At 47.3% G+C, this 57,671-nt stretch carries 52 protein-coding genes and 1 riboswitch (2 of these 53 running past the window's edge); of the genes, 14 read left to right on the plus strand and 38 right to left on the minus strand.

The window, feature by feature from the left end; all coding sequences use genetic code 11:
* Positions 1 to 372, minus strand: the 5' portion of a protein-coding gene (gene yaaA, locus PRUTH_RS12155) for a peroxide stress protein YaaA (RefSeq protein WP_151173368.1). Its footprint begins 408 nt before the window's first position; 372 of the gene's 780 nt are visible here — the first part of the coding sequence; it begins with the start codon at positions 370 to 372; its stop codon lies off the left edge, out of view.
* 282 nt (positions 373 to 654) lie between these two features.
* Here yaaA and tal point away from each other — a divergent pair, with 282 nt between their 5' ends.
* Both tal and PRUTH_RS12165 read left to right on the plus strand, forming a co-directional pair.
* Positions 655 to 1,605 (plus strand): transaldolase, encoded by a 951-nt coding sequence (gene tal / locus PRUTH_RS12160; RefSeq protein ID WP_045979309.1) that lies wholly within the window; start codon positions 655 to 657, stop codon positions 1,603 to 1,605.
* 152 nt (positions 1,606 to 1,757) lie between these two features.
* Positions 1,758 to 1,943, plus strand: a complete 186-nt coding sequence (locus PRUTH_RS12165; protein WP_022943433.1) for a DUF3545 family protein — start codon at positions 1,758 to 1,760, stop codon at positions 1,941 to 1,943.
* 45 nt (positions 1,944 to 1,988) lie between these two features.
* Here PRUTH_RS12165 and ung read toward each other — a convergent pair whose 3' ends face one another.
* From ung to PRUTH_RS12190, 5 genes are all read right to left on the minus strand, one after another.
* Positions 1,989 to 2,660, minus strand: a complete 672-nt coding sequence (gene ung / locus PRUTH_RS12170) for a uracil-DNA glycosylase (protein ID WP_138587690.1) — start codon at positions 2,658 to 2,660, stop codon at positions 1,989 to 1,991.
* Between the two features lie 67 nt (positions 2,661 to 2,727).
* Positions 2,728 to 4,011 (minus strand): threonine synthase, encoded by a 1,284-nt coding sequence (thrC, locus tag PRUTH_RS12175; protein ID WP_151173369.1) that lies wholly within the window; start codon positions 4,009 to 4,011, stop codon positions 2,728 to 2,730.
* The gene (gene thrB, locus PRUTH_RS12180; RefSeq protein ID WP_151173370.1) at positions 4,011 to 4,952 is read right to left on the minus strand and encodes a homoserine kinase; all 942 of its coding nucleotides are present in this window, start codon (positions 4,950 to 4,952) and stop codon (positions 4,011 to 4,013) included. Before thrB ends, thrC begins: the two co-directional genes overlap by 1 nt.
* Before the next feature lie 9 nt (positions 4,953 to 4,961).
* On the minus strand, positions 4,962 to 7,379 hold the full coding sequence (thrA, locus tag PRUTH_RS12185) for a bifunctional aspartate kinase/homoserine dehydrogenase I (protein ID WP_151173371.1): 2,418 nt from the start codon (positions 7,377 to 7,379) through the stop codon (positions 4,962 to 4,964).
* 251 nt (positions 7,380 to 7,630) lie between these two features.
* Positions 7,631 to 7,996 carry a response regulator gene (locus tag PRUTH_RS12190; protein ID WP_138547096.1) on the minus strand — a complete coding sequence of 122 codons (366 nt, stop codon included), beginning with the start codon at positions 7,994 to 7,996 and terminating at the stop codon, positions 7,631 to 7,633.
* Positions 7,997 to 8,232: 236 nt separating this feature from the next.
* Here PRUTH_RS12190 and PRUTH_RS12195 point away from each other — a divergent pair, with 236 nt between their 5' ends.
* Complete coding sequence (locus tag PRUTH_RS12195; RefSeq protein ID WP_151173372.1) at positions 8,233 to 9,993, plus strand: sensor histidine kinase; 1,761 nt, start codon at positions 8,233 to 8,235, stop codon at positions 9,991 to 9,993.
* A 66-nt stretch (positions 9,994 to 10,059) separates the two neighbouring features.
* Entirely contained in the window at positions 10,060 to 10,968 is a 909-nt protein-coding gene (rdgC, locus tag PRUTH_RS12200) for a recombination-associated protein RdgC (protein WP_151173373.1), read from the plus strand.
* A gap of 41 nt (positions 10,969 to 11,009) precedes the next feature.
* Here the strand turns inward: rdgC and PRUTH_RS12205 are convergent, their stop codons facing one another.
* Positions 11,010 to 11,849, minus strand: coding sequence for an HDOD domain-containing protein (locus tag PRUTH_RS12205; protein WP_045979301.1), 840 nt, complete (start codon positions 11,847 to 11,849; stop codon positions 11,010 to 11,012).
* A 280-nt stretch (positions 11,850 to 12,129) separates the two neighbouring features.
* On the opposite strand from PRUTH_RS12205, the gene PRUTH_RS12210 reads away from it, so the two are divergent.
* Positions 12,130 to 13,821, plus strand: a complete 1,692-nt coding sequence (locus PRUTH_RS12210; protein ID WP_138508684.1) for a DUF8614 domain-containing protein — start codon at positions 12,130 to 12,132, stop codon at positions 13,819 to 13,821.
* A 49-nt stretch (positions 13,822 to 13,870) separates the two neighbouring features.
* On the opposite strand, the gene PRUTH_RS12215 is transcribed toward PRUTH_RS12210, so the two are convergent.
* On the minus strand, positions 13,871 to 14,263 hold the full coding sequence (locus PRUTH_RS12215) for an HIT domain-containing protein (RefSeq protein ID WP_053909970.1): 393 nt from the start codon (positions 14,261 to 14,263) through the stop codon (positions 13,871 to 13,873).
* A 130-nt stretch (positions 14,264 to 14,393) separates the two neighbouring features.
* Between PRUTH_RS12215 and PRUTH_RS12220 the strand changes: the two genes are divergently transcribed.
* Positions 14,394 to 16,592 carry a S9 family peptidase gene (locus tag PRUTH_RS12220; protein WP_257221081.1) on the plus strand — a complete coding sequence of 733 codons (2,199 nt, stop codon included), beginning with the start codon at positions 14,394 to 14,396 and terminating at the stop codon, positions 16,590 to 16,592.
* 136 nt (positions 16,593 to 16,728) lie between these two features.
* Positions 16,729 to 18,363 carry a methyl-accepting chemotaxis protein gene (locus PRUTH_RS12225; protein WP_151173375.1) on the plus strand — a complete coding sequence of 545 codons (1,635 nt, stop codon included), beginning with the start codon at positions 16,729 to 16,731 and terminating at the stop codon, positions 18,361 to 18,363.
* 79 nt (positions 18,364 to 18,442) lie between these two features.
* Here PRUTH_RS12225 and PRUTH_RS12230 read toward each other — a convergent pair whose 3' ends face one another.
* From PRUTH_RS12230 to PRUTH_RS12260, 8 genes are all read right to left on the minus strand, one after another.
* Positions 18,443 to 19,984, minus strand: coding sequence for a M17 family metallopeptidase (locus PRUTH_RS12230; RefSeq protein WP_151173376.1), 1,542 nt, complete (start codon positions 19,982 to 19,984; stop codon positions 18,443 to 18,445).
* A gap of 114 nt (positions 19,985 to 20,098) precedes the next feature.
* Positions 20,099 to 21,784 (minus strand): carbon starvation CstA family protein, encoded by a 1,686-nt coding sequence (locus PRUTH_RS12235; protein ID WP_022943419.1) that lies wholly within the window; start codon positions 21,782 to 21,784, stop codon positions 20,099 to 20,101.
* Positions 21,785 to 21,927: 143 nt separating this feature from the next.
* On the minus strand, positions 21,928 to 22,980 hold the full coding sequence (gene dinB / locus PRUTH_RS12240) for a DNA polymerase IV (protein ID WP_151173377.1): 1,053 nt from the start codon (positions 22,978 to 22,980) through the stop codon (positions 21,928 to 21,930).
* Between the two features lie 111 nt (positions 22,981 to 23,091).
* Complete coding sequence (locus tag PRUTH_RS19155) at positions 23,092 to 23,268, minus strand: hypothetical protein (protein ID WP_022943417.1); 177 nt, start codon at positions 23,266 to 23,268, stop codon at positions 23,092 to 23,094.
* Positions 23,269 to 23,344: 76 nt separating this feature from the next.
* Positions 23,345 to 23,854, minus strand: a complete 510-nt coding sequence (locus PRUTH_RS12245; protein WP_130144645.1) for an Lcl C-terminal domain-containing protein — start codon at positions 23,852 to 23,854, stop codon at positions 23,345 to 23,347.
* A gap of 8 nt (positions 23,855 to 23,862) precedes the next feature.
* Positions 23,863 to 25,524: an Lcl C-terminal domain-containing protein gene (locus PRUTH_RS12250; RefSeq protein WP_151173378.1), complete on the minus strand. Its 1,662-nt coding sequence runs from the start codon at positions 25,522 to 25,524 to the stop codon at positions 23,863 to 23,865.
* 79 nt (positions 25,525 to 25,603) lie between these two features.
* On the minus strand, positions 25,604 to 25,936 hold the full coding sequence (locus PRUTH_RS12255) for a hypothetical protein (protein WP_053909742.1): 333 nt from the start codon (positions 25,934 to 25,936) through the stop codon (positions 25,604 to 25,606).
* 14 nt (positions 25,937 to 25,950) lie between these two features.
* The gene (locus PRUTH_RS12260) at positions 25,951 to 26,721 is read right to left on the minus strand and encodes a DUF2982 domain-containing protein (RefSeq protein ID WP_151173379.1); all 771 of its coding nucleotides are present in this window, start codon (positions 26,719 to 26,721) and stop codon (positions 25,951 to 25,953) included.
* A 237-nt stretch (positions 26,722 to 26,958) separates the two neighbouring features.
* Between PRUTH_RS12260 and PRUTH_RS12265 the strand changes: the two genes are divergently transcribed.
* From PRUTH_RS12265 to msrA, 3 genes are all read left to right on the plus strand, one after another.
* Positions 26,959 to 28,023 carry an efflux RND transporter periplasmic adaptor subunit gene (locus PRUTH_RS12265; RefSeq protein ID WP_151173380.1) on the plus strand — a complete coding sequence of 355 codons (1,065 nt, stop codon included), beginning with the start codon at positions 26,959 to 26,961 and terminating at the stop codon, positions 28,021 to 28,023.
* Positions 28,020 to 31,118 (plus strand): efflux RND transporter permease subunit, encoded by a 3,099-nt coding sequence (locus PRUTH_RS12270; RefSeq protein ID WP_151173381.1) that lies wholly within the window; start codon positions 28,020 to 28,022, stop codon positions 31,116 to 31,118. The genes PRUTH_RS12265 and PRUTH_RS12270 overlap by 4 nt, the downstream gene beginning before the upstream one ends.
* A 104-nt stretch (positions 31,119 to 31,222) precedes the next feature.
* Positions 31,223 to 31,756, plus strand: coding sequence for a peptide-methionine (S)-S-oxide reductase MsrA (gene msrA, locus PRUTH_RS12275; protein ID WP_151173382.1), 534 nt, complete (start codon positions 31,223 to 31,225; stop codon positions 31,754 to 31,756).
* 53 nt (positions 31,757 to 31,809) lie between these two features.
* Here the strand turns inward: msrA and PRUTH_RS12280 are convergent, their stop codons facing one another.
* Together PRUTH_RS12280 and PRUTH_RS12285 are read right to left on the minus strand one after the other, a co-directional pair.
* Complete coding sequence (locus PRUTH_RS12280; protein WP_151173383.1) at positions 31,810 to 33,660, minus strand: TonB-dependent receptor domain-containing protein; 1,851 nt, start codon at positions 33,658 to 33,660, stop codon at positions 31,810 to 31,812.
* A gap of 39 nt (positions 33,661 to 33,699) precedes the next feature.
* Positions 33,700 to 33,852: riboswitch (cobalamin riboswitch) on the minus strand.
* Between the two features lie 117 nt (positions 33,853 to 33,969).
* Positions 33,970 to 34,452 (minus strand): YajQ family cyclic di-GMP-binding protein, encoded by a 483-nt coding sequence (locus PRUTH_RS12285; protein WP_022943408.1) that lies wholly within the window; start codon positions 34,450 to 34,452, stop codon positions 33,970 to 33,972.
* A 136-nt stretch (positions 34,453 to 34,588) separates the two neighbouring features.
* On the opposite strand from PRUTH_RS12285, the gene PRUTH_RS12290 reads away from it, so the two are divergent.
* Together PRUTH_RS12290 and PRUTH_RS12295 are read left to right on the plus strand one after the other, a co-directional pair.
* Positions 34,589 to 34,936, plus strand: coding sequence for a VanZ family protein (locus PRUTH_RS12290; protein ID WP_151173384.1), 348 nt, complete (start codon positions 34,589 to 34,591; stop codon positions 34,934 to 34,936).
* Positions 34,909 to 35,826, plus strand: a complete 918-nt coding sequence (locus tag PRUTH_RS12295) for a ketopantoate reductase family protein (RefSeq protein WP_151173385.1) — start codon at positions 34,909 to 34,911, stop codon at positions 35,824 to 35,826. The genes PRUTH_RS12290 and PRUTH_RS12295 overlap by 28 nt, the downstream gene beginning before the upstream one ends.
* Here PRUTH_RS12295 and thiI read toward each other — a convergent pair.
* Positions 35,798 to 37,255: a tRNA uracil 4-sulfurtransferase ThiI gene (thiI, locus tag PRUTH_RS12300; protein ID WP_151173386.1), complete on the minus strand. Its 1,458-nt coding sequence runs from the start codon at positions 37,253 to 37,255 to the stop codon at positions 35,798 to 35,800. The two genes, PRUTH_RS12295 and thiI, sit on opposite strands and share 29 nt — an antisense overlap.
* A 111-nt stretch (positions 37,256 to 37,366) precedes the next feature.
* Positions 37,367 to 38,032: a TetR/AcrR family transcriptional regulator gene (locus PRUTH_RS12305; RefSeq protein ID WP_151173387.1), complete on the minus strand. Its 666-nt coding sequence runs from the start codon at positions 38,030 to 38,032 to the stop codon at positions 37,367 to 37,369.
* 153 nt (positions 38,033 to 38,185) lie between these two features.
* On the opposite strand from PRUTH_RS12305, the gene coaD reads away from it, so the two are divergent.
* A complete protein-coding gene (gene coaD, locus PRUTH_RS12310; protein WP_151173388.1) occupies positions 38,186 to 38,665 on the plus strand; it encodes a pantetheine-phosphate adenylyltransferase in 480 nt (159 codons plus the stop codon).
* 520 nt (positions 38,666 to 39,185) lie between these two features.
* Here the strand turns inward: coaD and PRUTH_RS12315 are convergent.
* The 7 genes from PRUTH_RS12315 to argC form a co-directional block, all read right to left on the minus strand.
* Positions 39,186 to 39,752 (minus strand): hypothetical protein, encoded by a 567-nt coding sequence (locus tag PRUTH_RS12315; protein ID WP_138508699.1) that lies wholly within the window; start codon positions 39,750 to 39,752, stop codon positions 39,186 to 39,188.
* Positions 39,753 to 39,771: 19 nt separating this feature from the next.
* Positions 39,772 to 39,978 carry a hypothetical protein gene (locus PRUTH_RS12320; protein WP_138508700.1) on the minus strand — a complete coding sequence of 69 codons (207 nt, stop codon included), beginning with the start codon at positions 39,976 to 39,978 and terminating at the stop codon, positions 39,772 to 39,774.
* A 161-nt stretch (positions 39,979 to 40,139) separates the two neighbouring features.
* The gene (gene argH, locus PRUTH_RS12325) at positions 40,140 to 42,008 is read right to left on the minus strand and encodes an argininosuccinate lyase (RefSeq protein WP_151173389.1); all 1,869 of its coding nucleotides are present in this window, start codon (positions 42,006 to 42,008) and stop codon (positions 40,140 to 40,142) included.
* A 14-nt stretch (positions 42,009 to 42,022) separates the two neighbouring features.
* Positions 42,023 to 43,222: an argininosuccinate synthase gene (locus tag PRUTH_RS12330; protein WP_022943398.1), complete on the minus strand. Its 1,200-nt coding sequence runs from the start codon at positions 43,220 to 43,222 to the stop codon at positions 42,023 to 42,025.
* Between the two features lie 9 nt (positions 43,223 to 43,231).
* Positions 43,232 to 44,152 carry an ornithine carbamoyltransferase gene (locus PRUTH_RS12335; RefSeq protein WP_022943397.1) on the minus strand — a complete coding sequence of 307 codons (921 nt, stop codon included), beginning with the start codon at positions 44,150 to 44,152 and terminating at the stop codon, positions 43,232 to 43,234.
* Between the two features lie 9 nt (positions 44,153 to 44,161).
* Entirely contained in the window at positions 44,162 to 44,935 is a 774-nt protein-coding gene (gene argB, locus PRUTH_RS12340; RefSeq protein ID WP_022943396.1) for an acetylglutamate kinase, read from the minus strand.
* Between the two features lie 11 nt (positions 44,936 to 44,946).
* Complete coding sequence (argC, locus tag PRUTH_RS12345) at positions 44,947 to 45,954, minus strand: N-acetyl-gamma-glutamyl-phosphate reductase (RefSeq protein WP_151173390.1); 1,008 nt, start codon at positions 45,952 to 45,954, stop codon at positions 44,947 to 44,949.
* A 221-nt stretch (positions 45,955 to 46,175) separates the two neighbouring features.
* On the opposite strand from argC, the gene argE reads away from it, so the two are divergent.
* On the plus strand, positions 46,176 to 47,321 hold the full coding sequence (argE, locus tag PRUTH_RS12350) for an acetylornithine deacetylase (RefSeq protein WP_151173391.1): 1,146 nt from the start codon (positions 46,176 to 46,178) through the stop codon (positions 47,319 to 47,321).
* An 89-nt stretch (positions 47,322 to 47,410) separates the two neighbouring features.
* Here the strand turns inward: argE and PRUTH_RS12355 are convergent, their stop codons facing one another.
* The 11 genes from PRUTH_RS12355 to secB all read right to left on the minus strand — a co-directional run.
* Entirely contained in the window at positions 47,411 to 48,379 is a 969-nt protein-coding gene (locus PRUTH_RS12355; RefSeq protein ID WP_045979281.1) for a PstS family phosphate ABC transporter substrate-binding protein, read from the minus strand.
* A 99-nt stretch (positions 48,380 to 48,478) separates the two neighbouring features.
* Positions 48,479 to 49,798, minus strand: coding sequence for a phosphate regulon sensor histidine kinase PhoR (phoR, locus tag PRUTH_RS12360; protein ID WP_151173392.1), 1,320 nt, complete (start codon positions 49,796 to 49,798; stop codon positions 48,479 to 48,481).
* A 65-nt stretch (positions 49,799 to 49,863) separates the two neighbouring features.
* Positions 49,864 to 50,553: a phosphate regulon transcriptional regulator PhoB gene (gene phoB, locus PRUTH_RS12365; protein ID WP_022943391.1), complete on the minus strand. Its 690-nt coding sequence runs from the start codon at positions 50,551 to 50,553 to the stop codon at positions 49,864 to 49,866.
* Between the two features lie 463 nt (positions 50,554 to 51,016).
* A complete protein-coding gene (fba, locus tag PRUTH_RS12370; RefSeq protein ID WP_022943390.1) occupies positions 51,017 to 52,081 on the minus strand; it encodes a class II fructose-bisphosphate aldolase in 1,065 nt (354 codons plus the stop codon).
* Positions 52,082 to 52,219: 138 nt separating this feature from the next.
* Positions 52,220 to 53,395 (minus strand): phosphoglycerate kinase, encoded by a 1,176-nt coding sequence (locus PRUTH_RS12375; RefSeq protein WP_151173393.1) that lies wholly within the window; start codon positions 53,393 to 53,395, stop codon positions 52,220 to 52,222.
* A 37-nt stretch (positions 53,396 to 53,432) separates the two neighbouring features.
* Positions 53,433 to 54,443, minus strand: a complete 1,011-nt coding sequence (gene epd, locus PRUTH_RS12380) for an erythrose-4-phosphate dehydrogenase (RefSeq protein ID WP_022943388.1) — start codon at positions 54,441 to 54,443, stop codon at positions 53,433 to 53,435.
* 116 nt (positions 54,444 to 54,559) lie between these two features.
* The gene (gene ampE / locus PRUTH_RS12385) at positions 54,560 to 55,408 is read right to left on the minus strand and encodes a beta-lactamase regulator AmpE (protein ID WP_138587715.1); all 849 of its coding nucleotides are present in this window, start codon (positions 55,406 to 55,408) and stop codon (positions 54,560 to 54,562) included.
* Between the two features lie 18 nt (positions 55,409 to 55,426).
* The gene (gene ampD / locus PRUTH_RS12390) at positions 55,427 to 55,999 is read right to left on the minus strand and encodes a 1,6-anhydro-N-acetylmuramyl-L-alanine amidase AmpD (RefSeq protein ID WP_151173394.1); all 573 of its coding nucleotides are present in this window, start codon (positions 55,997 to 55,999) and stop codon (positions 55,427 to 55,429) included.
* Positions 56,000 to 56,043: 44 nt separating this feature from the next.
* On the minus strand, positions 56,044 to 56,301 hold the full coding sequence (locus PRUTH_RS12395; RefSeq protein WP_045979276.1) for a hypothetical protein: 258 nt from the start codon (positions 56,299 to 56,301) through the stop codon (positions 56,044 to 56,046).
* 99 nt (positions 56,302 to 56,400) lie between these two features.
* Positions 56,401 to 57,411 carry an NAD(P)H-dependent glycerol-3-phosphate dehydrogenase gene (gene gpsA / locus PRUTH_RS12400; protein WP_045979275.1) on the minus strand — a complete coding sequence of 337 codons (1,011 nt, stop codon included), beginning with the start codon at positions 57,409 to 57,411 and terminating at the stop codon, positions 56,401 to 56,403.
* Between the two features lie 3 nt (positions 57,412 to 57,414).
* Positions 57,415 to 57,671 carry the 3' portion of a protein-export chaperone SecB gene (secB, locus tag PRUTH_RS12405; protein WP_022943383.1) on the minus strand. It continues 214 nt past the right edge of the window, so 257 of the gene's 471 nt are visible here — the last part of the coding sequence; its start codon lies beyond the right edge, outside the window; it ends in the stop codon at positions 57,415 to 57,417.

Raw genomic sequence — 57,671 nt, forward strand, 5'->3', positions numbered from 1 at the left:
CATCAGATCCAGTGGTTTTAACACCCCGTAAAGGCCAGAGAGAATGCGTAGATGCTGCTGCGCATAGGCTAAGGCTTTATCCTCTAAGCTTGATGCATCAAGGCCTGTGTAAACATCGCCATTAAATGCAAACACCGCTTGTTTTGCATTCTCAGGGGTAAATGGCTGCGACCACTCACTAAAGCGTGCGGCATTGAGCCCCGCTAGCTTATCACTAATCTTCATGAGGCTGCCAAGCTGCTGCGGCGAAAGCTCGCGACACACCTCGATCAGCTCTTCACTGTGGCTCAGCAGCTCTGACTGCGTGTAGTCCTGCGTTGGCGCAGGCGTATCGTAATCAAGATTCTTTGCTGGAGATATAACAGTAATCATAATTGCAGTTGACTTGCCTAGTAATTAGTGTCAATTTCAACATTAAATAAAGCAAAAATCACGCTTTATTCAAAAATCGACCTTTCTACCTGCAAGTTCACTTGTACGGTGCGCGTCGGTTCCATGCGCGCTAGCCAATAGCGACATCAATGCACGGACAATTGACCTCCCTTTGGTTGTCACTTAGGTGCAACATAAACGAAATAACCTATGTATGTTTGTCTGGCGTTTTCAAGCAACAGGCAAGCTCAGCAGATTTTATGCTTGGAATGAGGAAAGCACATGACTACAGCACTGCAACAGTTGAAAGCACATTCAACCATTGTAGCCGACACCGGTGATATTGAAGCGATTCGTAAACATCAACCTCAAGATGCAACGACTAACCCCTCTTTGCTGCTTAAAGCGAGTGAGATAGACGCATACAAGCCCTATCTGGATAAAGCATGGCAGTACGCCAAAGAGCAAAGCACTGATGCGCAGCAGCAACTCGAATTAGCCTGTGACTATTTTGCCGTATTAATCGGTAAAGAAATCGCTGATATTGTGCCTGGTTACATCTCCACCGAAGTGGACGCGCGTTTATCATTTGACACCCAAGCAACCATCGCCAAAGCCAAACAGTTACTCGCGCTGTATGATTTAGAAGGCGTGAGCCGTGACAAGATTTTAATTAAAATTGCATCGACATGGGAAGGGATCAAAGCTGCCGAGCAACTTGAGAAAGAAGGCATTCGCTGCAACCTTACGCTGTTATTCAGTGACGCCCAAGCCCGTGCATGCGCCGATGCCAATGTTTACCTTATTTCACCTTTTGTGGGCCGTATTCTCGATTGGCATGTTGCTAACGGGATGGAGAAGCCTAACGATCCATTGCAAGACCCAGGCGTGCAATCGGTGCGCAGTATTTATGACTTTTACAAAAGCCACGGCTACGACACTATCGTCATGGGTGCCAGCTTCCGTAACACCGGTGAAATTCTTGCCTTAACGGGCTGTGATCGCCTCACCATAAGCCCTGCATTGCTCGAGGAATTAGCCGAGTTGCCAGCTAATACAGATTACTTGTTAAGCGGTGCAAACGATGTACAGCCTAAGCCTGAAGCACTCACAGAGAGTGAATTCCGCTGGTTGCATAACGAAGACGCGATGGCGACTGAAAAGCTCGCCGAGGGAATTCGTGCTTTTGCTAAAGCTCAGCAAGATTTAGAGGCTCGTTTTAAACAACTCTAACACCATTCGGCGGCCCACAAGGCCGCCATTTCTCTGCCCTTTCCGCTCGTAATAGAATTATCACTTTTCTGTAACCTTGGTTAAACATTTTCGTTTTATTTTTATACCAACTGTGGTATAGATTGATTGCGTTAGTTATACAGGAGAGTGTCATGGATAGTCTGAATGAACTAATAAAAATAATAGAAGGTCCAGAGACCAAAAAGACATCCGGTCGAAATAAAAAACGTAAATGGCGCGAAATCGAAGCACTAAAAGATAAGCAACGTCTGCGCAAAGAACTGCAAGAACTAGACTTGTTCAGCGATGACATTGGTTTAGAAGAGTTAGATTTTTGATACCAACATAAAAAAGAGGGCCTATATGCCCTCTTTTTTATTGCGTTATATTTGCTCGGCTAGAGTCCAATCAATGGCAGCTTGACCTTGGTTGGTAAGGATTTCATTGGCTTTGGAAAAGTGACCACAGCCAAAAAAACCGCGATGTGCTGACAGCGGCGACGGATGAGGTGCCTTAAGCACATGGTGCTTTTGCGTGTCGATGTGCTTGCCCTTTTTCTGAGCGTGTGCGCCCCAAAGCAAAAACACAATGCCCTTGCCATGTTGGTTAAGCTGTTCGATGACCACGTCAGTAAAACGCTCCCAGCCGAGGTGCTTATGCGAGTGTGCTTGCCCTTGTTCAACGGTCAATACGGTATTGAGTAGCAACACCCCTTGGTGTGCCCAAGACTGTAAATATCCATGTTGAGGGATGCTAAATCCAGCGATATCTTGCGCCAATTCCTTATACATATTCGCCAATGACGGCGGCGGTTTTACCCCAGGTAACACCGAAAAACATAAGCCATGCGCTTGATTTGGACCATGGTATGGGTCTTGACCCAGTATCACCACTTTCACATCTTCAAACGCGGTGGCGCGAAATGCCTCAAATACCTGTTCTTGAGGCGGATACACAGCTACGCCCTGCTCTCGGCGTTGGTGCACATAATCCAAGGTTTGTTGAAAGTAAGGCTGCTGTTTCTGCTCTGCTAATAAATCAGACCAAGATGTCATGCTGCTCGGTTCCATTAAAAAAACGGCCCTAAAGGCCGTTTGTTATCGATATTGCTAGCTTACCAAATTAACCTAATTTCGCCAGCAGCGCTTGCCGTAATTGTTGATAATCTGCACTCATCGGCTCAGCAAGGCAAGGTTTAGCCAAGGCATCGCTAAGCGCCTTTGGCATCGCTAATTCAACATTTAAAATCTTCTCCACGCTGGCTTGAAACTTAGCCGGGTGGGCCGTAGCTAGGAAAATCCCCTGATGCTCAGGTGCTAAATCCGCTTTTAACCCTTCATAAGCAATCGCGGTGTGTGGCTCAGCTTGATAGCCCATGCTCTGTAATTCACGCATCGCCACAGCGGTTTGCTCCTCATCCACAGCATGAGAAAAGAAATCGTCATAGCTGAAACGACCACTGTCTAACATCGTTTGTACACGAGGCCAGTTATTGGGCCGACTGACATCCATAGCATTAGACAGAGACTCTTGAGTCTCATGCGGCTGCCATTTTTTGGAGGCGATAAAGCGCGGCACCGTGTCATTTTGATTTGTTGTTGCCGAGAGTTTTTGAATGGGTAAGCCAATCAGCGAAGCTATCATCGCTGCGCACACATTACCGAAGTTACCGCTCGGCACCGAGATGTGCGCTTTGTCTCGCTGCGCTTTGGGCAACTGCGCCACCGCCTCAAAGTAATAACATACCTGCGCGAGTAAGCGACTAATATTAATAGAATTCGCAGAATTAAGGCGCAAACGTGTTTTGAGCTCGTCATCTAAAAACCCTTGCTTAACCATGGCCTGACAATCGTCGAACGAGCCCTTAACACTGTAACAGTGAATATTATTACCTAAGGTTGTAAACAGCTTTTGCTGCGCCTCTGATATCTTGCCTTCAGGGTACAGGATCACCACATCGATGTTCTCTTTGCCATAAAAAGCATGAGCTACTGCAGCGCCAGTGTCACCACTGGTGGCTGTGAGAATAGTGACCTTTTCTGAGTTACTGAACTGGGCAAGGCACTGCGCCATAAAGCGCCCACCAAAATCTTTAAATGCCAAGGTAGGGCCATGAAAAAGCTCTAAACAATGGAGGTTGTCGGCAACGTGAACCAAAGGTGCTGGAAAAGTAAACGCTCCCTGCACCATTTCAGCGACCACATTAGGGCTCAATTCATCGCCAATCAAGTGCGTCAGTACTTGTGTGCTGCGCGAGACAAAATCCATTTCCAATAAGGCATCCATATTATCCAGTGGCGTTAGCTGTTGCGGAAAAAACACCCCTTGATTGCGCCCTAACCCCGTTTTTACCGCCTCAACAAAAGACACCACCTGGCTATCATCTTTTAAATTATACAACCGCATTATTCTTTTCCCTCATTCAAAACCCGCGTACCTGCCGTATCTATCTGACAAATATGACTAAAGCCTTGTTCATTTACATAGTTCTGCTGTAACCACTGCTGGCAGTTTTTAGCATCATTGATATTGTCACATAGTGCAAAAAGCGTCGGCCCAGCACCAGAAATACTCACCGCCTTCGCGCCTAACTCTAGCACCGCCTTTTTAGCGGCACTGAAACCGCTGATCAATTCACTGCGATAGGGCTCAGCAACCGTATCAACCATCAGCTCCATCGCTAACTCATGCTGTTGCTGATGCATTAGCGTACAAAATGCACTGAGCCGCTGAGCAAATTCAATACCATGGTGTAAGCTCATTTGCTGCGGCAGCACTGCTCGAGCCTGAGCGGTATTAAGGGTGAAACCGGGAAACGCGACCACTGGATACCAGTTACTGGGAGTGGGGATCGTCAGTGAACGACCAGGTATCAGCGCCCCTGTGAGCTGCAAACCACCAAGCAAACACGGCGTGATATTGTCATAATGACGAGCGCCGCTGACCTTAGCTTCAAAATCAGCCATTAGCTCTATGAGTGCATCCTCACTGAGCTCAGTGCCGGCAAATTTATTCAGCGCAGCAAGTGCCGCAACCACTGAGCAGGCGCTGGATCCCAGACCTGAACCAATGGGCAGATTCTTAACTAACTCCATACGCGCTGTCGGCATATCTGGTGCGACCGTGGCACGAAAGTGCGCCATGCACATAAAGGCTAAATTTTGCTCTGCCTGTTGTGGCAATTTATGGGCATAAGGCCCTGAGCACACAAATTCTGTATCAGCGCTGGCGCTAATTCGCACCACATCGCCCAACAAAGTGCCATCAATGGGTGCAATAGCCGCTCCCAACGCATCAAATCCAACCGCAAAATTACCAATCGAGGCCGGCGCATAAACTTCAATCATGGCCCTCTCCTAACGTGGTAAGGTTTTCAAAATATCAGCGAAAACTCCCGCTGCGGTCACTTCGGCTCCTGCGCCATAACCGCGAATAACGTAAGGCTTGGGCTGATAATACTGACTCAAAATAGCTAAGGCATTTTCGCCGTCACGAATGTCATACAACGCATGTCGACTATCAACGGCTTCAATACCAACACGACAATGACCATCTTCAATTGCGCCAACATAACGCAAGACCTTTCCTTCGGCTTGGGCGCTGGCAACCTTATCGGCAAAATCTGAATCAAGTTGTGGTAATTTAGCCATAAACTCATCAACGCTTAGTCCCTCGGCAAAGCCCGGCGGCAATACCGACTCCACTTCAATATCATCCAGCTCAAGTGCCAAACCAGACTCCCTAGCGATAATAAGTAGTTTACGGGCGACATCAGTCCCTGAAAGGTCATCACGAGGGTCCGGCTCGGTAAAGCCATTTTCTTTAGCTTTGATGGTTGCTTGTGACAGGCTTAAGCCATCACCGATAACACCGAACATATAAGATAACGATCCCGATAAAATGCCGCTAAAATGCAGAAGCTCATCACCGGCACCGAATAACAACTGCAGGTTATCGAGCACGGGTAAGCCGGCGCCAACATTGGTTTCATACAAAAAGCGGCGATTGTTGCGCTGCGCAGCGAGTTTGAGCTGCTGATAGTAAGCCTGCGAGCTGGTATTGGCCTTTTTATTAGCCGCTACCACATGAAAACCAGCATTAAGGAAATCGGCATACTGAGCAGCGAGCGCACCAGAGGAGCTGCAATCCACTAACACCGGGTTAATCAGATGGTTTTGCTTAACGAACTGTTCCAGCAAGGTTAGATCAAATTGCTGCGAGGTCTGCGCCAATGGCTGCTGCCAATTTTCTAGATCAATCCCGTCACTGTTTAACAGCATCTGTCGGGAGTTGGCCACGCCTCGGACTTTGAGTTTGATATTACGTTGTTGCAACCATTGTTGTTGCCTACGCACTTGGCTTAGCAGCTCGCTGCCAACAAGTCCACAGCCGAGCAGGAAAACATCAATAGAAGGCACATGGGTAAAGAAGTTCTCATGACAAACCTTCACTGCATCATTACATAACTCACCATCAACAACCGCAGAAATTGAACTCTCTGTTGAATCCTGGGCTATGGCAACGATATTCACTTGAGCCTGCGCCAGCGAGGCAAAGAACTTCGCTGCTAAGCCTTTGTGTGCTCGCATGTTATCGCCAACTAGGGTAACGATTGCCAAATTCCGCTGCACTTGTACAGGCTCAATAAGCCCCGCTTTTGACTCAAGTTCAAAGGCTTGTTCGAGAGCATGCAGCGCCAAGGCTAAATCTTGCTGATGCACGCAAAAGCTAATGCTGAACTCACAGCTGGACTGGGTGATGAGAACAATAGAGACGTTATCGGCTGCTAGCGCAGTAAACACTTTGGCCGCCATGCCGACTTTGCCTTTCATGCCCGGCCCTGACACCGTGAGCATAGCCAAGTCTTGTAAACTTGAGATCGCTTTTACCGGCTCACTTTCAGTGACTTCATCACTGATCAATGAGCCGGGTTCTTTACTGTTGTGGGTATTTTTTATCTCACATGGCACGCCCGCTTTTGCGCATGGCACAATGGTTTTGGGATGCAAGACTTTAGCGCCAAAGTAAGAGAGTTCCATCGCTTCTTTGTAAGACAGAAAATCGACCTTAGTGGCCCCTTTGATATAGCGAGGGTCAGCGCTATACACACCGTCAACATCGGTCCAGATTTGACAGATATCGGCCTCTAAACAAGCGGCTGCAACAGCAGCAGAATAGTCGGAGCCATTACGCCCTAGCGTGGTCAATTGGGAATCGTCATTGGCCCCGGTGAAGCCAGGCATAATATATATTTTTGCGGGGTTAGCGTGCAAATATTCACGAAACTGTAGTTTTGATATATCTAGATCAACTTCAGCGTTTAAGTAGCCACCGCTGGAGCGGATAACTTGTTCCGCACTCATATAATGAGGGCGAAAATCATCGAGTAGCACCTGCATCAAGGCCACACTAATGCGCTCACCAAAGCTAATTACATAAGCGAACACCGAATCCGGGCACTGTCCTAATAAAGCCACGCCTTCTAGCTTTTGTTTTAACTGCGTAAAATCGGGCCAGTTTGTAGGCTGCTGATTTTGCTCACACACTTCGTCTTTCAAAGTGTGTGCACGTTCATAAAACAGTTGCCACTGTGACTGGATATCTGCACCTGCCGCCGCACTCTCAGCTAATCCCACCAATGTATCCGTCATACCGCCGGGGGCTGACAATACCAGCAGCATTTGCTCTTTGAGCTCCTGGCGGACAATCTCACTTACTCGCTTTAAACAACTGGCATCGGCCAGTGACGAGCCTCCAAACTTTAGTACTTGCATGTTTTCCTCATTCCCTATAACACCTTTTTACCAGGTCGTGACGATAGGCCAAAAAAAAGGCCTATGCTCAGTGAGCATAGGCCTTTTTTCTCTGCGCACCGACCCATGCCACTATCCACTAAGGATGGTGGTGGTAATAATGGTGGTCAGTGTTGCGTAATTTGTGTTCATGGTTCTAGACTGCACGAAAATGACTATTTCTGTCAACAGCTAAAGAAAAGAAAAAATATGCTTTTTAGATATAACTAAGATTAGTAAACGCCAAATTTATGCAAAACATCAGCTAAAGCATCTGTTTTTACCGGTTTATTAATGAACCCAAGGGCGCCGAGTTGCGCTGTGCGCTGCTTCATTTGCGACTGTACGTCGGCAGAAATAACCACTACGTAGGTTTCTATTTTGCGTGTGCGCATTTGTTGTAATACCCCGATACCGTCAATTTTCGGCATGGTGAGGTCTAAACAGAGAAGATCAAAGTGTTGTTCGCTCATTAGCGTCAGTGCATGTTCACCATCTGTAGCGTGCGTCACCGCGCAAGGCAAAATAGACATAACCGCTTTGCTCGCTTGTTTTCGAGCCATTACGGAATCGTCACAGACTAACACCTGAAAAGCCATTACTACGCCATTTGAGGGTAAAACTTATATCAGTAGGTTATACCATAGCTATAAACAAATCTTAACACCGCAGGCCACAGATTTTTGTTAATCTGCAGTCTTTAAGCTATTATTTTATTTATTTTTTCAAGAATCTTGGCTAGCTTTAGGTTTTTGAAGCCAATGGCGAATTTAGGGCTGATAATTGACGTTTTATCATCGCTTTTTCATGGTTTATACAAGGGCTCTGTACTCGTATGTTGCATAATAGTTTGTCGAAGAAGCTCCTAACCAGTGTTTTGTCGGTGTATTTTTTACTCACATTTGTTGTCACTTGCGGCCAAGTTTTTGCTGAGTACTTGAATACCAAAAACTACATACGCGATGAACTACAAACACTGCAAAAGACCTTTAGTGGCAGCCTTACCCGCGCAATTTGGGAATTAAATACTGATCAAAGTATTACCATCGCCGAAGGGTTAATTGCTATCCCTATGGTTGAAGGAATTATTGTCCGCGATGACAGCGGCGAAGTGATCTCTCAACTCGGGCGCTCTTTAGACATTCGCGAGCTTTACTCGCAACAATTAGTGCAAGATGCTTCTATCATAGAAGATACTCCCTCCGGATTATTTGGTTACACCTTTCCGTTAATTTTTGAGTTTTCTGGGCGCGCTACTCAAGTGGGTGATGTCACACTTTTTTCCAGCCGAGATGTGGTTGTCAGCCGTATTATCGTGTCAATCTATCTTCTGGTCGGCAACGCCATGATCAAAACCGCGTTTTTGATCTTATTGTTTTTATTGGCTTTTCGTAAACACCTCACCCATCCGCTCAATCAACTTACCGAGCAGATTGAAAGCCTTGAGCTAGATGACTTAGAAGGGACAAGAATAAACCTCGATAGTAATGAAAAAAACGAGTTGAATGTCATGGCGCAGTCATTCAACAACATGATCAATAAAGTAGTCGAGTATCGCAATAAACTGGAACACACCCAAAAAGAGTTATTGAAAAGCAATGAAAAACTGGACCAGCAAAACTTACAGCTGGAGCAAGAGGTAGCAAGAAAAACCTCAAACCTAAGCCAAGCGATGATGGATTTGCAGCAGCAGAAATATGAGCTGGAAAAACAAAAGCTCAACTTAACAGAGGAAATTGAACTGCGCCGTCATACCGAACAAGAGTTGCTAACCAAGCAAAGCGAGATGCAGCGTTATGTCGATGAGCTCAATTTGGCCCAAGAGCGCTTGCTTGGCTCGGAGAAAATGGCAGCGCTGGGTGGTTTAGTCGCGGGTATCACTCATGATATCAACACGCCTGTGGGAATAGGTGTTACCGCAACCTCCTTCTTACAAGAGCGTCTCGATGCCATTGAGCATGCTTATAAAGAAAAAACACTTTCTCCGAAAGCGCTAGAAGAGTTTATTAAAGATGCGAAGCAAAGTACTGAACTGCTCACTTCAAACCTTGCCCGCGCCTCAGAATTAGTTGCCAGCTTTAAACAAATAGCAGTCGATCAGGCCAGTGAAGCGGTACGCACCATAAACTTTAAAGAATACTTGGGCGAGGTGATTCGCTCACTGCACCCAAAAATTAAGAAAACTCAACACCAGGTGGATGTAAACTGCCCCGATAACTTGGTGCTCAATTTACCTGCTGGTGCTATTAGCCAAATCTTCACTAACCTAATTATGAACTCACTCATTCATGGCTTTGAAGGTGTCGAAAAGGGCACTATCACTATTGATGTGAGCGAAAATGATGGCTTAGTGGATATTAACTATCGTGATAATGGTCGTGGTGTTGATGCCGAACAGCTAGATAAACTGTTTGACCCCTTCTTTACCACCAAACGTGACCAGGGCGGCAGTGGTCTGGGCACTCATATCACCTTCAATTTGGTTAAACAAACCTTGGGGAGTGAGATTGAAGTGAGCAGCGAGCCAGGCCAAGGTTTGCAATACCGGATTACTATCCCAAAAGACCTACCAAAGCCAATGCAAATGTTTAATTAGTAAGGTGACTCCTGCTATGATGGCGCCACATTTAATTCGAGCCCACAGCTCAACGGAAGTAAAACTATGTGGTTTAGCAACCTTATCTGTTATCGCTTTAAGCAAGACATCAGTTACCAACAAGACGATTTTGAAAAAGCCCTAGAGCAAGACGTATTCCGCCCCTGTGGCAGCCAAGACATGCATACCTTTGGCTGGACCAAGCCGTTTGGCAAACATGGTCAGATGCTCAGTCACTTCTCGCAAAGTACTGTTTTGGTATGCGCTAAGCGGGAAGAAAAAGTACTGCCCCCTGCGGTCGTCAACGAGATGGTGCAGGAGAAGGTCGATCATTTAGAAGCTGAAGAAAACCGCCGCGTTAGCAAAAAAGAAAAAGATGAGCTAAAAGAAAACATTTTGCATTCTTTGCTGCCGCAAGCATTTAAGAAGTCTAGCCTCCAATTTGCTTTTATTGATATGGAAAATGGCTGGGTTGTGGTCAATAGTGCCAGCTTTAATAAAGCAGAAGAGTTACTTGCGTTATTGCGCAAGTCATTAGGAACATTGCCTGTTGTGCCGGCGTTTGCAAATTATGATCTTGACTTGTTTTTAACGTCGTGGTTGAAGGAATTCAACGCTCCAGAAGGCTTCGCGATTGGCTTAGACGCCGAGTTGCAAGAGCAAGATGACAATGGGGCACAAGTGAAGTTTAAAGGCCATGATCTATCCAGTGATGAGGTTAAAAACCACCTAGATAATGGTAAAGAGGTCACTAAGCTGGCGCTGGAGTATCAAGAACGAGTGAAGTTCTTATTGCAAAATGATGGCTCTATTAAACGCGTCAGTTATGCCGATACGTTAAAAGAAGAAAACGCCGATATTCCTAAAGAAGACATGGCAGTAAAGCTTGACGCAGACTTTATTCTTGCTTCCGAAGAAATCAAACAACTCCTTGATGCATTGACCAATCAATTAGGCGATGCCGAGGATCTGTAAGCACAATGCATAACTGAAAAAGGAGCCTGAGGCTCCTTTTTTCAACTGAATATTTCTCTTATATCACCCACGACTTCCTGATACTCATCGTCAGCAAATATCTCCACAGATGGGATAATCCCTTTATCGACATAAACATTCAGTGCGGACGACTTATCTGACACTTGTAAAATGCCCTCCATGATCGCGCCCATACGAATGAAATCGACAAACTCCACCTCTTTAGGGCGATAATTAGGGTCGGCCCAACACTTTGCAACTTCTACGAATTCATCAGAGAAGTCCCAAGCGGTTAAAATAGCAGCACCAATGCGCCCTGCTAGTTTTTGAATGGCATGAGCTAAAAAGCTCGGATTAGCAAACACCTCTGGGTGCTTCTCAGCCTCGGTGAGAATAGGCAAAATACCAATATTGTAGGTCAGTGCTGCCAAGGTGATAGTTTCGGTATTAATCGTGTCATGGCGCTGTTGCTTACGAAAGTTCTGCACCAACGCTATCGAATGGCAGGCAACACGAATTGTCTTTTGCCATGCCTTATCCATATAGCCTTTGATCAGCTCATGCTGAGAGACGAATAGCTGCTCCATGGCCATCGCTGTGGCGATATTTTTTATCTGCCTTAGTCCAATGCGCGTAACGGCTTGGTTTATAGTCGTCACCTTCACCGAGCGACTCATCAAGGCGCTATTCGCAACTTTGATCATCCGTGCTGCTAATGCGGGATCATTGGCGATCACGTCCGCCATATCATGTAAGGTTATATCCGGGTCATCTGCAGCGTTACGCACTCGAAGTGCCACTTCCGGCAAGGTTGGCAGCACCAAAGTATCGTTATTTATGCGGTCAACCAAGATGGTCAGCAAAGCGTTTTCTGTGGACATGTCGCCAGTATCCTTTATGTCAGCAAAGCCGTTTTTTCTTATAAATTAGCTATAAGTTACCGATAAAGTTTAGAAAGTGATAGCGCAATTGCCCATTTATTTACAAAAAATAATTACCTATGTTCCCATAATCATTATTGCCAGCCAGCCCTTGAGTTGCTTTAATGCCCAACAACACGGGGCTCTCCCCCGCTATAACCGAATCATAAACTCTCTCAATGGACTGTGTTTTTTGTCTTACTTTACAGTCCAATAACGAGTTACACCGAAAGAGGATCCCATGAGTAAATTGTCGAAAATTTCTCAAGCACTGCTTATTAGCTCTGTATTCGCACTTGGCGCCTGCTCCAAGCAACCACAGTCAACTACTGAACAAACGGCGGCGAGCGCACAACCAAGCAGTGGCCCTGAATTGATAAATATTGAACGCGAGCGGCTTAACATTTACACCGATTTTGAGCTCAATACCGACTTGTCACATCTAAGCGGGAATCAGCAAAAAATGCTCGCTAAACTGATTGATGCCTCAAAGATTATGGACCAACTGTTTTGGCGTCAGGCTTTCGGTGGCGAGCAACAAGATTTCTTAGCGAGCCTAGATGATGAACAAGTGCGTCACTTTGCCAAGATTAACTATGGTCCTTGGGATCGCTTAAACGGCGATCAGCCTTTTTTAAGCGGCTTTGAGCACAAACCAGCAGGGGCTCAATTTTACCCAGCTGATATGACAAAAGAAGAATTAGAGCAAAGCAGTGTAAAAGATAAAACAGGCCTTTATTCCATCATCAAACGCGATGACAATGGTGAGCTTTACAGTGTGCCTTATTCAGTAGAATACGCCCAAGCATTGGAGGCTGCTGCAGATTTGCTGCGCCAAGCGAGCGAACTGGCCGATAATAAAGAATTCGCTAACTACTTGAGTATGCGTGCCGATGCCTTGCTAAGTGATGACTATCAAGCCTCTGATTTTGCTTGGATGGATATGAAAAATAACCCCATTGATGTGGTTATTGGCCCAATCGAAACCTATGAAGATCAACTTTTCGGTTATCGTGCGGCTTTTGAATCCTATGTTTTGGTCAAAGACATGGCCTGGAGTGAGCGTTTAGCAAAGTTTGCGCAATTCCTTCCTGAGCTACAAAAAGGTCTGCCTGTGGCGGAGCAATATAAGCAAGAGGTTCCTGGTTCAGACGCCGACCTTAATGCGTATGATGTCATCTACTATGCTGGCCACTCCAATGCTGGCAGCAAAACCATAGCTATCAATCTACCTAATGATGAGCAAGTGCAACTGGAAAAAGGCACTCGCCGCCTGCAACTTAAAAATGCCATGCGCGCTAAGTTCGACAAAATCCTCATGCCCATTGCCGCTGAGCTCATTGTGCCCGAGCAGCGCAAACACATTACTTTCGACGCCTTTTTTGCTAATACCATGTTCCACGAAGTGGCGCATGGCCTAGGTATTAAAAACACCATTACCGGTAAAGGCACCGTACGCCAGTCGCTTCAAGAGCACGCGAGTGCATTGGAAGAAGGTAAGGCGGATATCCTTGGCTTGTATATGGTTGAACAGCTATTGAAAAAAGGCGAGATTACCGAGGGTACGTTAGAAGATTACTATGTCACCTTTATGGCTGGAATCTTCCGCTCTGTACGTTTTGGCGCATCCAGCGCGCACGGTAAAGCTAACATGATCCGCTTTAACTTCTTCAAACAAGAAGGCGCGTTCTCCAAAGATGAAAACGGCCTATATCAGGTAAATATGGATAAGATGGCTGCAGCCATGAGCAAGCTATCGAATTTAATTCTTACCCTGCAAGGTGACGGTGACTATCAGAAGGTGGACCAACTCGTTGCTACCATGGGTGAAATTAAACCTGAATTGGCCGCTGATTTAGAAAAGCTCAGTAAAGCGAATATCCCTGTGGATGTCGACTTCATCCAGGGCAAAAAGGTATTAGGCTTAAACTAAGCCTGTATTTATAGACGACATAAAAACAGCGCCTTTCGGCGCTGTTTTTTTATAGCTGCAAATTCTCTTTAATCTGTTGAATTTGCGCTTCAGTATAAGGTTTAGGTGGGTGTACCCCCCACACCGGTTTGGGCCAAGCGGGGTCTTGCTCAAAGCGAGCAATATGATGAATGTGCAACTGCTCAACCATGTTACCTAAAGCAGCAACATTTAATTTTGCCGGTTTGAACACTGTTTTTAACATACAGCTAAGCTTCGCCGATTCACGTCCTAACACGATTTGGTCACGATCACTTAAATCAATGATCTCTTTTAATCCGCTTTTGCGCGGTACCAGAATAAACCAAGGGTACTGGCTGTCATTCATTAACAACACTTTACACAACGGCCAATCCGCCAATTCAATACAATCTCGTTCCAACTCTGGTGCTAATGCAAACATAGCATCCTCCTGTTGCTGCAAGTTTAGTGGCATAAAGTTGCGCTTATGACAGTGCATCAGTACCATCAACGCATCACTACAACAATAAGGTTTACCCGTGTCTAATACAACCAAATACTTATCTGTTGCCTTGGCTGCAAGCTTAGCCTGCGGCGCAGCGACTGCCAAAGAGCTGACGCTCGAGCGCATTTTTGACGACCCTAGTTTAGCTGGTAAAGCGCCTGTAAAGCTTAAGTTTTCTCCAGATGGTAGCCGCGTTACCTACTTGCAAGGAAAGAAAGAAGACTACAATCGCTACGACCTATGGGAATACAACCTCAAAGACAACAGCAACCGCATGTTAGTCGATTCGCAAGCATTGTTCTCAGGGCCGGAAAATCTTTCTGATGAAGAAAAAGCACGCCGTGAGCGCCAACGTATTTTTGGCCGTGGAATTTTGGAGTATACCTGGTCCAAAGACGGGCAAGCGTTGCTTTTCCCACTCAATGGGGACTTGTATTACTATCAACTGGCCAGTGGCGAAAGTCGTAAGCTCACCGATACCGAAGCGTTCGAAACCGACGCGCGATTCTCACCGAAAGGCAATTTTGTCTCTTTTATCCGCGACCAGAACTTATATGCCTTAGAACTGGCCAGTGGCAAAGAAATCCAGCTCACTCAGGATGGCGGCGGCGTCATTAAAAATGGCATGGCTGAGTTTGTAGCGCAGGAAGAAATGAGCCGCATGACCGGCTACTGGTGGTCCGGTGATGAACAGAAAATAGCCTTTACCCGTATCGATGAGAGCCCCGTAGAAGAGGCGATTCGTAACGAGATTTATGCCGACGAAGTGAAGCTATTTAACCAGCGCTACCCCTACACAGGCACCGACAATGTGGCCATAGAGCTAGGCGTTGTCCATATTGATGACAAACAGGTTGATTGGATTGATTTAGGCACCGACAAGGATATTTACATTGCCCGTGCAAAATGGCTCAAAGACAACCACACTCTGTCTTATCAATGGCAAAACCGCTCGCAGCAAGAGCTCGAGCTGCGCTTTTATGATAGCGCCGAAAAAACCCAACGCGTGGCCGTCAAAGAGAGCAGTGATACATGGATTAACCTGCACTTCGATTTGAAGTTTTTGCAAGATAAAGAGCACTTTATCTGGGCGTCAGAGCGCGATGGTTATAAGCACCTTTACCTGTACAAGGTCGATGGCACACTGGTACGCCAGATCACCCAAGGGGATTGGATTGTTGAGTCACTAAAAGGCGTTGATGAGCAAAATGGCGTCGTGTATTTTGCCGGTCGCAAAGACACGCCGCTAGAAAGCCATTTGTATAGCACTTCCCTATTTGAAGCTGGTGAGATTACGCGTATCACCGCAGCGGGTGAATATCATAACGTCGTTCTTGCAGAGGATAGCAAAACCTTTATTGACCGAGCCTCGTCGGTAAACCGCCCTCCCTATGTTGCACTGCGTAAAACCAATGGCGACTTTGTCACTTGGTTAGAGCAAAATGCCATTGATGAACAGCACCCACTCAGCCCTTACACCAGCGACTTAGTAAAGCCTGAGTACGGCACCATAAAGGCACAAGACGGTCAGGTAATGCACTACCGCCTGTTCAAGCCACGCAAACTGAATAAAAAGCAAAAGCACCCGGTCATTGTCAATGTATATGGCGGCCCACATGCGCAGCGAGTTACCAACAGCTGGCGCAGTAAAAACCTATACTTTCAATACATGGTGCAACAAGGCTATGTGGTATTTCAGCTTGATAATCGCGGCTCCTACAATCGCGGAAAGCGCTTTGAAGACGTGATCTACAAACACCTTGGTGAAAGTGAGGTGCAGGATCAAATTAAAGGCGTCGAGTTTTTACGCACCTTAGATTACGTAGACCCGCAGCGCATAGGTATTTATGGCCATAGCTACGGCGGTTACATGGCGTTAATGGGGATGTTTAAAGCTGGTGATTATTTCAAAGCCGGTGTATCAGGTGCTCCTGTTACCGACTGGTCGTTGTATGATACTCATTACACAGAGCGCTATCTTGACCACCCAAAAACTAATGCCGAAGGCTATGAACAAAGCGCGGTCTTTCCATACAGCGATGGCCTCAAGGGTCCGCTCATGATTTATCATGGCATGGCTGATGACAACGTGCTCTTTACCCACGCCACTAAGCTGTTTAAACAGCTACAAGACAAGGCGTTGCCGTTTGAAATGATGACCTACCCAGGCTCGAAACATAGCTTGCGAGGTAAAAAGGTACAAACGCACCTGCATCACACCATTACCGACTTCTTTAACCGCCATTTTGATATGGCTCAAGAGTAAGTTTCTACGCTTCAATCAGGCCGGCTTCTGCTGGCCTGATTTCTTTTACAATCTACTGAAAATCCATACTTATTTTTAGGCTCACTCACTTAGAATCGACTAAACTCATAGCATTACCTCGTTCCAAGGATTTGTTATGCAGCAACTTCGTCGCCTTAGTATTTATCAACGCCTGATTGCCCTACTCGTTCTTGCCCTACTCGGTATCATCATATTAGTCGCGACCTCACTGACTAACCAATACAGCTCTTTGCTGGATGGGCAACATGAGAAAACGCGCAACCTAGTAGAAAATGCACACAGCATCGCGGCGTATTACCACCAACAAGCACAAACGAGCGCCCTCACGGATGAGCAAGCGAAAGTTGCCGCTAAAGATGCCATTCGCGCTTTGCGCTATGGTGATTCCAATTATTTTTGGATCAATGACACCAGCCCGACCATGGTTATGCACCCGTTTAAGCCACAGCTCGAAGGCAAGTCATTAGCTAACACCGCCGACCCCGATGGCGTGAAACTATTCGTGCAAATGGCTGAGCTGGTTGAGCGTCAAGGTGAAGGCTTTGTGCCCTACAAGTGGCCAAAGCCAGGAAAAGATCAACCTGTCGATAAAATAGCGTTCGTTAAGGGGTTTGAACCTTGGGGCTGGGTGATTGGCTCCGGCGTTTATATCGATCACATTGAGGACACGTTTGCACGTAGCAAAACAATTCTTATCCTCGAGGGCGTTGTGATTCTCGCGGTGCTGTTAGTGATGGGCTATTTAATAGCACAAAGTGTGATGGGGCCTATTCGTCACGCAGCAGACATGATGAAAGATATAGCGCAAGGTGAGGGAGACCTAACCCAGCGTTTAGACAGCAGCGGCAATGACGAAGTCTCTCGCCTTGCCAGGCACTTTAATGATTACACCGAAAAGATGCGCCAATCCATAGAAGCGGTCAATGAGCAAGCCAATAAAGTGAGTGAGCATGTGGCGCAACTACAATCGACGGCCCAGCAAAATCAACATCATATTGAGCTGCAGAGCGACAGCTCAGCACAAGTGGCCACAGCAATGGAACAGGTAAGTCACCAAGTGAAAGACATCAGTGATTATGCCAATAACGCCGAGCAAGCTAGCAACGAAGCGAACAGTTATGCAGATCAAGTAAAATCAGTGGTTCATAACACAGTGAATGCGATCACCCGTTTAAGCACACAAATTGAACAAGTCGCTGAGGTGGTGCAGCAGTTAGCCAGCCAAAGTAATAATATTGGCAGTGTACTGGATGTGATTCGCGGCATTTCCGAGCAAACCAACCTTTTGGCGCTCAATGCTGCCATAGAAGCGGCGAGAGCTGGCGAGCAAGGCCGTGGGTTTGCAGTTGTTGCTGATGAGGTGCGCACGCTAGCCAGCCGCACAGGCCAAAGCACCGATGAAATTCAAGCTATGATTGAGCAGTTGCAACAAGGTGCTGAAAAAGCTGTGCAGGCCGTACAAAACAGCCAACAGATCTCGGACAATACTGTTGAGTCCACCGCGAATACCACCGAAGCATTGGATGAAATCAACCGCTTGGTTGACTCTATCCGGGAAATGAACGCTCATATCGCCCGCGCCACTGAGCAACAAAATGACGCCTCTAGCGAAGTGTCGCAGCGGCTCAATGATTTAGCCCATGCAACCAATGAGTCGCTCTCCAGCACACAGGTTATGAACCAGGCGAGTAACGAACTAGAACAGGCCAGTCAAACACTCGACGGCATAGTTAAGCGCTTCAAAATATGAAGTCATCGCTTTCCGGTCATAAAAAGGCCGCCCAACGGCGGCCTTTTTAGCTTAACAATATCGGCTATTGCTGCCAGCGTTAGCGACAGTATTTAGCAAATAAGCTTGCTACCGTAGCCGCAGTTGGCTTTCCGTGCTGCCAATCGCCGCCTTCCACACCACTGCCGGCAATATCCATATGTACATAAGGAAGCGGCTGCTCGCTATCTAAGCCATGCTTATCTAACCCACCCACAATCGCCAAAAAGGCCATCGGGAACTGGTGGCCCCGAGCAGTGACTGCCGATGCGGCATTATTACTGGAAAGCACATCGTCAGCTAAGGTGCGTGGTTGCACAAAATCATAGTCTTCGCGACGCGAACGCGATACCTCGGCGCAATCGACCCATAAGTCACCCTGCTCCACCAATTGCTGTGAGAGCTGCGCTTTACGCGCTGGACCATTTTCAACATAGGCACTATAAGGCCCCACAGCTCGGGCGGCATGCCCGGTGAGAGTAGCTACGGTAAAGAGCTCAGGATTCACCTCGCCTTTGGCCACTTCTTTAGCCTCACTGAGTAAATCCCCCATTGCCAAGCGGCCCTCAGCATCGGTATTACCAATGCGCACGCGGATGCCTTCACGGCTGGTAATAATCTCATCAGGAACAAAGCAATCCGAACCAATGGAATTACGAACCACGGCCAAATAGGCAATCACTTTGACTCCTTTAGGCTGTGCTTCAGCGACGGCTTTCATAAACCCAGCTACAGATGCAGCACCGCCTTTATCGCGACTCATGCCGGCCATGAAGCCACCAACTTTTAAGTCCGCACCACCGGTATCGTAAACAAGGCCTTTACCGACAAAGATCAACGTGCGTTCAACATTGCCTTCAGGCACATAGGCCATTTTTACCACGCGTGGGTGATGACGCTCTACCGCATAGGATGCGCGAGCAACGGTACTAAGCAATGGATACTCTTTATCAATCGTCGCGATATCACTGATCACATCGACCTTCACCGCAGTACCAGCAAAAGCCTCGACACAATAATCAGCGAAGCGAGGCGGCGCCATACGCTCTGGCTCAGTGCCACATAAATCGCGTGCCGCATATTGGCCAGCGGCAATCGCATTGACCTGTTTTAGTTGTTCATCTGTAGCGCCGACCAGGCTAATAGTATTCAGTGCAGAGATAGCATCGCCATGATATTCACGTGCTTCTAAGGGCTGCCATAACGCTTGGTTAGCACCTAAAAAGGCCACTTCTAATGCGAACTCATAACCTGGACGCTGTTGAATATTATGCACATACAAAGCCGGCTTGATTGCGCCTGCTTCCTTCGCTACGGCAATGCCTTTTTTAGCCGCTTCAAAGACACGGCGCACATCATCATAATCCCGCCCTAAAGGGCCTGTGGGAGTCACAATCAAGCGCTTACCTGGCGCTTGTTCGCTGATCAATAATGCCGGTTGCTTACCTACACGGCTATCTATCGCCGCGTGAGTATTGATTTGTTCAGCATAGGCTTGGGGCAGCGCATCAAGGGAGTCACAGATAATAATAAGAGCATCGTTTTCGCTGGTTGCACTAAGTGCATCAAGGCTAGCGCAAGACGTAGCGCGTGCATAAGACATAAAAAAGGTCCTAATCTAAAACAAAGGACCTACATTATCGGTGATTTACGGGGTCTTGACTAGCGAAGCCCTGCGCCACCTTAGGGATTGTAAAGTGGCGTTGACAAGTTGTGCTTACGCTTGCTCTGAACCTTGCTGTTTTTCCCGCTTATGTTTAGCGATCACAGACCACGCCTCAAGCATGACCAACACACTAACAATAAGGACGATGGCATCGAGTACAACAAGCAACCAGTTCCCCTGTTGGTAGTACTCAGCAAGTTTAATGACCCCCGCAAAGAACGCCATAATCAATACAAAGACCATAGGGATCAGCGTGAATTTAGCCGGACGTCCTGCTTTTATAAGCATCACCGAGATCACCAGTAAGGTTAAGCTGGCAAGGATTTGGTTGGTAGAACCAAATAGCGGCCAAATGATCATGCCACCACTGCCAGATGCGCCACCGGCGCCAAAGGCAAGCAACAAACAACACCCCACCGCAACTAACGTAGCAACGACGCCATTTTTAAGCGCCGATATTTTATAAATGTCGCCCCACTCTTGAATAATATAACGCTGGAGACGCACACCTGAGTCCATCGTTGTGCCTGCAAATAACACCACCATTACCGCCAATAGGGTTGAAGCAACTTCGGTGGAAATACCCCAGCCACTTTCAATTAAATTAGCGCCACCGGTAATAAAAGCACTCACACTGCCAGCGCCTAAATGACTGTATATTTCATGCCACTCCTCTGGGGAAACAGCCAAGGCCACGCCACTAACGGCCACCAGCGTGATAAGCGCTAAACATCCTTCTCCTACGGCACCGAGGTATCCCACAAAGCGACCATCAGTTTCTTTATTCAGTTGTTTTGAGCTCGTTCCAGAGGACACGATGCCATGGAAGCCTGACACTGCACCACAGGCTATGGTGACAAACAACAAGGGGATAATACTGGGCGTGTCAGCAGCGGTTTGCATGTTAAACGCGGGAGCTGTGATATCAGGCATAGAAACAAAGACAGCGCCATAAAGCAGAACCAGCCCCACCAACAGCTGCATGCCGTTAATAAAGTCGCGCGGTTGCAGTAGCATCCAAACAGGTAATAACGAAGCAATTGCAGCATAGACGAAGAGAATAATGATCCAGTTGGCTTTATCCGCTAACCCAAACATTTCACTAGGCAGTGCCAGGGGCATTGAGCTGCCCATGTAAATCGTAGCGTAGAGTACGCCAACACCAATAGCACACAAAGGAATAAGCGGCATATTTCGTCGCAGCAACTGACCTATCACTAAGGCCACCACAATCGCCGACCAAGCTGGGAATACCGCATTAGGTTGCGAGACAAATGAGTTCGCAATCACTACGCCAAATACCGCATTCACCATCAATAGCACCAAAAACACCACAATCATGAATAGAGAACGCGTGCGCGAGCCTATGACTGATTCTGATAACGCCCCCATGGATTTGCCCTTGTGCCGAGCACTGGCCCATAGGGCGCCCATGTCGTGAACACCAGCAAAGAAAATAGTACCAAATACGACCCACAATACCGCAGGCACCCATCCCCAATAAACCGCAATCGCGGGGCCTACAATGGGCGCGGCCCCCGCTACCGAGGTAAAGTGGTGTCCCCACAATACCACTTTATTGGTTGGCACATAATCAACGCCGTCTTGGAGCTCATGAGCTGGAGTTACAAACTTATCGTCCATTTTGAAGATTTTTTCGGCGATAAACTTGGAATAGACGAACCAGCCAAATAGCATGCCGACAATACCAAGCAAGACAATAACTACTGATTGCATAGTCTTCTCTCTTTATTTTTGTTGTCATTACAATACTCTTCGCTTTAGCAAAGTGTACTAGTCGCACGAGCACAGGCCGACGAGGCTAAGTGCCTAAAGTAGCAATTTACCTTATCAGCTTAGTTTAAAAATTCATTAACGCTTTAGTCTAAAATGCTTAACTGGGTAGCTTGTTGCTGTTGCGATGAAATTCCAACGCCCAAGCCCAGTAATCTCACCTCTGGAGTGTTGCCGCGTTGGTAGGCTTTCGCCGTTAGCGCTGCGAAAGTGTCTAGATTCAAGGCGAATCCACTTTGATCAGCAGTAGTTACCTGAAAATCGGCAAACTTTACTTTGACTGACAACTTGTTAATGGCGTTGCTAAGTTGGTTGCGCTCAAGGCGTTGTTGCAACTCCTCGAGTAAAGCGGGTAAGGCCTGGTGACATTGTAGCAATGAGGTTTTGTTATATTCATAAGTGTGTTCAACGCTGAGTGACTTGCGAATGCGCTCGGTTTTAACTCGCCCTATTACTTCGCCTGCGCACTTTTGGTATAGGGACACACCAAAATTCCCTATATGCTGCTGCATCCAGTTTACTCCCTTATCCAGCACATCTTGGCCTTTGTATAATCCTTTCTGATGCAACCGCTCTAGCGTCACTTTGCCAACGCCGGGAATTTTCTTTAAGTCCAACTGAGCAAGAAAGTCTGGCAGTTGCTCAGGAAGAATTACGCATTGCCCATTCGGCTTATTCTCGTCGCTAGCTATTTTGGCAACAAACTTAATAGGTGCGACTCCTGCTGAGGCTGTCAGTCCAGTTTGTTGGAAGATATCTTGGCGAATTTGCTCAGCAATGAGTGTGGCACTGCCACGGCATACCTGTGCTTGAGTCACATCCAAGTAAGCTTCATCCAAAGAAAGTGGCTCGATAAGGTCCGTATAACGGCTAAAAATGGCGCGAATTTGCTGTGAGATTTGCTTATAAACTTGCATCCGCCCCGGGACAATGACTAAATCTGGGCACAGTTGTTTAGCATGGTAGTTAGACATCGCCGAACGTACGCCGTACTGACGAGCAATATAGTTTGCCGTTGATAGCACTCCACGACGACTACGCCCGCCAATGGCCAAAGGCAAGTTTGCCAGTTCAGGATTGTCGCGCATCTCTACGGCGGCATAAAAGCAATCCATATCAATATGGATAAATTTCTTCATCGCGCTTGTGTGAGGCCAGGGCAGCCCAACAGTTTTAGGTGAAGCTATAGTGACAAAAAGTGTAAGGAAAAGCCACAAACAACTGTATAAAGCACTGTATAAATAATCAAACTAAGGTTTTGGTGCGTTATCTCTGCGCTTGCCACGTTTAAATAGTCCAAGCCAAAAAATAAGCTCGCCTACGACCGCCACCAGCACCAAGGCAATCACACCTTGGCTACTACCGATGGCATAGCACAACAGCGCCAAAGGTAAGGCCCATAGCCACAGGTACTTTCTCAGCGTCATTGATGTTTCTCGTAAATGTACTTAACTCTACCTTACTCAGTGCTCTCTATGCTGTATACGAACAAAATGTAAGCAGTTATTGCTGATAGCGTACTAAACGCACAAATACATCACTACTTTTAGCATGAAGACTATTTTTACCACTGTAAAATTCATACACCCAAGCATGATCTGCCGGTGTTACTGCAGATGTGCTGGACCAGTAATTATCATTACTAGCATCTAAAAACAGGTCTAAATTTAGGCTGGGCTCAACACATCGATGCTCAACAATGGATGCGAGTTCTTTACTGTTAGGCAAGTGCCAGTCATCAAAACCGGCAAACTCATCATTAGTGGCGCTTTGCAGTGCCTGCTGCCAGTTAAGCTGTTGCGCCGCCCCAGAGCAACTTTGCAGTTCAGCATCGAACTGTTGCCCATAGCTACAACGTTGCCACATCAGCCCAGTGGCGTTATCAGTAATCGTACCATCAGTATTAATCACAAAGCGCTCTGCCGGGGTACTAGCTTGCAGATTATAACAACGCTGTTCAGCCCAAAGCGATGTACTCACCACAGCCGCCACGATTAGAAACGTATAATTCATGATCACTCCTATGGGTTGCGCACCAAACGTACGTAAGCGGTATTATCTTTGGGGTAAGCCAAATCGTTACCTGAGCTCATATCAATAATAAAGGCTTGAGATAATGATTGGCCGTCAACGCTGGTGCGTGATGTCCAGTAGTTTAAATGCCCCAGTAAACTCACCGACGGGCTGTGAATAAAATAGTCCGGGCTAATCATGTGTGCCTGACCATGGCGTTGATAATCCACCAAGCTCAGCAACTCAACATAGGTAGGTAGACGCCAATTGGCCCCACCGCAAAAGTCGATGGCATTGACCTCATCAATGTATTGTTGCACCGAGCAATCAACGTCACTAGGGCATGAGCTATTGGCTGGCGCGCGCTCACTCCCGATAAGCACGCCTCCCTCACCGTTAAGAGCCCAACTGTAATGATTCTGACCTTCGCGCAAGTCGGTATTTGGTAAAGTGTGGGTGTTGGCTTGTTTCACTTCCCATATAAGGCCAGTGACATTATCGCGTACACAAGCAAACTCGGTAGCAGAGTCGGGCAATTCGTCGGCAAACTCATTCAGTTTAGTAAAGTCAAAGGCCATATCCCCTTTGCCCACTTTGTCTAAGCGCTGCGCTACACTGTCTCGGCCTTGCTGCGCATCTTGCCCTTGGAAGTCTGTGCTATCACAGCTGATTGCTTGGCTGTTATTAAAGCACGCGCTCATACCGGTGTCGTTAATCAGCCCCAACGCGCGACGCTGCACGCTCACAGTGACCTCATCACTTGCACTGCGGTTAAGTTCATCACTCACCCTAACGCTAAAGCTCAGTTGTTGTGCTACATCGATGTCGGGAGCAACAAACTGCGTTTCGCACTGGCGCTCACTGGCTAGGGTGACGGCACTGCCGCTTTGCTGCTGCCAGTAACAGCTAAACTGACCACTCACCGTTTCACTATTACCGGCATTGAGAGTCACGGTATCAAACTCAGTGGCCTGCTGGTCGTCCCCTGCATTGGCAATGACCACTTGCGCGGTTTTATTGAGCAGCAGGCTATACTCGGTGCTCACTTGACCGCCCTCGTCATCACTGACAAACACAGTCCACGCAAGCGTGGTATCACTATCTAGTAGCGGGTGACGAAAACTTAAAGTGGCTTCATCAACAGCGCTAAACTGCAGTTGCGGGCCCTCAGTTTGTTGCCATAAATAACTCGCAATAAAGCCGTTTTCATCAGGATCGCTAGAACCAGCCGCACTCAGGGTGACAACATCATTATATTGTGAGGGCAGTTGTTCGGGGGCAATTTGCGCTATGGCTATCTGTGGTAACTGGTTTGCTGAAGCGATATTAATGGTAAGCGTGTCAGATACTAGGGTGTTGTCTGGGGCCCGATAATCGACCTTAATTTGCGCCGCGCGGTCACCTTTAACGTCCGGGAGCATCAGCGCCAACTCTTGCTCTTCACTGGGTAGCCCTTCGATAGCCGGACCGGAAAGTTGTTGCCACCTGAAAGTACCTCCAGGAGGCGACACTTGCGCGTTGATGATTAATTCTGATTTTTCTACCGCATCGCGATCAGCGCCAACATTAATACTCGCATTTTCAGTGACTTCGTCGCCACCACTGCCACCACAGGCAACCAATCCCGTGGCCAAAATGATGCTGAGCGCGCTATGAATAAGTCGACCCATGATGTGCTCCCAATTATTGCATAGCGTTATCAACGCAAGTTGCTTGCCAACATCATCAACAAACCGTATTTATCAGGTGTTATAAATAACTGTCCTGGTGAATACGAACAAATAGTTTAGTACCAACTTTGGAGTAATCGACTTTGTATTCTCGCCCATCCAAAGCTTGAATAAATAGCAAGCGTTTTTCTTCTGCAAAAACATCCGGGCTGGCAATGTACACCATCTCAAGATAGCGCTCTTTAGCCTCTCGACGATTTTTGGGAAGCTCTTCTTTAAAGGGCTCTAGGCCGTGCTGAGTCACTTTAATTTTTGGCTGCTCTTCGCCATTAACGATGACTAAATCCAGCTTCTTAACTTTATGAATGATGGTATTACGACCACTTTTTATAAATGCTCTATCGTCAGACATATGTCTTATCCTGTCTACTTGCTACTGTGGCTATTGAGTTGCTGTTGCAACTGCACCACAGTGTTAGCCGGGTCGCGTTGCCATCTATGCAATAAATAGCTGAACGCCCAAATATCACGGTCTAACATAGCGGCGGGTATTAATATTTCATACCCAGTCAAAAATTTTAAGTTCTTCATTCTATTAGCAAACATAGCTAATAATCCAGTATATTTTTGCCCAGACTGGCTGACGTACTCGGTATCCTCAACCAACCACTGTGGCGGGCATTCATTGCCATCGCGGCAATACGCTTTGATCGCCTGCAGCAAATAATGACGCTGTTCCACCAGCAAACGGCCCGCCAACCGGGGTGAAAGCTTATTTAAGAACTCATCTTCTCGCTTTAAGCTTAGGCCCACAACATTTAACTCGAGCGTCTGCATTGCCTGTTCGATACTCACCACACCGACCTGTTGTAGGTTATCGACATCCAGCTGCCACCAGCCGTATTTATGATTATAGCTAAGTTTCTGTTTGTCGAGAAAAATGCTGTAAAACGGCTCTCTCAGCTTTAAGTACCCCACTAGCATGCCAACTAAAGCGGCGCTCAGTAAGAAAATCTCCGCTATCAATATGTCAGCGCTTTTAAACTGTATAAACAACACCAAGAAAACCAAGACAATCGCGCTGGTAATGAGTATTTCGCTGCCGTGGCGCGCACTGTGGGCACGAATTTTCGCGTATCGGCTGGCGCCCCCCTGTTCTGAGGGCTGCGTATTAGGGGGTGTTTTTTTATTACTCATACGCTCTCTTTTTGGTACCACTACGTATACTCCTATTGTACGTATAATTTGCGAGTTTTATACGCAGCAAGGGTAGGCAAAGGTTACAAAAATGCGGCAAATTGGGAATACAGTGCGTCATTTTTCTGAATTTTCGGTTAACACACAAAAATACAGGATTGGCGGTCTATGTGTTAGGGCGCAAGTTTGTAAACTAAGCTCTCACCTTTTTCAGCCGAGAAACCATAGGTACCGTCGATGAACCACAGTAGGCATTCGGGCAAGGCACTTTTCCCTGTCATTATTATCATTTTCTTAGGGCTGTGTATTTACTTATATCTGCCCGAAGGACAATCACAGCAACCCAACATGGGCGCTCAATCAACTCGCGTGCAAGCTCATACCGTGACCAAAGACAGCCGAGCTATCACCGTTGATGGTATCGGCAGCGCGCGAGCAAACCAAGCCGTATACATTAAAAGCGCCCAAAGTGACTATATCGACAGTATCCATTTTGATGATGGCGATAAAGTGCAAGCAGGACAACGACTGGTGCAATTACGAGATACTGAGGAACAGTTGCGAGTCAAAGAGCTGCAAGCCAACCTCTCTGAAGTAGAGCGGCAATTGAATCGTTTGACCGAGCTGGCCCGTTCACAAGCCACGGCAAAGTCACTGTTAGAAGAGCAACTAGCAAAATTTGAAGCCACCCAGGCTCAGCTTGAAGCTGCTAAAACCAAACTCGCGGAGATGCGTGTTACCGCGCCCTTTTCGGGAGTGCTAGGTAAACGCATGGTGTCTAAAGGGGCATTCGTGAGCACCAACACTGAAATTACCACGTTAGACGACATCAGCGTAATTAAAGTCGACTTTAATGTGCCAGAGAAGTACCTTGCGCAGCTGGGTGTGGGAATGACAGTAACAGCGCGCAGTGACGCTTACCCAAATAAGCTGTTTACCGGCAAAGTGTCTCATGTCAGCTCTCGTATCGACACCAACACCCGTAGCGTGCCAATTAGCGCCAGCTTTACCAATGAAGACAATATCTTGCGCCCAGGTATGTTACTGGGCACGCAACTGGAATTGCAAACCTATGAGGCCTTATTGGTACCAGAAAAGGCCATTATTCCACGTCAAAACAAACACTTCGTTTTTCAAATTGTGGAAGGTGTAGCCAAAGAGGTCGAGGTGAAAATCGATAAGCGCTATAACGGTTGGGTAGGCATCAGTGAAGGTCTAAGCAGTGGCGATCAAGTGGTCACAGAAGGCATTATTAAACTGCGCTCAGGCTCAGCCGTGACTGTTGAGGAGGCTGCGCTGTGAGAATCACCGACACTGCTGTTAAGCGTCCGGTTTTTGCGATTGTAATCAACCTCTTATTACTGACCTTCGGGTTGGTGGCATTCTCAATGCTGCCCCTTCGAGAGTATCCGGATATCGATAGTCCCATTGTCAGTGTCAGTACTGACTACACTGGTGCTTCTGCGGAAATTATCGAAACTAAAATTACTCAAGTAATTGAAAACCGCATCTCCGGGATTGAAGGCATAAAAAGTATCACGTCCTCGTCGCGCAATGGCCGCTCTAATATCACCATCGAGTTTAATATCGACCGAGATATCGATGCGGCGGCAAATGATGTGCGAGAGCGTGTGTCGCGCGCATTGGACAATCTCCCCGACCAAGTCAGACCTCCGGAAGTATCTAAATCCAATTCCGATGAAAGTCCTATTGCCTGGTTTGTACTCAATAGCTCAACGATGAATACCTTGCAGCTATCCGATTATGCTCAGCGCTACATTGTTGATCGCCTTGCGGTTGTTGACGGCGTATCCAATGTTCGAGTGGGTGGTGAACGCCAGTATGCAATGAAGATTTGGCTAGACCGCGAGGCCATGGCAGCACGGGGCGTTACAGCCAGAGATATTGAGCAAGTTTTGCGAGCTGAAAACGTAGAGCTGCCAGCAGGGGAAATCGAGTCTGTTGATCGTGATTTTTCGGTCCGTACCGCGCGTAGCTATATAAGTCCTACTGACTTTCAAAACTTGGTTATTGCTCGTGGTGATGATGGCTATCTCGTGCGTTTAAACGAAGTCGCTGATGTACAGCTTGAAGCCGCCGACGAAGAAAGTTTATTCCGTGGCAATGGCCGCAACATGATTGGCCTAGGTGTGGTTAAACAAGCAAAGGCTAACACCCTCACCGTGGTGGAAAACGCTCGCAAAGAATTAGAAAAAATCAAACGCAACTTGCCTCCAGGTACCACCATCGAAGACAGCTATGACTCCTCGATTTTCATTAAAGAGTCTATTGATGAGGTGTATCGTACGCTGGCCATATCAATGGCCTTAGTAGTTTTGGTTATCTACCTGTTCTTAGGCAACGTGCGCGCCACGTTAATTCCAGCAATCACCGTCCCTGTAGCCTTAGTTGGCAGCTTTATGTTTTTACTTGCCATGGGCTACTCTATCAACTTGCTAACCCTGTTGGCACTGGTGCTTGCTATCGGTTTAGTGGTCGATGACGCCATTGTGATGTTGGAGAATATTCACCGCCGTATTGAGCTCGGTGAGCCTCGTTTACTCGCCGCGTATCGCGGTGCCCGCGAAGTGGGTTTTGCCATTGTCGCAACCACACTGGTACTGATCTCCGTGTTTGTGCCCTTAGTCTTTATGGATGGCCGTATCGGCGCTTTATTCACTGAGTTTGCCATGGCGGTGAGCGCGGCTGTGTTCTTCTCCAGTATCACCGCACTCACACTTTCCCCAGCTCTGTGTTCAAAAGTGCTGAAGCAAAGTGAAAGCGAGGGCCGGTTTAGTCAGTGGATGGACCGTCAATTTGCAAAACTTGAAGGCGCCTATGCTCGCACTCTTGAGGGCAATGTTCGACGCTCAAAAATGTTGGCCGTGCTGCTGATGCTAGCGGGTCTTGCCAGTTATCTGCTGTTTCAGCAGATTCCATCTGAACTGACACCTAAGGAAGACCGAGGCACCTTCTTTGTGATGATGAACGGCCCAGAAGGCGCAAGCTATGAAAACAACGCCGCCAATATGGATAAAATTGAGCAACGCTTGTTGCCGTATGTTGACTCGGGTGAACTCAATCGTGTTCTGGTTCGAGTGCCGGGTTGGGGTGGTCAAGGTGGCGTTGCGATTATCGGCATGGCTGATTGGGGCGAGCGTAAACGCGATACCTGGACGGTAATGAATGAGATCAGTGGCAAAATGCGTGAAGTAACGGATATTCGCGCCTTTGCTATCATGCGCAGAGGCATTGGCGGCGGAGGCTCTTCGCGCCCTGTTGAGTTTGTTTTGCAAGGCAATGATTATGACGAGCTCGCCGATTGGCGTGACCGCATTATTGCTCGGGCAGAGAAAAACCCCGGGTTAGTACGTATCGACCATGATTATAAAGAGACGTTCCCACAATTTTTGGTCAGTATCGATAAGAACAAAGCCGCCGACTTAGGGGTCTCTGTCTCTGATATAGGCCGCACCTTGGAGACGATGCTCGGGCAACGCCGTGTCACCACCTTTATTGATCGTGGTGAAGAGTATGATGTGATTTTAAAGGGCGAAAAACAAGATTTTGCCAGCCCACAAGATGTCTCTAATATCTATGTAAACTCACGCTCCGGGCAACTGGTGCCCCTTGATAGCTTAATCAGTATCTCTGAAGAAGCCACGGCGTCTAGGTTGAATCGTTACAACCGTATGCGCGCTATTACCTTAAGTGCCAACCTCGCTAGCGGCTACACTTTAGAGGAAGCCTTAAGTTTCTTAAACCAAGTGGCTGCAGAGGAAAATGATATTGATGGCGCCATTGACTATAAAGGGGAATCACAGTTGTTCTATGAAGGCGCCTCCGCCATGGTGTATGTCTTTATTCTGGCATTAACGGTGACCTTCTTGGTGTTGGCAGCACAGTTTGAGAGCTTCGTTCACCCCTTGGTGATCATGCTCACCGTACCACTGGGGATTGCTGGGTCGTTATTTGGTTTGCATATAACCGGTTTGACCCTCAATATTTACAGCCAAATTGGTATCGTTATGCTTATTGGTTTAAGCGCCAAAAACGGTATTCTTATTGTTGAATTTGCCAACCAGTTGCGTGATAAGGGTCTGGAATTTCAAACAGCGCTAATCCAAGCTGCCACACAACGTTTGCGCCCTATTATTATGACGTCGCTAACCACAGTGATGAGCTCGGTGCCCTTGGTGTTAGCAAGCGGCCCTGGAGCTGAAAGCCGCATGGTTATTGGTGTGGTGATCTTTACCGGGGTAAGCATCGCGACCATACTCACCTTGTTCGTCGTGCCCAGTGCTTACTATGCCCTTGCTCGTCATACTCAGTCACCAGAGTATTTACAGCAACGCTTGGCAAAACAGCAACAAGATAACCCGCTCAAACAGCAATAGTGCACGAAAAATGCTCACCTGCGAGGGTATTACCCTCGTAGGTGAGCGATAAACATCAGACGGCCGTTCTACTATTAAAAGGGTAAATACATCGAGGTGTTAGTATGACAAATTTACACACAGCCACCTTTGGCGGCGGTTGTTTTTGGTGCATCGATGCGGCCTTTCGTCGCGTTCGTGGCGTGCATAAGGTTCAATCGGGTTATACCGGTGGACACAGCAATTCACCAACATACCGTGAGGTATGCAGCGGCGAAAGCGGTCACGCAGAAGTTGTGCAAGTGCACTTTGACCCCGCTGTGATAGATTACACCACCCTGTTGGCGATGTTTTTCACACTTCACGACCCTACCCAGCTTAACCGCCAGGGAAATGATATTGGTAGTCAATATCGCAGTGTGGTGTATTACCACGATAGCGCCCAAAAGCAGCAGAGCGAGGCGATGATAGCGCAGCTACAAACTCATAGCGCCGCAAAAATTGTAACCGAAGTTAGTCCCGCATCAAGGTTCTATCCCGCAGAGGATTATCATCAAGACTATTACAGCGAAAATCCAAACCAAGGTTATTGCAGTATCTTAATTGCTCCTAAAATAGAGAAGTTTGAGCATACCTTTAGTGACTTGCTCATATCATGACGACGGGAAAACAATTAAAAAAGCCTCCCAAGTGGAGGCTTTTTGTTACGCTGTTATAAATCGAATTGTAATCCAGCGTATACCTTACGCTCAGCGCCGCGATACGCAGAGGTGACCTCACCCGTGCTCCAATCCGTGGCCGCCACGTTGGTGATATATTCTTTGTCAGTGAGATTATCAACACCGAAGGTGAACGTGAGGTCGCGTAACAATTGATAGCGAGCATTGAGGTTCACCAAAGTATAGCTTGGCAAGTCAGTACGATAGTAACTTAACCTATCGGAGCGGTACTGCAGTTGTGCACCGACATACCATTTGTCGAACTGCTTACCTACGGACCAATTGAAGGCTTTTTCGGCTCTAAGCACCAATGCTTGCCCGGTATTGTCGTCTTCGGCGTCAACATAACTAAAGTTAAGCTGGTGATCGATACCAAACATATCTTGCACTTGTGCACTCAACTCAACTCCTTCAAAGCTCGCTTTGGCAATATTTTCCGGGCCGTTATTGCCCCATGCGATGAGGTTATCGAATTGGTTTTGATACAAGGCGATATCGTATTGCCCAGATTGCAAATCAAGGCGCAGACCGAGCTCGGCATTGTTTGACTCTTCAGGTTGCAAAGCATCGTTGCTGCCCCAGATGGAACTCGCGTCATTAAACGAGGGAGCCTTAAACGCCGTGCCGTAGCTGGCGCGAAACGTCGCAATGTCACTTAGCGGCACACCCGCCGCAAGGTTGTAGGTGAAATGACCACCAAATTGTGAATGATCATCATGGCGCACAACGGCATTGGTGTTAAATGCCTGGCCATCATAATAGCCTCCCACATACACACCTTTATTATTACGCGTTTGCACGGTAAAACCGGACGCAGGCTGCTCTGGTGTCGCCGAGCTGCTGTAGGAATCGCTAATGTCTTCATAGTAGTAATCGGCGCCACCACTGACAGTGATAGCTGGACTAAAGACATAATTAAGCTGATAGCTTAGCTCACCTCGTGCAGTGCTGTACTCATTGCCACGATAACCCGGCGCGCCATGTTGCTGAGTATTAATCTCATCATCTTGAGCAAGACTGGTTTGTAGCTTGTGAGCAAAGGCACCATGGTTTTTACGCCAACCCAGTTGCACATGGTATTTTTCAAAGTCGGTGTAATCATCACCAAAGCTAGTGTCGTATTCGACATAGCCTTCACTGTACTGCCCTAACAACTCTAGCACGCCATAATCGCCGAGATCATAGCCGAAACGCGCACCGAGGTTTTGATTTTCATAGCCATCTTCATCTGGGTCTTGCCCAGTGGTGACGTCAAAGCCGTCGGTGTGCTCATAGCCAAGGTTGAATGCCGTATTGAACGCTCCTTGGCGAAAAGCAAAAGCACCTTGCGCATTCACGTAGTTGTCACTGCCACTTTGTACACTCACGCTTTGGCTATCGCCGTCTCGAGTGACAATATTGATGACTCCGGCTAAGGCGTCTGAGCCATACCATGCGGCGCGGGCACCACGGATCACTTCGACTCGTTCAATACTATTGAGCGGCACACTAGAGAGCGCCTTATACCCTGTTGTGGCTGAACCAACACGAACGCCATCTACAATAACCAAAGAGTGGCTGCTAGCCGCCCCACGAATAAAGAGGCTGGTACTTTGACCTTGGCCGCCACTGCGGACAATATCGACCCCGGCATAATGAGATAATAACGCCGGCAAATCACGTACGCCAAGGCGCTCGATGTCTGCACGAGTGATCACATTGATACTGGCGAGCACATTTTCGATAGGTTGTTCGAACTTATTAGCGGTGACAGTCAATCGCTCGATAGACTGTTGCTGCTGCGCACATACCGCGCCGGAGAAAAGTGCCGCTATGCCTACAGCGACTTTGGTTTTGTTATACATGTTAGTCCCTATACCTGCGCCCACCGCACAGGAAAATGTAATGAAATGGATGTTATGGCCGGTCTCCGGACTGAATGAGCAAGATTCATATCACCGTTGCGGGGGCAGTGCAGGCTTTTCACCTGTTTCCCGATTATCCCAGTAGCTTAACTGCGTTCTGCGCTTGCGGGCACCATAACAAGGTGGCGCTATTTTGCGGACTGATGACAATAAAGTCAATGGACGTCTAAACATCTATAAAAAGATGGACTATGGCATTTACTTCACCAATAAAAAAGCCAAGTGCGAATGACTTGGCTTGAGAGGCATTTAGTCGCGGAAGTTCTTAAATTGGAAGGGCTGACCTAACTCAGCTTCGCGTACTAATTGCATTACTTGTTGTAAGTCGTCGCGCTTTTTCCCGGTGACTCGTACCTCTTCACCTTGGATGGCGGCCTGAACTTTGATTTTGCTGTCTTTAATCAGCTTAACCAACTTTTTCGCGATATCTTTAGCAATGCCTTGTTTCATCGTAACTTGGCGGGTGACGTATTTACCGTGCAAATCAGCTTTTTGAATCTCAAAACTGTTTACATCTAAGCCGCGTTTTGACGCCTTACTGGCAAACATATCAAATAACTGCATCACCTGTTGTTCAGCTTCTGCGGTAAGTTCGATAAGTTCATCTTTTAGTTCTATCTTGGCATCTACGCCGCGAAAATCGTAGCGGGTTTCGAGTTCGCGTTTAGCGTTTTCAACCGCATTTTTTGCTTCGCTCATTTCGATTTCAGAAACGATATCAAATGAAGGCATGAAATTCTCCGTAACTGGCTTGTCGTTTCGGGGATTATACCCCGAGATCGGTATTTTTGTGCACTGATACACAGTGAATTCAGTTTACAGTTTGTTATACTGCCTGCGATTTCACCAGTAATAAAGGTAAAGTAAAGTGACGCGCAGAGTTTATCAGGGGTTGTTTCTAATCACATTGGTGGTCTGCACCCTGCTATTTGTTCAAGAAGTAAAAGGCTCTGTTACGCAGCTTTTCCCTCACGTCGATAAGGTCGCTCACTTTGGTATTTTCTTCGTGCTTGCCTTTATTATGGATAAAGCCTTTAGGATTCCCTTTTTTGTCCAGGTGGTATTGTTGTTATTATACGGCGGAGCAATTGAGTGGATGCAGGATATGCTGCCCTACAGGCAGGCATCTTTTTATGACTTTCTCGCCGACGCGGCAGGCGCGGCTAGCTACTTTGTGATTCACTACCTATGGCAGAAAAAACGGGCCAAGGCTTAGCGCCTACTTACCTTATCGGGCCGGGGGCACTCGGCCTCACATTTGCCCACTTAATGGGGCAACACCGACCGCTAAAGCTGTTGGTGAAACCTTCTCATCCCAGCACTTTTTATTATTGCCATGGGCAGCAGAAAAGCCCCGTGGCAGCCACAGCTTGTTTAAAACCGTGCGAGCCAATTACAGAATTGTGGCTATTCGTTAAAGCGCATCAGCTGCAAGCAGCACTGGCACAGTGGCGCCCTTATCTGGCCCTCGATGCAGATATTATTATTAGCCATAATGGCATGAGCGACCTAGCACCACTTAAACAGCAACTGACTCCTCAGCAGGGGTTATTCTTTATGCTCACCCAGCAAGCAGCTTATAAAGCCGATGATAAGCATGTCGTCCATGTCAGTCAGGGTGACTCCGTGATAGGAGCCGTCAATGCCTGCGCACAGCAAAGCTTTAAGGCGCAGTTAAAGCAGTGGCAGAGATTAATCCCCGCTCTAACTGGGAGTGATGATATTACCCATGCGCGATGGCAAAAATTACTGGTGAATTTGGCAATAAACCCCATAGCAACCTGGTATCAGCTGCGCAATGGTGATGTCGCCGCTCCCTGTTATGCCAGTGATATCTTTGCACTGCTGCAGGAGGCCATTGCCGTAGCTAAAGCGCAGGGAGTTGAATTATCGCTGCCGCAAAGCCTCGACAGCGCCTATCAAGTAATGCGCCTCACAGCGAGTAACCGCTGCTCGATGTTGCAGGATAAGTTATTGGGAAGGGAGACAGAAATAGCAGCCATGTGTGGCTTTATTGTCAGCTCGGCGCGCCAGCTTGGCCTCAGCGCGCCTATCAATGAACTGTATTATCGGCGAATTACGGGCGATACACCTTCACATTGTTAAAGCCGTTTTCGTGCAGGATCAATGCCTGTAGTTGACTCATCACCCCTTTAGCACAATACAGGTAGTACTCTTTGCTCTGATCTAAGTCGCCAAACTGAGTCGCTAAACGGTAAAACGGCAAGTGTTTGACCTTCACCCCGTCAATCTCTAGCGGCTGAGCATCTTCCTCTTCGGGTGAGCGAATATCCAGCACCACCGCATCCGTTGGCAATTGTGATACCGATTCCGCTTCCTTGACCTCTTCTTTAGCTTGAGTATCGATATCACGAATATCCATCACTCGGGCATTATCAACCACGGTTTCGAGAACCTCGAAATCAAACTGCTGCTCTTGCTGCTCAATTACTTCTAACTTGGCTTTCACCGTTGGTTTGCGCGAAATCACACCACAGTACTCGGGCATGGCTTCGGCCATCTCGGAGGTGCCAATAGCGCGAGCAATATCAATAATATCTTGCTTATCATGTTGGATAAGTGGGCGAATGATCAGCGCATCGGTCACTCGGTCAATAACACTTAAGTTTGCTAGAGTTTGGCTTGATACTTGGCCAATACTTTCACCAGTAACCAGGGCTGGAATCCCCAACTTTTCAGCGATAATGCTACCAGCACGCATCATCATGCGCTTGAGCACCACACCCATTTGCGAGTCTTCGACATTTTCTAGAATCTCAGCAACCACCGGCTCAAAGTCGACGGTGATAAACTTAACCTTGTGGGTCGAGCTATATTGTGACCAAAGATAATGGCTTGCTTGCTTCACGCCAATTTCATGGGCCGCGCCGCCAAGATTGAAAAACAAGAAGTGCGTACGCGCCCCTTTGCGGATCATTTGGTAGCTGGCCACCCCGGAATCAAAGCCACCAGACATCAGCGATAACACATCTTCTTGAGTTGGCAATGGAAATCCACCCATGCCTCGGTGCGCTTGGGTGACAATGTACGCGCGCTGGTCTTTAATTTCGATCTTTACCGTTACCTCAGGCCGCGTAAGCTTAACCCGAGCACCGGGTACATGCTGGTTTAGCCCGCCGCCAACATAGCGTTCGACATCGCTCGAGGAAAAGTCATGCTTACCTTGACGCTTACAGCGCACACAAAAGGTTTTACCGGCAATTTCATCGCCAAGAAGTTGCTGTGCCTGTTGGTAAATTTCATCAATGGTGGTGAATTCAATTTCTTTTACTTCATTAAATTGCACGATACCAGGAATACGCCCGAGGCTGTCAGCCATTGCGCGGCGCACTGAGTCATCGGTTAATGCCGATTCAACCGTGAGGTTATCCCAGTTGTTGCGCACCTTTACCTGCTCATCAATGCGTCGCATCATGATCTTAATGTTGTTCTCTAACACCTTGGTAAAGCGTTTACGAACGGACTTACTTTTTATCGCAATTTCGGGATGCAATTTAACAATAAACTTGATCATGACTTAACTCACAGCACACAGATAAAGCCACACCTCTGAATGAGAAAGTGGCGGAAGATTCACCAAAGCGCGCGATTATAGCAAAAACCGCTCGCCTTCGGAAATAATAGCTTAACTATGCGTGGAGGGTGACGTTTGTAGTTGCGCTTGGCGCTGCTGGTAGTGTTGCTTTAACAACCCCAGAGGCTCGCGTCCAGCTGCGGTAGTAAAAGCCATAAACAAGGTGATTATTTTCAACAAGCCTTGATAAATATCGCCGCGATTCAGCTCGCCGCTTTGACGACGCGCTTTGATATAGGGGGTCCAAAAACTAACAGTCAGCTTTAGCATATGGGTTAGTTCTCCCGCCTGCTCTTCATCGATCTCAAGAATGCCATTCTTTCCTAGGGCGAGCACAATACTTTTTACCTGATCGAATAAGCGCTGCTGAAAGGTTATGTAATCGGCTTTCAGCTCGGCATCGCGAGATAAAATGTCGGTCATATTGTCGTAGAAAAAATGAAACTTCCACATGAGCTCAAACAAGGCATCGAAATAATGAGTAAGTTGCGCCATCACCGGCTCATCATGATTGATGGGCTTAAACTGAGTATCTAAGTGCTGACGGTACAACTTAAAGATATGGCGAATGATGTCTTCTTTATTTTTAAAGTGGTAACACAAATTTCCAGGGCTGATTTGCAAATGGGCTGCGATATGATTTGTTGTGATAGCGCGCTCACCGTGGCTATTGGAAAGCTCAATGCTGGCTTGAATTATGCGGTCCTTGGTACTCATTATTACTTCCCCACCCTGATTGCAGGTGAGCAGTATAAACATCTTAGTCACAGTTAACAATTTATCACATGGCTGAGAGTTGAGTTTGCACTGGCAACTCACATAAAGACTGCTAAAATGCGGCCATTGCATTACATAAAAACAGAGAATCATATGCAGGTAACGGCTATCTACCCAGGGACTTTTGACCCCCTTACGAATGGTCACTTAGACCTTATTGAGCGCGCCGCTAAAATGTTCGATCACGTCATTGTTGCGGTGGCTCATAACCCGAATAAAAAGCCTTGCTTTAGCCTTGAAGAAAGAGTGGAGTTAGCAAAGCAAATTGTCGCCGACCTTAGCAATGTCACAGTCATTGGCTTCAGCGGCCTACTTGCTGACTTGGCTAAAAATCATAAAGCGAATGTATTAGTGCGAGGTATTCGCGCGGTATCCGACTTTGAGTATGAATTCCAATTGGCCAACATGAATCGCCGCTTGAACCCCGACTTAGAGAGCGTATTTTTGACTCCCGCAGAAGAGAACTCGTTTATCTCATCGACCTTAGTAAAAGAGGTTGCCTTACATGGTGGTGATGTTTCTGAGTTTGTTGTGCCGCAAGTCGCCGACGCTCTGAAAGAAAAGCTCGGCTAAATATACCGGTGGTAACGCTACCCGTTATCACCTACTTTCTTTGGTGCCAGAGAGGCCTTTAAAAACCGCCCTATTCGACATAGACCGAGAAAATCTCGCCAAATGATGAAAGACAGTATGACTATAATATCAACGGTATTTACGCCATAAGTGTACAAATCCCATAACCACCAAGGCTCTACATTACCAAGTTCCCAAATATCTATATGGACTGTTAAGTGCAGGCAAGCATTGATAGATAAGGCTGTTAATACGTAGTAATAAGCATAGGGCTTGCTTGTAAAGAAGAGTCTGTAGGCTAGCCATATGCAGCCTATAGTAATAAGCTCTGCAAGAATGTAATACATATATACCTTGCTAACATTTGGCATAAATGTAGTACTGAGGTATGAAATATTAACTATTAAGCAAATGGCTATAGGTGAGTTTTTACGAATTGCTTTGTCAGAGAAAGCCACTAAGTTGTAGAGCAAAGCCATCATCAAGCCCCACTCTATAAAAGTACTAATTAGGTTTGATATTAAGAAGCCTCGATATGACAGCATTTATTGCCAAACCAGCTTGAAGGCTGAAAATTAAACAATTGCTTCTTTAAAGTCCTTTTAATCAGTAGAATTCCCAAGATATCTTTATCTACAATAAGAGCAACTATCATAGCCAAATCGCATAGGTTTACTGTTATCGAGTAAAAACTCCAAAACCACCAAGGCTGACTATCTACATTTAGGTAGACAAGGTCTATGTGCATCCCCAGAAACAGAATCGAATTTATAACTAACCCAATGGTGACGTATATTACACCTGGTGAGACGCTTGTAGTCCTCTTGATCAAAAACACTGGCAGAATGGCTAAAAGAGTAACTATGTCGTAAACAAACCAAGTAAAGTAGGTTTCAATTGTGGAGAAAAAGTCGAAAAAGTGGTCGCTAGTTACATAAGAAATGGCCATGACAAAGCTGCACCACAAAAGTTTGGGGTCATTTTTTGCCTTGTATGCTTTGAGCATCAAATTAAAGAATAAAGCCATTAGGAAGCCCCAAACCACAAAGGCTCCCATAAATATGCCTAGACTTTTTTCAAAATACATCCGCCATCTCGTTAAAGTCCTAGTTTTCCTTTTTACGATCTGTGATTACGGTTCCACCGCCGCGCTGGATTTCAGCTTGGCTAGCAGCGACAGCATCACTTGATAAACTTACTGTATCAGATTGTAACGTCTGGGTGCTAGTAGTTTGTGCGGTAGGCTGTTGTGTTTGTTGTTGTAACTTAGTGTAAGCCTGTGTTTGTAGTTGAGCATTAGCATTAACTTGCATGATGTTAACTCCTTTAAAATTTTGTTAATTGTTTGCTAAGCAAACCTAACTTAACATGCTTTGGGTACACACGTCACACTTCAAAGGCAATTTCTTAGCAACTCACTTTTAGCTTATGCACCACGCGTGCCAATATTTTTTGACACGCTCAGAAGCCCCAACTAAGCAACGTTTTTACATGGTATATCACCCACAGAGTGTTGCTGGTGTAGGTAGAAATCCATAGCAACTTCGTCACAGTTATCTTTACGCAGACAAAGCTCACAGTCTTTCATCACCTTTTCAGGAAGGCTTTCTTTGCTGCTGTCTGCAAACCCAAGTTTAGCAAAGAAATCCGGTACACGCGTAAGTACAATCACTCTTTTAAGCGCCAACTTTTTGGCTTTCACTAACAGGTGATGAACCAATAAACGCCCCTGCCCTTTTACTCCGGTATCAGGATTAACCCCTAATGAGCGTATCTCCGCTAAGCCGGTATCATAAATATACAACGACGCACAACCTGTTACCTGGCCATTCACTTCGGTCACGGCAAACTCATTAATGGAATGCACCATATCGCTTTTAGCACGGGGTAAATTCTCCCCTACCTTGGCCCAATATTGCACCAGCTCACTGATAGCTTCAACATCATGCAGATTGGCATCACGTACTTTAATTGTACTTTGCTGTTTAGCTTGCTTAATGGCGAATTCCACTTGCTTTGGTGATGTTCCACCTAGGGCCTTACGTGCCGCCAAACAGGCATCGAGTGCCAACATAGGATAAACATCTTCAGCAATAACATCGCACACCGATTGAAATTCGGACAAACTCAACTGCTCAAGGCTTTTTCCTTCTGAAATTGCCAGCTGCACCAGTTGCCCAACAATATGATGCCCTTCACGAAACGGGATCCCTTTCACCACCAAATAATCAGCGAGCTCGGTGGCATTCGCATGCCCACCTTGGGCGGCGGCTTCGGTCTTATCACTATTGACCTTAATGCCGTTTACGCATGCTTGCGCCATATGTAGACATGCCAGCCAAGTCGGTAGCGCATCGAAAAGTCCTTCTTTATCTTCTTGCATGTCTTTGTTGTAGGCTAAAGGCAGTGACTTTAACGTCATCATCATCGCACTCATAGCACCAAAAACACGCCCTGTTTTGCCGCGAATCAACTCTAAAGCATCGGGGTTTTTCTTCTGCGGCATCAACGATGAGCCGGAGGTAACGTTATCGGCCAACTCAATAAAACCGGCTTCGCCAGAATTGTAGAAAATTAAATCTTCAGCAAAACGTGACAAGTGCAACATTGAAATGGATGCCGCGCTCAGCAGCTCGACCACAAAGTCTCTATCAGAGACCGCATCCAAGCTATTACGAGTCGGCGCTGCAAAACCAAGATCTTGCGCTAAATGCTCGCGGTCAATGGCATATGCAGTGCCCGCCAGCGCACCACTTCCAAGTGGACATTGGTCCATACGCTGAACCGCATCATTAAGGCGACTACTATCGCGCTCTAGCATTTCCACATAGGCCATGCACCAGTGACTAAAAAGTACCGGCTGAGCGCGCTGTAAATGAGTATAGCCAGGTAGTACGGTGCCCAGCTCTCGCTCGGCTAAGGCAATCAGTGCATTCTTGGTCTCACTAATGGCTTCACTGACTGTCGCCGCCGTTTTTTTGCACCACAAACGAAAGTCGGTAGCGACTTGGTCATTACGGCTGCGGCCAGTGTGTAGCTTCTTCGCGAGGTCACCCACTTTATCAATCAGCGCGGCCTCAACAAAAGAGTGAATATCCTCCTCGCCGCTGATAGCCACACTTTCGGGCTGCGCTTGCACTTGCTCCAACAACTCATACAGCGCCGCAACTAAACGTCGGTGTTCATCATCGTTGAGTACCGCCACACGATTTAGCGCGCCGGCCCACGCCACTGAACCAATAATGTCTTGCTCCGCCATGACATAGTCAAATGGCAATGAATCATTAAACTGTTTAAATGCTTCATCCGGTCCAGATGAAAAGCGCCCGCCCCATAATGCCATTGTTGCTCTCCTCGTTACTTCTTCAGTGCTGCAATTCTGCTTGAAAGTGAAAATAGCCGTATAAAGCCCTCGGCATGAGACTGGTCATACACATCGTCCTCGCCAAAAGTGGCAAAGTCTTCGCTGTATAAACTGTTTTCTGACTGCTTTTGTACGGCGATTGCCTGACCTTTGTATAGTTTCACCACCACTTCACCATTGGCATGCTCGGCAAACGCATTGGCCGCCCCCAGAATCGAATCTTTTAAAGGCGTAAACCAACGACCGTCATAGACCAAGTGCGCAAACTCTAGGGCAAAAGTGTCTTTCCATTTACGGCTCGCTTTATCCAGCACAAGTTCGTCAATAGCCTGCAACGCGGCCATCATCACCGTGCCGCCAGGTGTTTCATAACAGCCGCGAGATTTCATACCCACCAAGCGGTTCTCAACAATATCGACACGGCCAACCCCGTGCACAGCAGCAATGTCATTGAGCTTCACTAAGCATTGATAAGGGCTCAGCGCTTCTCCATTTACGGCAACCACCTCACCGCGTTGAATTGTTAGCGTCACTAACTCGGCTTCATTTGGCGCTTGCTCAGGCGATTGCGTCATGGTCCACACTTGCTCGCTGGGCTGACACCAAGGATCTTCAAGCTCCCCACCCTCATGGGAAATGTGCCATGCATTAGCATCACGACTATAAATTTTCGTTGCCGATGCAGCGCAGGGAATATCTCGCTGCGCTAGGTAATCCAGTAACGACTCCCGGCTTGATAGATGCCACTCTCGCCACGGTGCAATCACTTTTAAATCCGGTGCCAACGCCGCAAAACAGGACTCGAAGCGTACTTGGTCATTACCTTTCCCGGTGCAACCATGAGAAAGGGCATCAGCACCCACTTTGCGGGCTATCTCGACCTGTGCTTTGGCAATAATAGGACGTGCCATTGACGTCCCTAGCAGGTAGGTGCCTTCATACACACAGCCGGTTTTGAGCGTCGGGTAAATATATTCAGCCACCATCTGCTCTTTTAAATCCACCACGTAACATTCGGATGCCCCTGAGGCGATGGCTTTTTCCTCAACCCCTTCGAGCTCTTCGGCGCCTTGGCCCACATCGGCGACAAAGGCAACCACTTCACAGTCATAGTTTTCTTTTAGCCATGGCACGATGGCTGATGTATCTAGTCCGCCGGAATAGGCCAGTACGACTTTTTTAATTGCGCTCATTTCGGATCCTTAGCAAAAATTTGGGTTCAAAAGGGTTAATAGCAAGGCATTTTGCGCATACATACGATTTTGTGCCTGCTGAATAATTTTGGCCTGCGGCGAGTCCATCACTTCAGAGGTGATTTCAAACTCACGATGCGCTGGCTGACAGTGCAAAATAGTTTGCGCGCCGGTCATATCCACCAGCTGTTTATTGAGCTGATAAGGCAGATATTTATCTTTAACCTGCTGGAGCGGGGTGTCATCCCCCATCGACACCCAAGTATCGGCATAAAGCGCATTCGCCCCCACAGCGGCCTCGACTCTGTCACTCACTAATACTGACGCGCCTTTGCTCGCGGCAATTTGCTCTGCTTGCTTAACAATTTGTGCATCTGGACCGCTGCCTTTAGGGCATACAGCCACGAAGTCAGTCCCGAGGGTGGCGGCCAACAACATTAATGAGTGGGTGACGTTATTACCCTCGCCGAGATAAGCCAGCTTGAGCTCGCTCACCTCACCGTGCACCTCTTGCAAGGTTAAAAAATCCGCCAATGCTTGGCAGGGGTGGTACAGGTCACACAAAGAGTTCACCACAGGTTTAGATGAGAACTGTGCCAGCTCTTGCACTGTGTTATGGTGATTAACACGCGCCACGATGGCATCGGCCCAAGTGCTGATATTCAAAGCAAAGTCCTTTACCGACTCGCGGTTGCCCATGGCGCCATTTTGCTGATCTAAGTAGACCGCATGGCCACCGAGTTTATTGATGCCTATATCGAAGCTTAGGCGAGTTCTGAGGCTTTGCTTTTCAAATAAGGTAACCACCGATTTGCCCGCTAAGGCTTGGGCATAATCATTGGGTTGCGCTTTCATTTTCTGCGCTAGGGCGAGTAGCGCGAGTACGGCTTTGTCGTCCAGCTCGAGGCCGGTAATAAAATCATGTTTCATGGTCTATGCTTACATTGTAATTTGCGTGCCAACATGCTCACCATTGAGCAATGCAACTAAGTTCTCTGGCTTTTGCCAGCTCGAAATGTAAACACCCCGTCGTAAATGCTGGGCAGCAAGAAGGCTGGTCTTTACTTTGACCTCCATCCCACCCGAGATAACTCCTTGGGCTATCAATTCATCTATTTGCTCAGCACTTAATTGGTGTAACGGCTGAGCGGATTTATCCAGTACGGCCTCAACGTCGGTCATAAAAATCAATTCACCATCGAGTTGTTTGGCAATTGCCGCTGCGGCCTCATCAGCGTTAACGTTGAACCATTGTCCTTGCTCATCAAAACCAACTGAGCTCACAACAGGCAGCTTTCCTACCTCTAGCAAGGCTGGAATAGCCGAGCGAGCACCTTGACTACACTCACCCACCCGACCCAGTGCCTTGAGTTTTTGCTGCGCATTGACCCCGGCTTCGTATAAACTCAGCCCTGCAGGCTCGAGGCCATTGGCTATGGCTGCTCCCATCAATTGTTTATTGGCACACCCAGCTAGGGCACCAACGATATAGGGCATTTGCTCGGCAGGACTGATGCGGAGACCTTGGTGCTTCGCCGTGGCGAACCCCGCATCGTGCAGCCAGCGGTCAACCAGTGAGCCACCGCCGTGAACCACGACAAAGCGGGTGTCGGTCATGGTCGCCAAGGTTGCGAACAATGCTTGCACTGACTGTGGGCTGTTTAACAGGGCGCCGCCCAATTTAATTACCCAAGTGGTGTTGCTACTCGTCATCATTTTCCTCTTTATACCAAACCAGTCGTTGGGTCTAATCCAGCGTTAATGTTCATACATTGCAGCGCTTGACCTGATGCGCCTTTTAGTAAGTTATCGATGGCAACACTGATAATCAGTTGCTGCTGTTGCAAGTGCCAACCAATATCAACATAAGGGGTTTGCGCGACGCCTTTAATTGATGCCAAACCACCGGCACCGAGGAGGCGAATCAAAGGCTCATCGGCAAGGCATTGATAAGCATCGGTGATGTCGATAAGCGTAGTTCCTGCACTTACTTGCGCGTATATGGTTGCCAAGATACCGCGATTAAAGTTCCCTAAATGCGGGGTAAATAGCACTGGATGCCCTAATGCTTGCTCAATCTCCGGAGTATGGCGGTGATTAAACACGCCATAAGGAGCCAGTGATACTTCGCAAAAGTGGGTGTTCATACTGGCTTTGCGCCCCGCCCCAGTCACCCCGGATACAGCATTAATGATCACTTTTTGCTGCGGCGCTAATAACCCTGCTTGTTGAACCGGTTTAAGCGCGTTGAGGCTGGCTGTTGGGTAACAGCCCGCCACAGCAACCAGTTGTGCATCCATAATGGCGCTGTTGTGCCACTCAGCTAGCCCATACACTGCTTGGCGCAATAGTTCAGGGTGGGGATGATCAAAACCATAGTACTGGGTATAGAGTTCGGCATCGGTAAGACGAAACCCGCCAGAAAGGTCAAAAACTTTAATACCCTGCTCGAGAAATTGCGGCGCCAATTCAACACTTACTTTGTGCTCGGTACACAGGCACACGGCGTGCGCATGCTGACCAATATCAGCAATAGCATCAGCTGTTAGGCCTTGCAGTGGCATGTCTAATAACCCACGGTGCTGAGGATAAAGATCGCTGAGTTTTTTGTCGCGATCATGACTCCCGGCAGAGACATAGCAGCCCTGCAAGACAAAATGAGGATGCTTGGCAACTAATTGCGCCAACTCAGCGCCGCTATAACCACTTGCGCCAATAATTACGATGTTCATGAAGATGCTCTTTTTTGGTTTAATCATGGGCGAGATGCCCAACGCGACACACTCTCACACTAGGATTTTCTAGGTGAGCGGCTTATCGTCGTCGCGCTGTACAAAGGGGGTGATAAACCATCATAACCAAACCAATACTTATGCTTAAAAAGTGAATTGATATTCACTATAAAGACATTTATATTAATATGCAACAATCGCGAATAATTATTTGGAAATGTATGGCTCTTCCCGACTTTTTGCACCTTTACCGGGAGTTGATCGCTACCCCATCGATCAGTTCACTGGATCCGAAATTAAGCCAAAGCAACCGCGCCGTTATTGAACACTTGGCATCTTGGTGCGAGGAGCTGGGCTTTGCGTGTGAAATAAAACCACTCAGTACTGATGCCGATAAGTTTAATTTGATAGCGAAGCGTGGCCATGGCAGCGGCGGATTGATGTTGGCAGGGCATACCGATACCGTTCCTTTTGATCAAGGCCGTTGGAGTATGGACCCCTTCACTTTGAGCGAGCGAGATAATAAGCTCTTTGGCCTTGGCAGCATCGATATGAAAGGGTTCTTTGCTTTTGTGCTCAATGCCATCGCTGAGTTGGACGCGAGTAAGCAACAACAACCGCTGCTTATTCTCGCCACCGCCGATGAAGAAACCACCATGGCTGGTGCCCATGAAGTGGCAAAGTATCCAGACTTAAGACCGGCTCGCTGCGTTATTGGCGAACCCACCGATATGACCCCTGTATTTACTCACAAAGGGCATATGACATCGGCGATTCGTATCGTTGGCAAAAGCGGGCACAGCTCTGATCCTGAGCGCGGCATCAATGCCATTGAAGTGATGCACTTGGTGATTCAAAAATTATTGGTTCTAAAAGAGGATCTTAAGAATAAATATTCAATTGAACATTTTGCCATTCCCTACCCGACATTGAACCTTGGTCACATACATGGCGGTGATAACGCTAACCGCATTTGCGGATGTTGTGAATTACAGTTAGATATGCGCCCGTTACCTGGGCTGAGTATCGTCGAGCTGCAAGCCATGTTATTAGCGGCAACTCAGGACATCACTGCTCGCTACCCAGGCTGCGTTGAAGTCATTGATATGCATGACCCGATCCCAGCCTTTGCAGGGACCACTGATAGCGCGCTAGTGCAGCTGGCGCAAAAGATTTCGCAACAGCCAGCAATAGCGGTGAACTACTGCACTGAAGCCCCCTTTATTCAGCAATTGGGCTGTGAAACCATAGTCATGGGCCCAGGTTCCATCAACCAAGCACATCAGCCCGATGAATTCTTGGCCATGGACCGTATTGCTCCATCACAACGTATTATCAAAGAGCTTATTCAACAAAGTTGTTGGTAATACTGACTTCATGACGCCCGGATAGCGAGCACAAAAAAGCCCCTCATGGAGGGGCTTTAAACTAATCAACAAGATTCAAAGATACAATGTTACTGTAAGCCTAAACGCTTAAGTTCACGCTCAACCATCTTGCTTGAAAGTGGCACATAACCATCTTTCTCAACAATTTTTTGACCTGTTTGTGATAGCACCATTTTTACAAACTCAGCATCGATAGGAGATAGTGGCTTGTTAGGGTGCTTATTCACGTAAACGTAAAGGAAGCGTGATAATGGATATTTGCCCGTTGCAACGTTATCAAGTGTTGCATCAACAAACTTATCGCCTTTTTTCGCCAGTGGCACCGTACGTACACCTGAGGTCTTGTAACCGATACCTGAGTAACCAATCGCATTCACAGAAGAAGAGATTGACTGTACTACCGATGCAGAGCCAGGCTGCTCGTTTACGTTATTACGGAAGTCACCTTTACATAAGGCTTTCTTCTTGAAGTAACCATAAGTACCAGATACTGAGTTACGACCATATAATTGAATATCTTTTGCCGCCCAATCACCCGTTAGGCCAACATCGCCCCAACGGTTAATCTGTTCGCTGGCGCCACATTTACGCGTTGAAGAGAAAATGGCGTCAACTTGGTCAATGCGCAAGCCCTCAATGGGGTTGTCTTTATGCACGAATACTGCCAAGGCATCAATCGCTACGCGAATTTCTGTCGGCTTATAACCATGGCGCTTTTCAAACGCTTCGATTTCCTTTGACTTCATCTTACGGCTCATAGGGCCGAAGTTTGCCGTTCCTTCAGTGAGCGCCGGTGGTGCCGTTGATGAACCTGCAGCTTGGATTTGAATATTGACGTTAGGATAAATACGCTTATATTCTTCAGCCCAGAAGGTCATCATGTTTGCTAGCGTATCGGAACCAACCGATGAAAAGTTACCAGAGATGCCGCTCGTTTTTTCGTACTCTGGAATTGCTTTATCTAGAGCAACTGCCTGACCTGCTGTCAGGGCACTTACAGCAACCCCCATTGCAGCAACTAAGTTTTTAAATTTCATTGGGTTCTCCAATTTGTTCTTCCCGTGTTTCAACTGCTGTCATTGTGCAGTGACAAGATGACAGTTAAATTACTTGAGTATTACAGTTTTATGACTTTGCTAATTTTGTACGTGTTCTAGTGCTGGGACTAACCAACTTGGTTCAAAGGCGAACCAAAAACAAGAGCCTTTACCGACGACACTGTCGATATGCAGGTGTGAGTCGTGACGCGACAACACATGTTTAGTAATAGCTAGGCCGAGGCCCGAGCCCCCCGTTTTCCGACTTCGCGCTTTATCCACTCGATAAAAGCGCTCGGTTAAACGGTTGATATGTTCAGGCGCGATGCCCTCACCATTATCGGTCACGCTAAAGACCGCTTGACCGTCTTGACGATACCAACGCACCGTAATTTCTCCCTCATCGGGGGTGTAGTGCACAGCATTAAATACCAGGTTTGAAAACGCGCTGCGTAACTCATCAGCAGCGCCAACGATATCTAAGCTGGTATCGACATCAAAATACAGGCGGTGGCCTTTATCTTGATTCAACGATGTCGCTTCTGTTTCGATAACTTCCAACATTTTCGGCACATTGACTGGTTTATCATTGTCGTGTTTGCGTGCTCCTTCAATTCGCGACAGCGACAACAACTGATTGACCAAGCTATCCATTCGCTGACACTGCTCAATCATCGTGCCATGGGCTTTATCCCACATCGCTGGCGGTGGTAAGTTGTCGCCATCAAGCATCTCTAAGTAGCCGGTAACCACAGTTAAAGGTGTACGCAGCTCATGTGATACGTTGGCAACAAAGTCTTTACGCATCTGCTCCAATTGCTTAAGGCGAGTAATATCACGGACCACCATCATGATCTGTGATTGTGCATAGGGCATCACCCGAAATTCCAACACTTGTTCACCGGTGTGGGTTAAATCAAGCTCAAGGGCATCGTTGAATTGGTGCTGCTGCATATAGCGGCTAAATTTGGGGTGTCGAATAAGGTTATCTATACGCTGACCATGATCAGTGGGCCACTGCAAGCCCAATAACCGCAGCGCTAATTGGTTACACCAGACGATGCTGAAGTCCTGTTGCAGCACAATCACAGCATCAGGTACGGCTTCGGCCCCCTCGCGGAAACGACGGATCAAGTCAGCCAGCTCATTGCGCTTTTTACGGTTGCGTTGTTGGAGCTGGTAAATTCCCTCGAAAACTTGCTCCCAAGCCCCTTCTCCCTCCGGCGGATTAAAGCTACGTTGGTTAATAAGCCAATCACTAAGGCGGTAAAGCTGGCGATAATGCCACAGTAACAATGTGATAGCGCCCAAAAATAGAAGCAAAAAAGGCGCGCCTACTAGCACGCCTATCAACAATAAAGGCAGGAAAAAGATAACTAAACGCTTGGTAAGTGTGCGTTTATTAACCACTCGGTACATAGACTCGCTCTACTTAAAACAATGTGTCATCGGCTTGATGCCGATGCAATGAGCAATAAAGATAGTTATACCTTGCTAGAAAAACGATAACCAGCACCACGCACAGTTTGTACTAAACGATCATGTCCCATGGGAGCAATTGCTTTACGCAGGCGACGAATATGCACATCAACGGTGCGATCCTCAACGTAAACATTGGTTCCCCATACATGATCCAGTAGCTGCTCACGACTATATACTCGCTCAGGGTGGGTCATAAAAAAGTGTAGCAAACGAAATTCGGTAGGCCCCATATCCAACTCGCTGCCATCGGATGTCACACGATGAGAAATAGGGTCTAAACGCAAGCCGTGCACTTCGATAGCCTCTTCAAGTGATGTCGGCGCCACACGGCGAATAACGGCTTTAATACGTGCCATTAATTCTTTCGGAGAGAATGGCTTAGTCACATAATCGTCAGCCCCCACTTCCAGGCCTTTCACTTTGTCTTCTTCTTCACCTCGGGCGGTGAGCATAATAATGGGAATTGCGCGGGTATGATCGTTTTGTTTAAATTTCTTCGCAATCTGAATACCGCTGCCTCCGGGCAACATCCAATCCAGTAATACCATATCTGGGTAGGGCTCTACCATGGCTGCTATGGCAGAGTCGTAATCCTCAGCTTCGATGGCTTGAAAACCATTCTGTTCTAAAACAAACACCAGCATTTCGCGGATGGGCGCTTCATCATCGACCACAAGAACTTTACGTGACATTCCGTTTATCTCTTTCGCTTTATTGAACTGAATTTACTGATGTCATTATTATGACTTTTTGTGACAATTTTATGAAAGCGTACACCTTCAATGGAAATGCTGCAAAATTAAACTTGGGATCAAGACGTTAGGGGCCTTAAAAGCAAGGATCATAGTCTTACCAACTGAGCCGTTACAAGATCAGATTTATACCAAGCTGGCTATCAGTGGATCAGAGTTTTACCCATTGATCTGCCCTGAGATCACACTCTTACCAAGTGATGTTCTTTATGTGTATAAATCTCGCTCAAACCTTGTTTAAATATCAACCACATATAGTTTCATCGCCTGAGCAGCGCGTAAGAACGTGATCCCATAATCAGTGCAGTTGATAAAAATCTGATCCCACTATGATCCACTCAGTAAAATAGTGATCCATAAAAAAGCCCCGCTTATGCGAGGCTCATTCAAGTCGTGAACGCGACTATTTTATTTTTGCATCCAGTTCGCCGTTCAAGTAACGAAGGTGCATATCATCTAACGAGATAGGCTTAATCTTGTCGGCCTGGCCTGCTGTGCCAAAAGCTTGATAACGATCAACACAAATTTCCGTCATCGCTTTCGTTGCCTCCGCTAGGTATTTACGCGGATCAAAATTCGCGGTGTTGTGCGCGAGGTGGCGACGAATAGCCCCTGTTGCAGCTAAACGTAGGTCGGTATCGATATTCACCTTACGTACACCATGCTTGATGCCTTCAACAATCTGATCAACAGGCACACCATAGGTCTCTGGGATCTCACCACCGTACTCATTGATAATCGCTAACCACTCTTGTGGGACGGATGATGAGCCGTGCATAACCAAGTGAGTGTTAGGGATACGGGCGTGAATTTCCTTGATACGATCGATAGCAAGAATGTCCCCTGTTGGTGGGCGGGTGAACTTATAAGCTCCATGTGACGTGCCACAAGCAATAGCCAACGCATCGACATTGGTTTTAGCAACGAAATCCGCTGCTTCTTCTGGGTCAGTAAGCAGTTGATCTTGTGTCAGCTTGCCTTCGGCGCCGATACCGTCTTCCTCACCTGCTTCTCCGGTCTCTAGAGAGCCAAGTACGCCCAGCTCACCTTCTACCGATACACCACCAGCATGAGCCATTTCTACGGTACGACGGGTTACATCAACATTGTACTCATAAGATGAAGGCGTTTTACCATCTTCAAGTAATGAGCCATCCATCATGACCGATGAAAAGCCAAGCTGGATAGAGCGCTGGCACACGCCAGGAGACGTACCATGATCTTGGTGCATAACCACTGGGATATGAGGCCACTCCTCTACCGCAGCAAGGATCATATGGCGAATGAATGGGGCACCTGCATATTTACGTGCACCAGCTGAGCCTTGCACAATCACTGGGCTGTTTGTTTTATCAGCCGCTTCCATGATGGCACGCATTTGCTCTTGGTTATTAACGTTAAAGGCTGGCACGCCATAACCATTTTCTGCTGCATGGTCGAGTAGTTGACGCATACTGATCAAAGCCATTTCGCTTATCTCCAATTTTTGATAGCACCGAGACTATCTGGTTTTTGAACGGGATGAAGCTTGGTTTCCCCAAGCAAGGGCTTAATGCCCAAAACACAAGGCCGGCAAAGTGAGAGAGGCCGGCCTGGTGATTATTCGTTATTTTGCTCGCTCTTCAAGCATAGCAACTGCGGGTAGTTTTTTCCCTTCAAGGAACTCCAAGAAGGCTCCACCACCTGTGGATATATAAGAAATTTTATCCGCGACATTGTATTTATCGATGGCCGCCAAGGTGTCACCGCCGCCAGCAATAGAAAACGCTGATGATTCGGCTATGGCTTTGGCAATGCTTTGAGTGCCATTACCAAACTGATCAAATTCAAACACGCCCACTGGACCATTCCATACAATCGTGCCCGCTTGCGCAATAATATCGCCAAGCTGTTTAGCGGTATCGGGGCCTATGTCGAAAATCATGTCTTCTTCGGTGACATCGGCAACCTCTTTGAGTTGCGCGACCGCGGACTCTGAAAATTCATTGCCGACAACCACATCCACTGGCACCGGAATATCACCGCCATTACTGCGAGCGGTCTCTGTTAGTTTCTGAGCCTCGCTAATAAGGTCTTGCTCGTACAAAGACTTACCTACCGGGTGACCAGCTGCAGCAATAAAGGTATTGGCAATACCGCCCCCTGTCACTAATTGGTCAACGACGTTTGACAGTGAGTCTAACACGGTTAACTTGGTCGATACCTTCGAGCCACCCACAATCGCAACTAGCGGACGCTTCGGGTTATCTAGTGCTTTACCGAGTGCCTCCAGTTCAGCCGCAAGCAAGGGGCCAGCACAGGCGATTGGGGCATGAAGGCCTACACCATGGGTTGAAGCTTGTGCTCGGTGTGCAGTACCAAAGGCATCCATCACATATACGTCACACAGCGCCGCAAGTTGTTTTGCGAGGGTCTCATCATTGGCTTTTTCGCCTTGATTGAAGCGCACATTTTCAAATACAACCACTTCGTTGTCGCCAATCTCTACGCCATCAAGGTACTCTTTGGCAAGACGGACATTTTGTGACAAGGCATTGTTAAGATAGTCAACTACAGGAGCCAGTGAGTAAGCCTGGTCATATTCTCCCTCGGTAGGACGGCCAAGGTGAGACATAATCATCACTTTAGCGCCTTTTTCAAGGGCGAGCTTGATGCTTGGTAGCGCCGCACGCAAACGAGCATCTGAGCTTACTTTACCGTCTTTGATTGGCACATTGAGGTCTTCACGGATCAGCACCCGCTTCCCGGCTAAATCTAAATCCGCCATCTTAATGACCGACATTCTCTTCTCCTTAGTTATACGTTTTATTCATTTGCGTTTATTGGCGCATCCAGGCTGCACTGGTATCTAACATACGATGGGCAAACCCCCACTCGTTGTCACACCATACCAATAACTTTATCAACCGTTTATGACTAACCCGTGTCTGTGTACCGTCTATGATACAAGAATGGGGATCATGGTTAAAATCAACAGATACCAATGGCTCCTCGGTATAATCCAAAATACCTGCCAAGCGCCCATGTACAGCCTTAGCAATCGCTTGATTAACATCATCTAGGGAAACATCAGTATTTACGGTGACACTCAAATCCATCGCCGTCACATTGATGGTTGGAACACGTACGGCTATCGCTTCAAAACGGCCATGAAACTTGGGCAAAATACGTTCAATGCCGCGCGCTAGCTTAGTATCCACTGGAATAATAGACTGGCTAGCCGCCCGGGTACGTCGTAAATCATCGTGATACGCATCGATCACTTGTTGGTCGTGCATAGACGCGTGAATAGTGGTGATAGCGCCTGATTCAATGCCAAAAGCATCATCCAATACTTGAATCACCGGAACAATACAGTTTGTTGTACACGAGCCATTGGAAACAATATGTTGCTCACTGTGAAGCACATCATCGTTGATACCATAAATAATCGTTGCATCAACATCAGCATCTGCGGGTTGAGAAAATAATACTTTTTTAGCGCCTGCCTGAAGGTGTTTTTGCGCATCCTCACGGGAATGGAAAACCCCAGAACACTCCAAGACGATATCAACGTCATGTTGGTGCCAAGGCAAAGCGCTCGGGTTTTGTTCGCAGTACAAGGCGATTTCATCGCCATCAACGACTAAAGCTTGCTCACGAAGCTCAACAGGAAAGGAAAACCGCCCATGGGCAGTATCATATTTTAGTAGATGGGCTATGCCCTCAGGTTTGGCCAATTCATTGATTGCCACAATCTCGAACTCGTGGCGACGTTCACTCTCATACAAAGCGCGTAAAATGTTACGCCCTATTCGCCCAAAACCGTTAATCGCAAGCTTTATTGCCATAATTACAGACTACCGCCATCAAAGCAGACACAGGTCTAAGAAGAATGGCGGCTATTGTAATCGACTCGCGCTCTGAGTGTAAGGGGTGCGCAAAAATAAAACGCTGATAGAGGATGTTACGACAGGCCGCCAAACAAAGTAAGTAAGGCTATCAGTGCCAAGAAAAATAACACATTGCGTTTTACTAAGCGGATCATGCACTGCGCTTCGATGGTGCAGCCATAGTGAGCCAGTTCTATCTGTTCAGCAGCCAAGGCAGTTTCGGTAATAACCTGACGATTGCTGACTCTAAAATCGAGCACATGGCGCAACCAACATTGCGTGCCTTTGCTAAAGTTACCAATCACTAAGTAGCCCAAACTGGCAATTCGTGCAGCAGGCCATTCAAGCCAATGACCGACACGAGCTAACAATGTATGCTGTTTTGATAGAGGATGGGATGTCTGCTCACTGTCATCTACGCAAGTCCGTACCAAGGCATAAAAAACGGCCCCAGGTGCGCCCAGTACAACAAACCAAAAGATCACCGCACAATAAAAACGAAAATTGACCCACGCTAAAGTTTGCGCAAAGGTTTCACCACCGCTTTCATTTTCAGTACGTTTTTGCCCCATTTGCAACGCATACAAAGTGGCCGCTTCACCGTCGTCTCGGGTCAGGGCATTGAGGTAGCCTTTATAATTCGCGCGCATGTGCGCGCAACCAAAGCAGATGAGTATGACCAGCGTATTGACCGCTAATTGCCACAGAATAAAATCACTCGCATGCACAAAGACAGCAATAACTAAGGTTGGCACAAGTAACCACAGCAACAACCCAATGCCGTTATGCAGCTGTTGCAAGCGCGACAACAGGGGCGCACTTTTGCGCTCATACCAGTGCGCATAGGTCGCTATTTGCCAACGCGCTGAGCGAGCGCCTAAGCGTTCAGCTATTAATGCAAATAAGATTGATATCAAAGTCATGGCGACTACTTTGCTCGCTTAAGTTGACCTTAGTTTATCGCAATCTTGGGCAAAAGTAAGGTCAAAAAAATGTTCCCAATCAAAGCCTTCGCCGGGGTCTGTTTTTCGCCCGGGAGCAATATCGCTGTGACCCACAATGCGCTGTCTATTCAAATGCGGATAGGTGCGTAATAAGCTTTTTGTTAATTGCGCCAAGGTGAGATACTGCGCTTGAGTGTAGGTGGACTTGTCGGTGCCTTCTAGTTCAATGCCGATGCTAAAGTCATTACACCGCTGGCGCCCTTCGAATTGTGATACTCCAGCATGCCAAGCACGTTGCGTAAATGGCACATATTGGCGTAATTTCCCATCTCGATCGATCAAGCAGTGCGCTGACACATTCACGCCTGCGAGTGAGGAAAAACTCGGATGTGCTTGGCAATCGATCTGCCCTGCGAATAAATCATCAATATAGGGTGTACCATACTGGCCCTCAGGCAGTGAAATGCAGTGAATCACCAGTAAGGACACTTCACTTTGCGGACGCTCATCATAATGCGAACACGGCAACTGCTGCGCCTGTTTGCATACGCCCAAATCATCTATATCCATGTTTTTCGTTTATAAAAACTTGATTGTGCCTGCATGGTAAGAGGCTAAGAATCACTGCGCAAGTTGATCTGGGGAGAAAAGTTACACTCGCCAGTGTGATTGACACTGACCAATTCATCATCGCGGCGCAGCACCGCCAACCGCCGGTATTTACTAATGGTACGAACAAACTCCAGCTCAAAGCCCATTTTGGTGAGCGCATATACCTTATCTACCTGTTCGCCGGTCAAGTTCGCATAATGTTCGCGAAACGTCCTTTGACCACTGCGGCGTTCGCTATCTGCTTTTTTCGCCTGTGCCATGGTATTAATCCGTTGGGAATCCCTTTCCAATATAGTCGAATTTGCTCATAAAAAAAGCGCCATGCGATTGCATCGGCGCTTTTTACTTCATTTTAATGCTTACTCTGCACGCTGCTCGCGCCCTAAAAGAGCCATAGCAGCTTCTTTTACATTCTTATTTTCATATAAGACTTGGTAAATTTGCTCAGTAATTGGCATCTCGATACCGCTGCGTTTCGCCAGCATATACACTTCTTTGGTGTTACGGTACCCTTCTACGACCTGGCCTATTTGTTGCTGCGCAGAGTCGACATCGAGCCCCTGCCCTAAAGCTAAGCCAAAGCGACGGTTGCGCGATTGATTGTCGGTACAGGTAAGAATCAAATCACCTAAACCTGCCATGCCCATGAAGGTTTCCGATTTGGCACCCAGTGCACAACCCAATCGGCATAACTCCGCTAAGCCCCGTGTGATCAACGCGGTTCGAGCATTGGCACCAAAACCAAAGCCGTCAGAAATCCCGGCGCCTATCGCAATGACATTTTTCACTGCACCACCTAATTGGATGCCGATGAAATCATTGTTTCGATAAACCCGGAATGAGCGTCCACAGTGCAACAAACCCGATAAGCGTTCACAAAACTCATCACTGGTGGCTGATACCGAAATAGCGGTAGGTAAACCGGCGGCCATTTCTTTGGCAAAGGTTGGCCCCGATAACACCGCTAAATCCATATCTTCGCCAAGATGCTGCTTAGCGACATCTTGAAGGAGACGACCAGTGTTCGGTTCCAAACCTTTAGTTGCCCAGGCAACCTTGGCACCGCTGCGTAGCATGGGTGCGATGGTCTGCAATAGATCCGCAAAAGCATGGCTAGGTACGACCACCAAAACGATGTCGCTACTGGCAACAGCTGTTTGCAAATCACTTTGCATCTCTAGGCTATCAGGAAAAGCGATATCACCGAGGTACTGCTGATTTTTTCGCTCATCGGCTAAACGCTGTATATGGTCGCTGTTGCGGCCCCAAAGAGTCACTTTGTGACCGTTTCGAGCAAAACAAATAGCAAGGGCGGTGCCATAAGACCCCGCCCCTAAAACCGTTACAGCGCTGGATGCTGAAGTGGTCATGACTTATGCGTCAGCTTGCTCAGCAGCTCGTTGCTGCATGTACTGGGCAAATAGCGCATCAAAATTCACTGGTGCTAGGTTTAGCTGTGGGAAAGTACCACGGTTCACCAAGTTTGATACGGCTTCACGCGCATATGGGAATAATACATTCGGGCAGAAAGCGCCAAGCATGTGTGCTGTTTGCACTTCTTCCATTTCACCAATAGCGAAAATACCTGCTTGCTGGATTTCACAAAGGAAAGCCGTCTCTTCACCTAGCG

It is taken from the genome of Pseudoalteromonas ruthenica, assembly GCF_008808095.1.
Lineage (GTDB): Bacteria > Pseudomonadota > Gammaproteobacteria > Enterobacterales > Alteromonadaceae > Pseudoalteromonas > Pseudoalteromonas ruthenica.

What these genes read in the sequence shown, in the direction of transcription:
- thrC (WP_151173369.1), bottom strand. Translation starts at nt 4,011, where the DNA reads ATGCGGTTGTATAATTTAAAAGATGATAGCCAGGTGGTGTCTTTTGTT.
- thrA (WP_151173371.1), bottom strand. Translation starts at nt 7,379, where the DNA reads ATGCAAGTACTAAAGTTTGGAGGCTCGTCACTGGCCGATGCCAGTTGT.
- phoB (WP_022943391.1), bottom strand. Translation starts at nt 50,553, where the DNA reads ATGTCACGTAAAGTTCTTGTGGTCGATGATGAAGCGCCCATCCGCGAA.
- gpsA (WP_045979275.1), bottom strand. Translation starts at nt 57,411, where the DNA reads ATGACCACTTCAGCATCCAGCGCTGTAACGGTTTTAGGGGCGGGGTCT.
- PRUTH_RS12335 (WP_022943397.1), bottom strand. Translation starts at nt 44,152, where the DNA reads ATGAAACATGATTTTATTACCGGCCTCGAGCTGGACGACAAAGCCGTA.
- tal (WP_045979309.1), top strand. Translation starts at nt 655, where the DNA reads ATGACTACAGCACTGCAACAGTTGAAAGCACATTCAACCATTGTAGCC.
- PRUTH_RS12395 (WP_045979276.1), bottom strand. Translation starts at nt 56,301, where the DNA reads ATGGCACAGGCGAAAAAAGCAGATAGCGAACGCCGCAGTGGTCAAAGG.
- argE (WP_151173391.1), top strand. Translation starts at nt 46,176, where the DNA reads ATGGCTCTTCCCGACTTTTTGCACCTTTACCGGGAGTTGATCGCTACC.
- PRUTH_RS12330 (WP_022943398.1), bottom strand. Translation starts at nt 43,222, where the DNA reads ATGAGCGCAATTAAAAAAGTCGTACTGGCCTATTCCGGCGGACTAGAT.
- PRUTH_RS12320 (WP_138508700.1), bottom strand. Translation starts at nt 39,978, where the DNA reads ATGCAAGTTAATGCTAATGCTCAACTACAAACACAGGCTTACACTAAG.
- PRUTH_RS12210 (WP_138508684.1), top strand. Translation starts at nt 12,130, where the DNA reads ATGAGTAAATTGTCGAAAATTTCTCAAGCACTGCTTATTAGCTCTGTA.
- PRUTH_RS12195 (WP_151173372.1), top strand. Translation starts at nt 8,233, where the DNA reads ATGTTGCATAATAGTTTGTCGAAGAAGCTCCTAACCAGTGTTTTGTCG.
- PRUTH_RS12280 (WP_151173383.1), bottom strand. Translation starts at nt 33,660, where the DNA reads ATGTATAACAAAACCAAAGTCGCTGTAGGCATAGCGGCACTTTTCTCC.
- rdgC (WP_151173373.1), top strand. Translation starts at nt 10,060, where the DNA reads ATGTGGTTTAGCAACCTTATCTGTTATCGCTTTAAGCAAGACATCAGT.
- msrA (WP_151173382.1), top strand. Translation starts at nt 31,223, where the DNA reads ATGACAAATTTACACACAGCCACCTTTGGCGGCGGTTGTTTTTGGTGC.
- thiI (WP_151173386.1), bottom strand. Translation starts at nt 37,255, where the DNA reads ATGATCAAGTTTATTGTTAAATTGCATCCCGAAATTGCGATAAAAAGT.
- PRUTH_RS12235 (WP_022943419.1), bottom strand. Translation starts at nt 21,784, where the DNA reads ATGCAATCAGTAGTTATTGTCTTGCTTGGTATTGTCGGCATGCTATTT.
- phoR (WP_151173392.1), bottom strand. Translation starts at nt 49,798, where the DNA reads ATGTACCGAGTGGTTAATAAACGCACACTTACCAAGCGTTTAGTTATC.
- PRUTH_RS12215 (WP_053909970.1), bottom strand. Translation starts at nt 14,263, where the DNA reads ATGTTTGCATTAGCACCAGAGTTGGAACGAGATTGTATTGAATTGGCG.
- argC (WP_151173390.1), bottom strand. Translation starts at nt 45,954, where the DNA reads ATGAACATCGTAATTATTGGCGCAAGTGGTTATAGCGGCGCTGAGTTG.
- dinB (WP_151173377.1), bottom strand. Translation starts at nt 22,980, where the DNA reads ATGAAGAAATTTATCCATATTGATATGGATTGCTTTTATGCCGCCGTA.
- PRUTH_RS12355 (WP_045979281.1), bottom strand. Translation starts at nt 48,379, where the DNA reads ATGAAATTTAAAAACTTAGTTGCTGCAATGGGGGTTGCTGTAAGTGCC.
- argH (WP_151173389.1), bottom strand. Translation starts at nt 42,008, where the DNA reads ATGGCATTATGGGGCGGGCGCTTTTCATCTGGACCGGATGAAGCATTT.
- thrB (WP_151173370.1), bottom strand. Translation starts at nt 4,952, where the DNA reads ATGATTGAAGTTTATGCGCCGGCCTCGATTGGTAATTTTGCGGTTGGA.
- PRUTH_RS12250 (WP_151173378.1), bottom strand. Translation starts at nt 25,524, where the DNA reads ATGGGTCGACTTATTCATAGCGCGCTCAGCATCATTTTGGCCACGGGA.
- PRUTH_RS12305 (WP_151173387.1), bottom strand. Translation starts at nt 38,032, where the DNA reads ATGAGTACCAAGGACCGCATAATTCAAGCCAGCATTGAGCTTTCCAAT.
- PRUTH_RS12295 (WP_151173385.1), top strand. Translation starts at nt 34,909, where the DNA reads ATGGCAGAAAAAACGGGCCAAGGCTTAGCGCCTACTTACCTTATCGGG.
- PRUTH_RS12285 (WP_022943408.1), bottom strand. Translation starts at nt 34,452, where the DNA reads ATGCCTTCATTTGATATCGTTTCTGAAATCGAAATGAGCGAAGCAAAA.
- PRUTH_RS12375 (WP_151173393.1), bottom strand. Translation starts at nt 53,395, where the DNA reads ATGTCGGTCATTAAGATGGCGGATTTAGATTTAGCCGGGAAGCGGGTG.
- PRUTH_RS12315 (WP_138508699.1), bottom strand. Translation starts at nt 39,752, where the DNA reads ATGTATTTTGAAAAAAGTCTAGGCATATTTATGGGAGCCTTTGTGGTT.
- PRUTH_RS12230 (WP_151173376.1), bottom strand. Translation starts at nt 19,984, where the DNA reads ATGTCTTATGCACGCGCTACGTCTTGCGCTAGCCTTGATGCACTTAGT.
- fba (WP_022943390.1), bottom strand. Translation starts at nt 52,081, where the DNA reads ATGGCTTTGATCAGTATGCGTCAACTACTCGACCATGCAGCAGAAAAT.
- PRUTH_RS12260 (WP_151173379.1), bottom strand. Translation starts at nt 26,721, where the DNA reads ATGAGTAATAAAAAAACACCCCCTAATACGCAGCCCTCAGAACAGGGG.
- PRUTH_RS12205 (WP_045979301.1), bottom strand. Translation starts at nt 11,849, where the DNA reads ATGTCCACAGAAAACGCTTTGCTGACCATCTTGGTTGACCGCATAAAT.
- PRUTH_RS12165 (WP_022943433.1), top strand. Translation starts at nt 1,758, where the DNA reads ATGGATAGTCTGAATGAACTAATAAAAATAATAGAAGGTCCAGAGACC.
- ung (WP_138587690.1), bottom strand. Translation starts at nt 2,660, where the DNA reads ATGACATCTTGGTCTGATTTATTAGCAGAGCAGAAACAGCAGCCTTAC.
- epd (WP_022943388.1), bottom strand. Translation starts at nt 54,443, where the DNA reads ATGGCAATAAAGCTTGCGATTAACGGTTTTGGGCGAATAGGGCGTAAC.
- argB (WP_022943396.1), bottom strand. Translation starts at nt 44,935, where the DNA reads ATGACGAGTAGCAACACCACTTGGGTAATTAAATTGGGCGGCGCCCTG.
- PRUTH_RS12225 (WP_151173375.1), top strand. Translation starts at nt 16,729, where the DNA reads ATGCAGCAACTTCGTCGCCTTAGTATTTATCAACGCCTGATTGCCCTA.
- ampE (WP_138587715.1), bottom strand. Translation starts at nt 55,408, where the DNA reads ATGACTTTGATATCAATCTTATTTGCATTAATAGCTGAACGCTTAGGC.
- PRUTH_RS12265 (WP_151173380.1), top strand. Translation starts at nt 26,959, where the DNA reads ATGAACCACAGTAGGCATTCGGGCAAGGCACTTTTCCCTGTCATTATT.
- coaD (WP_151173388.1), top strand. Translation starts at nt 38,186, where the DNA reads ATGCAGGTAACGGCTATCTACCCAGGGACTTTTGACCCCCTTACGAAT.
- PRUTH_RS12245 (WP_130144645.1), bottom strand. Translation starts at nt 23,854, where the DNA reads ATGAATTATACGTTTCTAATCGTGGCGGCTGTGGTGAGTACATCGCTT.
- ampD (WP_151173394.1), bottom strand. Translation starts at nt 55,999, where the DNA reads ATGGATATAGATGATTTGGGCGTATGCAAACAGGCGCAGCAGTTGCCG.
- PRUTH_RS12255 (WP_053909742.1), bottom strand. Translation starts at nt 25,936, where the DNA reads ATGTCTGACGATAGAGCATTTATAAAAAGTGGTCGTAATACCATCATT.
- PRUTH_RS19155 (WP_022943417.1), bottom strand. Translation starts at nt 23,268, where the DNA reads ATGACGCTGAGAAAGTACCTGTGGCTATGGGCCTTACCTTTGGCGCTG.
- PRUTH_RS12190 (WP_138547096.1), bottom strand. Translation starts at nt 7,996, where the DNA reads ATGGCTTTTCAGGTGTTAGTCTGTGACGATTCCGTAATGGCTCGAAAA.